The sequence below is a fragment of the Dyella sp. SG562 genome (genome assembly GCF_011759495.1).
In the GTDB taxonomy this organism is placed as follows: domain Bacteria; phylum Pseudomonadota; class Gammaproteobacteria; order Xanthomonadales; family Rhodanobacteraceae; genus Dyella_D; species Dyella_D marensis.
The window spans coordinates 1-56,805 of sequence record NZ_JAAOYS010000007.1 but is presented as its reverse complement, the minus strand read 5'-3'; the positions used below and the strand labels follow the sequence as shown (position 1 = coordinate 56,805).

Genomic DNA, 56,805 nt, shown 5'->3' with positions numbered 1-56,805 from the left:
GTACCCACGCTTTGCCACCGGCGGGCTGATCGATGCGCCGCGCCTGTCGGTCTCGCCGTCTCCTCGCGCCCCGGCGATCGCGCCACCCACTGGCGGGGCAGCAGCTGGCCGGCCCATCTACTTCCGCGCCGTCAACGTCGTTGACCCGGGCCTGATCACCGACACGATGGCCGGCCCCGATGGCGAAGAGGTGTTCATGAATTTCATCGACCGCAATGCGGTCAAGATCAAGCAGAGGATCGGATGACGGCTCACGTCGGTTTCGTCGACAACAGCAGCGGCTACGCGCACGAAGCGCTGCTCGCGGCCATCCAGACCTGGGCCGAGGCCGAGGGCTGGACCACCATGCGCAGCGGCGTCAGCCCAGACAGCAGTGGCGCACCTGGCTCAGCCACGTATCACAAGGAATGGATCGGCATCGCCCCTGGCCTGTCCGGCGGCGAACAGATCATCGTGGGCTTCCGCACCTACCAGGACGCCAACAACGACTACTACAACCTGGCCGGCATGACGGCGACCAACTACGTCGCCGGGAACCTGTGGACGGCGCAGCCAGGCATCAGCATCACCAGCATGTGCGCGCACAACCAGCGCATCGACTACTGGTGCCCGATCAATGGCCAGCGCATCACGATGGGGCTGAAGGTCGGTACGCCCGTCTATGAGTCGGGCTATTGGGGCAAGGCGTTTCCGACGGCGCCGCCCTCGCAGTTTCCATATCCCGTGGTGTCCGCCGGAACGCTCACCGGCATGCCGGCGGTTCGCTATAGCGACACCTCGCGCGTGTTCCCGTACCAGGGGAACGTGACGAATATGCAGTTCCGCACCGTAGGCGGCGCTTGGATGTACCCGTTCGTCGGCCCGTTCAACACGGACACCGAGCAGTACCGCGACACCAATGGCAAGTATCACCTCACGCCGCTGGAGCTGATGGACAGCAGCCTGTGGCCGAACGGCAACGTGTGGGCCTGGCTGGATGGGGTCTACCACATCACCGGCTTCAACAACGTCGTGGAAAACACCGTCGTGATCGACGGCGTGACGTACTTGGTGGTGCAGAACATCTACCGGGTGGGCTTCAACAACTACGTGGCGATCGCACTGGTATGAACCACTACGAAGGCACCGTCACCAGCTTCAGCGATCTCCTCACGGCGATCGTCGCCGCGGCTACCGCCAACGGGTGGACCTGGAACGCTTCCAAGGGGACGCTCGTCAACGGCAACTCGTCGGTGCAGCTCACGGCGAGCGGCACTTCTTACCTGCGCATTACGGGCGGCGTGGGTGTCGACGGCAGCGGCAACCTTCTCGCTGCCGCGCCGAACTACTCGCAAATATACGGTGCGACCGCCACGCCGGTGGCCTGGCCCGTCAGCTATCAGATCTTCGTCTACGACGCGCCGGTCATGATCGCAGTGGCGATCAACCACAGCGTGAACTACTGGCAGTGGATGATGTGGGGGTTGACCGTCAACCTGGGGCTGACGGGCGCAGGCGGTGACGCGCCATTCGTGTGGGCGTCCGTGCGGGCGGGCATCGGCAACGCACCGAAGATCAGCATCAACCAGGGCGGCAATTCGGGCCAAGGTTCGTTCCCCCACCATCCAAGCATTCCGTTTTGGTCGGCGGACAGCCAGGGCAGCAGCAACGACGTCAATAACCGCAACGCCTGGCTCTATATGAATGAGCCGGCCAGCTTTACCTACAGCGGCGGAGCGGTGGTGTGGACGCCTGATGGCAGCTCGAACACGGTCACGTCGCGTACCGGCCCTTCGCTCGGGACCGCGCAGCGCCAGCCGAACGCCTGGAACGGCCAGTCGATCCTGATCCGTGTGCGCGTGCAGGCAATTCGGCCGAGCCAGCTGAAGAGCTGGGTGGCGGAGGTGCCGCACATGCGCGTCATCCGCAACGACAACTACGACGACAATGCGGTGATCGCCCTGGGCGGTCAGCAGTGGAAGGTGATCTCTGCCCGCTGCAAGAACGCCGCCCAGAGTCAGCGTGAAGGCGCCGATGCCGACCACAGCGGCACCTATGCAATCGCAATGGAGTACACCTCGTGACCGTGCTGGCCGGCATCCGCCTGGGAGTGGATGACTTCGTAGCGCCACCGAACACGGCATCGGTGAACCTCAACGCGTTCCCGATGCCGGCATACCCACCCGCCATTTCGGAGATCCCGGGGTGGCGATCCGGCGCGGGAGCGCTGGCCACGCACTATCCCGTCGAGGCCAATGGCACGGCGCGCGATGGCTTCGCCCTGCAGAGCTACGTCGAGGACTTCTACGACCGCATCCACGTGACGCCGGCATTGCTCGACCTCGGCAACCTGGTCACCACGCAGGTGCGCCAGGTCAGCGTCTGGAACGCGTGGCGCAGCCGCAGCGTGCAGCTGCAGCAGCTCACCACGCAGGGCGCGGACGGCATTGCCATCACCGGCCAGGATGCGCCGCCGCTGACCTTCACCCCTCTGCAGGAGCGCGTCTGGACCGTGTCGGTCAGCACCAGTGGGCCGCCCAATATCGATGCGACGCTGTCGTGGATCTTCGCGGGCGAGCCGCCGGTCAGCATGTCGATCCGCGGCAGTCGCCTGATCGCCTGGCTGACACCGCCCAACTGGACCGACAGCATCACTGAGACGCTGACCTGGTCGACCGACGTGCAGCAGTCCTACAACGGCAACCAGGTGCGGCAGATCGTGCGCGCTGCGCCGCAGCGACAGTGGGAGTTCGGCATCCTGGCCGTCGGCATCGAGCGGACCGTGCTGGAGGCCCAGCTGTTCGAGTGGAGCGGCCGTGTGTGGGCGCTGCCGGTATGGGCGGAGATCTCGCTGCTGGCCAGCGCGCTGCCGGCGGGCTCGCTGTCGGTGCCGGTGGCCACCGCCGGGCTGGACTTCGCTGTGGGCGGCCTGGCCATGCTCTGGACCGACGTGCGTCACTACGAGCTGGTCGAGATCCAGGACGTGGCCGCCAACGCCCTGCAGCTGCTGCACGGCACGGTCCAGGCGTGGCCACGAGGCGCGCGGATCTACCCATGTCGAACGGCACGGCTGACTGAGACCGCCAGCCTGGCCAGGGCCACGGACACGCTGGTCAGCAGCCGCGTGCGCTTCGAAGCCGTCGAGCCGTGCGACTGGCCGGCGATCGCGCCCGCCACCACCTACCTGGGCTTCCCGGTGCTGGAAGCGCGCGGCAACGAGCCCAGCGACCCCACCGCCACCTATGCCCGCCAGCTGGCCACGCTGGACAGCGACGTGGGTTTTTCCTACGTCACCGATCCGACCAACAAGGCATGGCCCACGCAGACATACAACTGGCTGCTCAACGGCCGCGCGGAGCGGAGCACGCATCGCAGCCTGCTGTACTACCTGCAGGGCCGGGCGGCTGCGATCTGGATTCCGACGTGGACCACCGATCTCACGCTCCTCGTGAACGTCATCGCCACCAGCCTGGTGATGATCGTCGACTGGACGGGCGTCTCGCAGTTCCTGGCCGGCAAGCCCGGGCGCCGGCATATCCGCCTGGAGATGATCGACGGCCGTGTGTTCTATCGCCGGGTCTCCAACGCGATCGACCTGGGCGACGGGACAGAACAGCTCAGCATCGATAGCGCCTTCGGGGCCCCGATCGACCCGGCCAAGGTCCGACAGATCAGCTGGATGATGCTGGCCACCCTGGTCAGCGACAGCGTGGCGATCGAGCACATCACCGATTCCGAGGGTCTCGCCAGCTGTGGCGTGACGTTCTCAGGCGTGCCGGCGGAGGAGCCGTAATGGGTTGGTTTGGACGAAAGAGCGAGCTGTACGACTGGCAGCGCGGCCCGCAGCACTGGCGCTACACGACCGACGATCGCCCGCAGGTCTACCTACAGCAGACGTATGCGCCCGTCGCCGGCATGAAGCGCGGCTCGATCAGCGAGAGCAACGAGCCAAACAAGAACACGCTGGACGTGACCGTGCCAGTCGACTTGGCGTTCCTGGATCTGTTCCGCGGGCGCACGCCGACGGAGCGTCTGCTGCTGACCGTGTACGAGCGCAAGCGCGACAACAGCGTGGTGCGCCGCTGGATCGGCGAGATCGGCAACGTGACCTGGTCGGACAGCAAGGTGGTGCTGCGGCACTTCCCGCCGAGCGCGAGCCAGACCACCAACGGGCTGAAGGAGTGCTGGCAGAAGAACTGCCCGCACATGGTCTACAGCGCCGGCATGGGCCTGTGCAACGCCGCGCAGGAAACGATGCGCGTCAATGCCACCGTCAGCAGCGTGTCCGGCAGCGTCGTGCAGTCGTCGGCTTGGGCGACCAAGCCGGACGGCTGGTTTGACGGTGGGTGGGTTCAGTGGGGCGAAGGCACGGCGATTGAACGTCGCTTCGTCACCCAGCACACGGGCGACACGCTGACGCTGATGACGCCGGCCCTGTTACCGGTGGGCACGGTGCTGGCCACCCTCCCGGGCTGTGACGGCACGATCGATACCTGCATCAACAAGTTCGGCAACTGGCTCAACTACGGCGGGTTCCCGTGGTGGCCCACCAAGAACCCGATGGGCAACGAGGCGATTTACTGATGTGGTGGATTGCTGCCGTCCTGGTGGGTGCGCTGCTGGCGGTCTACGCGGGTTTCGCGCGCCCCAAGTCCGTGGCGCCGCCCAGCCTGCAGGACATCGACGTGCCGTCGATCGAGGACGGAAAAGAGATCTCCGATGGCGGCGGCACGTTCTGGATCACCGACATCGTGATCCCCTGGTACGGCGACCTCGATACGAAGCCGATCTACAACAAGGGTGGCGGCAAGTGAGCGACCTGGTCGTGACCATGCGGCACGTGCGCGCCGCCAAGCTTTGCTCGCGCGGTGCGCGTGCCTGGTGCGAGGCCAACGGCTTCAGCTGGTCGGTACTGCTCGATGGCGGCCTGTCCGCCGAGGAACTGGAGCAGACCGGCGATCCGCTCGCACTGCGTGCCGTCGCCGCGGCCCGCGAGGAGGCCAGCGCGCATGGGTAAGAGTTCGAAATCCATCATCCAGGGCTACTGGTACAAGCTTGGCATGCACATCGGCCTGATGGCTGGTCCGGTCGACCAGGTGCGCAAGATCGTCGTCGGCGGCAAGCTGGCTTGGTCCGGCTCGATCACGGGCAACACCAGCTTCCGCATCAACAACCGCAACCTGTTCGGCGGCGAGAAAAAGGAAGGCGGCCTGGACGTGGCCGTCGACGTCTGCATGGGCGGCGCCGACCAGGATCAGAACGCCTACCTGAAGTCCCAGCTCGGCGACCACGTGCCGGCCTTCCGCGGCCGCCTCGCCTTGGTGGTGATGGGCTGGATCGGGGCGATGAACTACTACGTGAAGCCCTGGAGCGTGCAGGTCTCCAAGTTCACGGCCGGATGGCGCACGCCCGTGTGGCGCGCCGACCTGTGCCAGATCGATCAGGGCATGAACCCTGCTCACTTCGCCTATCGCGTGGTCACCGATCCGGTCACTGGCCAGGGCCGCGACCCGAACGACGCGCTCGACCTCGATCGCCTGGCCGTCGCGGCGCAGCAGCTCAAAGACGAAGGGCTGGGCTTGTGCTTGCGCTGGACCAAGAGCGACGCCACCGGCAACTTCATCGGCACGCTGTGCGATCACGCCGGTGCGGTGTGGGCGGATGATCCGTCGACCGGCAAGCAGTACATGAAGCTGCTGCGCGGCGACTACGACCCGGCGCTTCTGCCGATCCTGGACGAGAGCAACATCGTCGCGCTGACCAGCTACGAGCAACCTCTACTGACGAAGGACACCGTCAACCAGGTCACCGTCACTTATCGCAACCCCGAGACCAATCAGGACGTCACGCTCACTGTGAAGAACGCCGCCAACGTCCAGGCCCAGGGCGGCGTGGTGGTCAACCAGTCGGTCGAATACAAGGGCGCCTGGAACGGCGATATCGCCGCGCGCCTGGCCATGCGCGATCTGCGCGCCGCCAGCGCATTGCCGGCGAAGATCAAGCTCAGCCTGCAGTCGCCGACGATGGCCATCGTCAACGGCGTGCTGCAGGAGATCGAGATCCGCAAGGGCGAGGTCTATGCCTTCTCCTGGGCCAAGCTCAACTTGGCCGGCATGCCCATCCGCGTGCTGGACATCGATCGCGGCACCGCCGCCGATGGCAAGCTGACGCTAACGTGCGCGCAGGACGTGTACGCGCTGCCGAGCCAGACCTACGTGGTCGACCAGCCGTCTCAGTGGGTCGAGCCGGATCTGACGCCGCAGGCGGCGCCCGCGCAGATGCTGTTCGAGGCGAGCTACCGCGACCTGGCGGCGAATCTCCGCGCCGCGGATCTGCAGCAGGTGCAGCCCGATGATGGCTATGTCGGTTCTCTCGGCGCCAAGCCGACCTCGGTGAGCTACGGCTATGCGCTTCACACCCGGACGGGCGCTGCGGATTTCACGGAGCGCACCAGCGGCTGGTTTGCGCCGACCGCGCTGCTCGCGACGGCGATGCCGGCGGAGCCAGGCCCGACCGTCGTCACCGTCACCAGCGGCCGCGATCTGGATACCGCGCAGGTAGGCATGGAGGTAGCGATCGGCACGGAGCTGTGCCGCCTCGATGCCATCAACGTCGCCGCCGGCACCATGACGCTTGCCCGCGGCTGCGTCGATACGCTGCCAGCGGTGCACGGCATCGGCGCACGCCTGTGGGTGTCGGATGGCTTCACCGTGTCCGACCCGACCGAATGGGTGGCCGGCGAAACGGTCGACGGCAAGCTGATCACACGCAGCGGTGATGGCGACCTGGACCCAAGCCTGGCGCCGATCAGCAGCGTCACCATGAACCGCCGGCAGGTCCGCCCATACGCGCCCGGCAATGTCACGATGAACGGCGGCTCGCCCTGGGGCACGCCAGCCCTCACAGGGCATATCACGCTGGCCTGGTCGCATCGTGCCCGCGTGCTGCAGGCGGACCAGCTGGTCGACCACACGCAGGGCAGCGTGGGCCCCGACGCCGGCACTACGTACACGATGCGGATCTACGACGCCGGCAACGTGCTGCTGCAGACGCTCAGCGGCATCACCGGCACCACGGCGTCCTATGTGCCCTCGGCCGAGGGCGCATACCGCGTGGAGCTGGAGGCGAGTCAGGGCGGCTACGTCAGCTGGCAGCGCTATAGCTTTCCGCTCACGATCACGGCGCTCGATGTGGTGAACCCGCCGTGGGCGAACGTCTTCTCGCTGCTCCATTTCAACGGTACGAACGGCTCGACCACGATCACCGACCAGGTGACCGTGTCGACCTGGTCGGCCAGCGGTGGTGCGCAGCTGAGCAGCGCATGGGCGCAATTCGGCGCCACGTCGCTGAGCCTCGGTGGCAGTGGCTACGTGGCCTCCACGCTGGCTGCATCGGCCTGGAAGCCCTTTACCGATGGCGTGGCGGCCTGGACGATCGAGGGGTTCTTCCGGCCGACCACGTCGGGCAGCACCGTGTGCATCTTCGACTGCGGCGGCATCGGCACCGACACGGTCGGCATCGGCCTCGATGTCATGGCCAATGGCAAGCTCGACTTCGTGTGGGCCAAGGGCACGAGCGGCACCTACTGCGCGCGCATCACGGGCGGCTCGGTCTCAGTCAACGCGTCGCACTACTTCAAGGTGTCGTTCGATCCCACGCGCGGCGCCGGCACCAAGCTGCAGCTGTACATGGACAACGTGCTGATCGGCCAGGTCGACCCGAGCGCGCCGTCGTCCAGCAATCCGAGTTCGGCGGTCAGTATCGGCCGATACGTGGTGGGCAATAGCCTGTTCTTCACCGGCTACATCGACGAGCTGCGCTTCACGCAGGGCGTGGCGTTGCCGGGCAGCACGATCCCGTCGACGCCGTTCCCGGATAGCTAGGTAGATCAGAAATCAGGGCACCGGGCTGTTGGAGCAGCCCGGCCCTCTCCACGGAACAGGACGTGGATCGGCGAGACCCCTAGCGACGCGTCGCGGGGTGAAGCCTAAACATCTTCGTTCTCAAATGTGGAGACAGCACCGATGGCCATGCCCATCATTCCCTGGCTTGGTGGCAAGCGCCGCCTGGCTGATCGGATCTTCAAGTTCTTTGACAACCAGCACACCTGCTACGTCGAACCCTTTGCCGGCGGCGCGGCGCTGTTCTTCATGAAGGCGCCCACCGACGTCGAGGTGCTCAACGACGTCAACGGCGAGCTGATCAACCTCTATCGTGTGGTGCAGAACCACCTGGAGGAATTCGTCCGGCAGTTCAAATGGGCGCTGTCGAGCCGCAAAGTGTTCGAGTGGCAGAAGATGACCAGGCCGGAGACGCTGACCGACATCCAGCGTGCGGCGCGCTTCTATTACCTGCAGCAGTCGGCGTTCGGAGGGAAAATCGAAGGGCAGACCTACGGGACGGCTACCACGCAGCCGCCCGGCCTGAACCTGCTGCGCATCGAGGAGACACTATCCGCTGCGCATCTCCGTCTGGCCAACGCCTACATCGAGCATCTGCCCTGGCAGGAATGCGTGGCGAAGTACGATCGAGCGCACACGCTGTTCTTCATGGACCCGCCGTACTGGGAGACCGAGGGCTACGGCGTCGACTTCGGGTGGGAGCAGTACCAGGCACTGGAAGCGACGCTGGCCAGCTTGAAAGGTCGGGCAATCCTGACGCTCAACGATCACCCGACTGTCCGGCAGTTGTTCGCCCGATTCCACATCGAGCGCGCTGACCACACCTACACCGTCGGCGGCGGCGCAAAAGCCAAGGACGTAGGCGAGGTGCTGATCTTTAGTTGGGATGTGCGGGCCGAACCCGCCGGGCTCTTTTAGCCGGTGCCCGGGTTGCGCATGATCTCGGGTGTGTGGCGATCGACATAGAGCACGCCTTCATCGGTGAGTCGCCAGAACACCGTTCCGCCTCGCTGGTGGACAGCGGTGATGAGGCGAAGGCTCCTCAGGCGGATGAGTGCGGCCTGCAGGCCGACGCCGACCTCATCCGTAGCGAAGGCGATATGGTCTTGTGATGTCCAACCATCCGATCTTGCTATTGACTGGAGAATCCGCCGATCTAGCGCATTCAGGGTTTCAGGTGCTGGTGGCTCAGTTGGTTTTGCCTTGGGAGGTGGGTCAGGACGCAACTCAAATGCCATCTGAGTCATTAATTCACGCCGAGCCGCCCATCGTCCAATCCATAGGCCCAGAAAGACGAGCATCACGATGACTGGCCAGGGTAGGGACCACTTTGCCGCCAGCCACCCGATGAAGACTGGCGTCTGCTTATTGACGGCCGACGAAATGGCTGGCCCGAATATGCTCAAAAACGTCGAAACTACGAACGTAACCAGGCCAAGCCGATAGCCATTGATAGTTGCTCGGCTAGCTTGAACGTGCAGGCCCTTGGTTTCATTCTCCCGTTGCTCCGTGCCCATGCGTCTCCCCCCTGGTTTGGCTGCGCTGGCTTCGCTCGGAGATTCTGCCCGAGCTTCGACGGGAGTACACCGAAGGGCAGTCACCGGGCCTGAGACTGTCCGAGGCTACGCTGGGCGTATGGACGAAGCCCGAACCCTCCTCATCGCCACCTGCGGCTCCCTGGCCAGGCTTCACATGCGCCTGATCGGCCAGTGGCATTGGCGCCGGCAGACTGGCCCCAAGACCTGGTCGCTGTCCGACCCCCACTGGCGGGTCGAAGAGCTGGACCCACCGTCGCCCTGGCTCGACGCCTGCGCGCCCCGCACGGAGATTGCCAACCTCATCCCGGCCATCGCCTTGGTCCAGGCGCACCTGCTCGGGATGGTCGAGGCGGATGGGCCGATCGACGGCCTGAAGGCTTGCGTGGCGCTCCATCATCTGAGCTTCCACGGCTCGGCTTGGAGCGAGCCAGTCCGGCGGCTGGCGGACCGACTCGACGTCGAGCTGCCGGCTGAGCCGCGGGACGCGACCAATATGGCCAGCCTGCAGCAGGCGCCTCTTCCAGGCCGGCAGCGGCGGACCGCCATCTGAGCTGCAGTGCGCCTGTTAGGCTTTGGGTGCCACCAAGAGCCGGTCCCCAAGGGGCGAGCAGGAATAGCGCATGACGCTTCCCACAAAGAAGGTCTTCGAAAGGTTGATGTTGGAAGGATTGCTTGAGCGCTTATCCATACGCGGATCGGTGCTTGATCAAGACCTCGAAGCGCCCGACCTTGTGATGACCCTCGACGGGAAGCAGATCGGCGTCGAGGTGACCGAAATTCAGAAAAGTGACGAAGAACGGGCTGTGCGGTCCCCGAAGGAGGACATTCTTCGGAAGGCAAGGAAACTGTACGACGCAGGGGGCGGCCGGCCGTTGAGCGCCACTTTCAGCTTCCAGCATGGGGTTGATTTGCGGCGCGGCATCAATCGGCAAGTCTTGGCCGTACAACTGGCCCGTTTTCTCACCGACCACGCACCGACAACCCCCATCACTTTGTCCACGTTTGTGGGCAGCGAACTACCCGACGAATTACGCCCTTGGCTCAGCGCCGTGCGGTTTTGGACCACCAATAGCCCCGGCATATGGCAGATCGCGGAGGCTGGCTGGGTGGCTGCCCTTACGCCGGCGATTCTGCAGCCCGTGGTGGATGCCAAGGCGACCCTGCTGCCTAACTACCGGCTGCGAGGCTTCGACGCCTATTGGCTCCTGATATGCGCCCATCCCTCCAACCCCGCGTGCAGGTTCGATCCTTGTCCAGGGTTTGACGGGGCTGCTGTGCGCTCGCCATTTGACCGGACCTTCTTCTACGACTGCTGGCATTGGTTGGAGCTCGGTCGCCTTGCTGGAGGACCGTAAGTGCCCGATGACGGGGGGCGCATCAGCCGTTTGAGCGCTCTTCAAGGGCCCTTTAAATTGCCGCTCTGGCACTTTCCAGACCTAGTGTCCGTAGTTCCCAAACCATGTGGCCGCTTACAGCGCTCCGGCCGGCCCCTCACCCCAGCCCTCTCCCCGGAGGGGAGAGGGGGTAGGTTGCGGCGGGTTGAAGGCAGTCCCCAAAACTCGAACTCTTCTCCCCTCCGGGGAGAAGATGCCGGCAGGCAGATGAGGGGCCATCCGAAGCGAACCCTTCCATCCAACGAAAGCCCAGTTGCAACCCCACCCCAATCAGCGGATATCAGAAACCGTCACCCGCCCTCGCCGCGCCCCAACCGCACGGCTGGCGAGCCACCTAGGGAGACGGCCATGTACACCCACATCCTCATTCCCACCGACGGCACCGACGCCTCCGTCCACGCCATCGACACCGGCATACGCCTCGCCGCTCAATTGCATGCGCGGGTGCACGCCCTGCATGTATTGCCGCCGCTGCCGGCCGTGAGCTTTATCGCCGACATCGTCCAGGGCGACGCCTGCAAGCGCCGCTCCATCGGGCATGCCCAGGAATACCTCGACGAAGTGCGCGAGAAAGCCCAGGCCGCCGGCGTCCCCTGCGATGGCGAATACGTGTTCGACAACCGCCCCTACGCCGCCATCGCCGGCGCGGCTACCAAGCACCACTGCGATCTGATTGTGATGGATGCGCACACGCACAACGGTATCGAGCGCCTGATGCTGAGCAATGTCACGCACAAGGTGATTCTGTGCTGCGACGTGCCGGTGCTGGTGTGCCACTGAGGGCGCTTACGGATTCCGTTCCGCCAGCTGCCGGCAGCGCGCCGCGGTAGCTTCGTCCATCGGGAAGCAGCACTCGATGTGCAGCTCTTCCAGCGTCACGTCGCGCGGCGTGCCGAAGGTGGTGATGGTGGAGAAGAAATGCAGCTGCTCGCCATCGCCCTGCAGCACGGTGGTCATCAGCGGCGACGGCGCGGAGGACAGGTCGCGCGTGCGCCAGCTCGCCGGCACGCCCGGGTAGGCGAGCACTTCGTCCAATAGCGCACGTGCTTTCGTGTCGGACGGCGCCGCCGCCACTTCATTGTGCAGGTGGCGCACGATGCTTTCGGCGATCTCTTCCCAGTTGACCACCGCCTGGCGGAAGTCCTCCGGATCGAACATCTGCCGCAGCATATTGGTGTGCTTGCTGGGCCGGCCGTGCATCACGTAGTCGCCCACCCGCTCGGCCGCGCGGTTGGCGCCGAGCACGTCCCAGTGGCGGTTGAGCAGGAAGGCCGGGTACGGCTCCTGCTGCTGCAGGATCGCGTCGATCGCCTTGCGGATCTGCGCCATCGCCGGCGTGGCCAGTTCGGTTTCCGGGTATTTCGCCGCGAAGCCCGCCGCCACCAGCAACGCGTTGCGCTCGCGCAGCGGCATGCCGAGGGTGTCCGCCAGGCGCGCCAGCATCTCGCGGCTGGCCTGGGACTTGCCGGTTTCCACGCAGCTCAGGTGGCGGGCGGAGATGCCCGCCTCCAGGGCCAGGTCGAGCTGGCTGAGACGGCGCGCGGCGCGCCATTCGCGTAGCAGTCCGCCTACGGCGGAAGCGGGTGCGGCCATCGGCAAGGGGGCGTGGGCTCGGTTCATGGGGCGCGAGCATACGGCGCGGTCCGTACCCAGACCAATGACCTGGCAGGTCATGCCGCCATGACCTGCCAGGTCATTGCCGCCATGCCGTCGCGAGCGAATCATCCGCTCCCATCAGCCGTCCCCTACGCACCCTCCGGAGAGCACCGACATGCATCGCAGACAGTTCCTGACCCTGGCCGCGGGTTCCCTGGCCGCAGGCGCGCTCGCCGCCTGCGCTCCCCGCGCCGCGCAGAAGGCCATCGCCGCCGGCGGTTCCGGCAGCGGCAGCCTCGACAGCGTCGCCGCCTTCAACGCCGCCCGCCGCTTTGCCAAGACGCCGTTCGGCGAGATCGCCTACGTCGACCGCGGCAACGGCCCCGCCGCGCTGTTCCTGCACGGCTTCCCGCTTAACAGCTACCAGTGGCGCGGCGCCATCGACCGCCTCTCGCCCTACCGCCGCTGCGTGGCGCCGGACTCCATGGGCCTGGGCTACACCCGCCCCGCGCCCGGCCAGAGCGTGACGCCGGCCGACCAGGTGCAGATGCTCGCCTACCTGCTCGACCAGCTGCATATCGGCACCGTCGACCTGATCGCCAACGACAGCGGCGGCGCCGTCGCCCAGCTGTTCATGACCACGCACCCGGAGCGCGTGCGCACCGTGCTGCTGACCAACTGCGACGTGGAACCGGACAGCCCGCCGCCCGCCGTGCTGCCCGTGCTGGAAGCCGCGCGCCGCGGCAAGTTCGCTGACGAATGGCTGGTGCCCAACGTGCTCGACAAGAACTTCGCCCGCTCGCCGAAGGGCCTGGGCGGCGCCACCTTCACCTACCCGGCGCGCATGGCCGACGAAACCTTCGACATGTACCTCGGCCCGATCGTGGCCACGCCGCAGCGCAAGGCCTTGGCCGATGCTTACGCGCTGGGCCTGGATCCGAACCCGCTGGCCGGCGTCGAACCGCTGCTCAAGAAGAGCACCATCCCCACCCGCATCATCTGGGGCACCGGCGACACCATCTTCAAAGGCTCCGACCCGGACTACCTCGACAAGACATTGGGCAACTCCAAGGGTGTGCGCAGGATCGAAGGCGCAAACCTGTTCTTTCCCGAGGAATTCCCCAACGTGATCGCGGAAGAAGCGAAGAAGCTGTGGGGCATTGCCTGACCCCGGCCTGCGCGAACACCTACACGCCGCCATAGCAACCGGCGGCGTACGCTGACCGAATGACTACGCCCCGCGAACAGCTTCAGGCCATGCTCGATGGCATCGCGCAGCAGGTCCCGCACCTGCTGCGCGACACCGGTGACCGCGACGAATTCTGGAGCGCGTTCGCCACGCTTACCGATCCACCCTTGGCCGCGGCCGGGCCGGAGGATTTCGATTGGGTGAGTGCGAGGATTACGGAGATGCTGGAGGCGTGCGGGGTGACGCCGCCGGAGGCTTGAAGTACCGAAGGGCAGAATCTTTCAATTCAACCGCGATGCGTCATGGTGTTATCAACCGATCCACCGGCTTTTCCAAAAAATAGCGCGTCGCCAAACCCTTTTCGAAAGTGATCGAGAGTTGATCTTCAGGATGGCTCACGAAGTTCAACGTCAGCATTGTATTTGTGCCGCTGACTGAAACGACCTTCATCGCATTGATATATTCGGACGCCGCAAACAGCCTCCCTCCTGGCAACGTCACTTCACTGACACCTGTAAATTCCAGCCGGTAAACCAGGTCCCAATACGGCCCGAGAATCTCCATGACCATATCGTTAGGAAACTCTCTTCCTTGCCCTTGCAAGCCAAAGAAAGTATCCAGGCTGACGATGCAGCTGTCATAAACAGTGTCGTGCTGAGGTTCCATTCCGATGTACGCCGGCAGTGCGGCAAGCTCCTCGAGCGTTAATACTTCGCCGGGCAGGCGCCGACTCAACGCCGGCTTTTCGCGCGCCTCGCTCAATGCCATCGATGTCCCCTTTTCAATTTTCATCCATGCCAAGGCGCCGCGCGCTGCGTCAGAAACCCCGCATTCCACGCCCGCTCGAACTCAACCCTGGTCATCTTCCGCGCCACGAACTCCGGATCGGCATCGATTTCATCCAGCGACGGCACCGGCTTGTCATCCACCCGCGTATCGCCCTCCGCAAACCGCGCACTGGCCAGCGCTACCCGCCCATCCGCAAACCGTTCCAGCTTGCGGCGCGCGCAACCATCCGGCCCGACCTCGATCAGGATCTCGACGGGATAGCCGAGCCCCACGCCCTTCGATAAGACTCTGATGTATTCCACAAGGAACCACCTCCGCTTTCGGACAAGCCTCCCCACTCGCCTCAAACCGGCGAACCGCTCCCTTGATACTGCTCCAGATGCCTCCGATGCAACGACCTCACCGAAGCAATGCAAACCACCGCATGCGGAATCGAACGCAGATAGAGCAGCCAGTTCTCGTCATCGCACTTGTAGAACCAGTTGCCCGCGTCGCCGCCCCAGCGGGCGGCATCGGTGCGTTCCTGCAATGACAGCATCACGGCGCGAGCCTTGCCGGGCACGTCGAAGGTGACCCCGTAGCCGAGGTCGTCGCCGAACTTGAGGGATGGGTCGTCGAACAGGATCCTGAGGTGATCCTTCAGCTCATCGACGGTTTCGATGCGCATACCGTGAAACTCCTTTTCAGCGGTGGCCGCGTCTTGCGGTCGGGGAATTTTACCGGGGCGTGCAGGCGGGCCGCGTGACCGGGACCCCACTATCCGGCGGCAAGGTCCGCCGGGCGAAAAAGCATGCGCCCGCTGTCCGCCGGGCTGTCCGGACAAGCCTGTCCACCTGTCCGCGGACAACCGCCCCGCGCCATGGCACTTTGAAGAAATGGCTCAACGGCGCGGCCTGCGAGCCATCGGAGCGGTTGGCACGCGCCTTGCCATATCTACCTTGCAAGACCAACCAAGCACGCAAGACCAACCACGCAAGGAGAGATGTCATGAAAGTCGAAAGCCTGATGCTGAAGGGTTTCTTCGCCGCCGGTCTGCTGGTCTGCGTCCTGGTGCTGGGCGGCATGCTGACCACGCGCGCCTCGGCCCCGGAATCGGTCGCCAGCACCGCCGCTGTTGCCGCTCACCGCTGATCCGGAACCACGAGCATGTACAGCCTTGTCCACGCCAGCGCAGGGTTTTCGCGATGGCTCGGGCAGGACGCGCTGGAGCAAGTCCAACGAAGCCTCCGTCACGCCGCTGTTGCCCTTGCTGGTGGAAGAAAGCTTTTCTGTGGGGATGCGATGACCAGCCTGGTGAGCATCCGCCCATAAAAAAAGGGCCCGCATCGCGCAGGCCCTTCGAACGTCACTCAGTGGATCTCGGTGTAACTCACCGGCAACCACTTGTAACCCTTGCCGTCCGCCGCGACATGCCCGATGCCCGGGAACGAGATATGGGCGCCGGCCACCAGATAGCCATTCTTCGCCGCATCGGCCAGGATGCGCTCGCGCACCTTCTCCGCATTCGCGCCGTCGCTGTCGAACTTGATCGACACCTCCGGATGCGCGAACTGCACCGTCTGCACGTGCAGCGTGTCGCCCCACACCAGCAGCTTCTGGCCCTTGCTCTCGACCGCATAGCCGGTATGGCCCGGCGTGTGGCCGTTGAGGCTGATCGAGCGGATGCCCGGCACCAGCTCCCCGTCGGCGGCGATCGGCTTGAAATGGCCGGCCTTGACGTAGGGATCCAGCGCCTTCTGCGCGCCCTCGAAGAACTCGTGCGCTTCGGCCGGCGCTTTCTCTTCCTGCGCCTTGCTCAGCCAGAAATCCGCATCGGCCTTGCCGGCGCGCACGGTGGCATTGGGGAACGCCGCCTTGCCATCGGCCACCAGGCCGCCGATATGGTCGGGGTGCATATGGGTGATGTAGATCTCGTCGATCTGCTCGGGCGTGTAGCCGGCGGCCTTGATGCGCGCGGCCAGCTTGCCCAGGTCGCTGCCCATGGAGGTGCCGGCGCCGGTGTCGATCAGTACCAGCTTGCTGCCGGTGTTGACCAGAAAACCGTTGAAGCTCCATTCGTACGACGGCGTCTGGTCGGCCGCCTTCAGCGACTGCTGCACGGTCGAAGCCTTGGCCTGGTCCAGCAGCTGGTTGACGTCCATCGCGTGGGTGCCGTCGGACAGCGCGGTCACTTCGAAGTCGCCCAGCATCATGCGGTAGTAGCCCGGTGCGCTGGTCCTGGCCATCGGCGCCGCGGCATGCGCGGGCGCCAGGGCGAGCGCGCTGCCGAGCACGATGGCGGCGGACAGGGCGGTGCGGGCGAAAGTGGAACTGATGCTCATCGTTCGTTCCTGATCGTGAGGGGATGAAGCCGGCCGGCGGCAGCACGCCGCCAATCGGTGGTTGCCACATGGGCATGGTTGGGCGCGCTTCAACTCCCCTGGCGCCATCCATCCGTCCAAGCCGTGTTCGAACGCACGGCGGCCATCTGTTCTTGCGATCGGCGCGGCGCCCGATTCGTGCATGCAAGATGGCGTCCGCTGTCCGGCTCGTTGTCCGGACACAGCCGTCCGCCTGTCCGCGGACAACCTCCGCCCGCCACGACGTTTTCAAGAAATGGCTCAACGGCGCGGCCTGCGAGCCATCTCCGTGGTTGGCACGACCCTTGCCATCTATACCTCGAAAGCCTCGAACACCCACCTCAAGGAGAGATGTCATGAAAGCCGAAACCCTGCTGCTCAAGAGCTTCTTCGCCGCCGGCCTGCTGGTTTGCGCCCTGGTCCTGGGCAACATGCTGACCACCCACGCCGCCGCTCCGCAGGCGATCGCCGCCACCGCCGTGGCCGCCGCCCACCGCTAAGCAGTTGCCGCTTCATTCGCATCAAGGAGAGTCGTCATGAAATTCGAAAACATCATGCTGCATGGTTTCTTCGCCGCCGGTCTGCTGGTCTGCGCCCTGGTCCTGGGCGGCATGCTGACCACGCATGCGTCGGCGCCCGAATCGGTTGCGACCACCGCCGTCGCCGCCAGCCGCTGAGCGGTACGCGTTCGAAAGCAGTACGGCGCGCTTAAACCCATTCGCGCCGCCGGGCATCCGACCGGGAGTCTCCCGCTCGCCAGGTGCCCCGATGAATGGCTCGCCGAAGTTGCACAAGCAGAAGGATGGCCGCGCGGGATGGCGGCTGATGTGGGCGATGCTCGCCCTGCTCGCCGCCTTTCCCGCCCTCGCCGATTGCGATGCCTGCGCCGCCACGGCCCGGCGCTTCGCGGTGGACCAGCACTTCAATGGCGTAATCCTGGTGGGCCACGGTTCGCAGGTGGATTACGCCGAGAGCTTCGGCGTCGCCGACGCCGCCACGCGGCAGCCGCTCACCGCCGACACGCCGTTCGAGACCGGCTCGATCTCCAAGTGGATCGCCTCGATCGTGGTCATGCGGCTGGTGCAGCAAGGCGAGCTGGCCCTGGACGAGCCGATCTCCACTTACCTGCCGGACTATCGCCGCGACAACGGCGACCAGCTCACCCTGCGCGAACTGATCAGCCACGCCAGCGGCGTACCGAACGAGATCGACGAAGCGATCAAGCGCGATCCGGCCACGCGCGATCTGTCACTAAGCAATGCCGAAGCCGTGCGACGTTTCGCCAGCGGCGACCTGCGCTTCGTCCCCGGCACCGACTGGGACTACTCACACTCCAACTGGCTGCTGGTCAAAGCCGTGATCGAGCAGGCCACCGGCCGCGACTACGCTTCGCTGGTGGACGGCTATCTGGTCCAACCGCTCGCGCTGCGCCACAGCGGCATCTACCGCGGCAGCTCGTCCGCTGTGCGAGGCATGGCGCTGGGCTACCGGCAACTGGCGCCGCAGGTGTTGCCGGTGGACAAACCCCTGCCCGACTTCATGGTGCTGGCCGGCGGCTTTTACGCCAGCGCCAACGACCTGTTCGTGCTGATGGACGGCCTGTTCGGCGGCCGGCTGCTGTCGCCGGAAAGCACGCGCACGCTGATGAGCGTGGAACGCCCGCTGCAGAACTACGCCCTGGGCGGACGCACCCGGACCCTGCCCTTTGATGGCACCGACCATCCCGTGGCCTGGGAATACGGCTCCAACGGCGCCTTCCGCGTGCTGGCCTGGCGCACGCTGGACGACGGCCACAGCGTGATCGTGATGAACAACACCAGCTTCGATCACCTGAAGCTCGGCGAGCTGGCCACGGCCCTGATGGAAGCCAGCTACCGCGAGCAGCGATTGTCCCGTCCAAAAAAATAGCCGTGGCAGACTCGGATCTCCCCTGCCCAGCGAGGAGAGTCCGTGAAGCCGTCGTACCGTTCCCGCCTTCGTTCCCCTTGGCGCCACGCCGCCCTCGCGCTCAGCCTGATGCTGGCCGGCCACGCCGCCGCCATGGATGCCGCCCAGGCCGACCAGCGTGCCGCGGCCCTGGTCGCGCGCATGACGCTGGAGGAGAAGATCGCGCAGCTGCAGAGCTCGGCGCCGGCCATTCCGCGCCTGGGCGTACCGGCTTACGACTGGTGGAGCGAAGGCCTGCACGGCACGGCCCGCGCCGGCTATGCCACGGTGTTTCCGCAGGCGATCGGGCTGGCGGCGAGCTGGAACGCGCCGCTGCTGCACGCGGTGGGCGACGTGGTGTCCACCGAAGCGCGCGCGAAGTACAACCTGGCCGGGCGCGGCGATCATCCGCGCTATCACGGGCTGAGCATCTGGTCACCGAACATCAATATCTTCCGCGACCCGCGCTGGGGCCGCGGCCAGGAAACCTATGGCGAGGATCCCTTCCTCACCGGCACCCTGGCCACGCAGTTCGTGCGCGGCATCCAGGGCGACGACCCGGCGCAATTGAAGGCCGCCGCCACGCCCAAGCATTTCGCGGTGCACAGCGGGCCGGAGAAAGGCCGGCACGGTTTCGACTCGCGCACCTCGCCGCACGATCTGGAAGACACCTATCTGCCGGCGTTCCGCATGGCGGTGACGCAAGGACAGGCCGCCTCGGTGATGTGCGCCTACAACGCGCTGGAAGGCACGCCCGCCTGCGCCTCGCCGCTGCTGCTGCAGGAACGCCTGCGCCGCGACTGGCGCTTTGCCGGTTATGTGGTGTCCGACTGCGATGCGGTGGACGACATGACCCAGTTCCATCGCTACAAGCCGGATAACGCCGGCTCCTCCGCGGCAGCCGTTGCCGCCGGCACCGATCTCGACTGCGGCATCGCTTACGCCGCGCTGGGCGAGGCGGTGCGCAAGGGCCAGGTGAGCGAAGCCACGCTCGACCGGGCCGCGCGCCGCCTGTTCGCGGCGCGCTACCGCATGGGCATGCTCGACGATGCCGGCGGCCCTTATGCGGCGCTGGGCGCGCAGGACATCAACTCTCCGGCGCACCGTGCGCTGGCCCTGCAGGCCGCGCGCGAATCGATCGTGCTGCTGAAGAACGAGCGCGCCACCTTGCCGCTGAAGAGCACGGCGCGCATCGCGGTGATCGGCCCGAACGCCGATGCCTTGAACATCCTCGAAGCGAACTATCACGGCACCGCGGTCGATCCGGTGACGCCGCTGGCCGGCCTGCGCAAGCGCTTCGGCGAAGCGCAGGTGAGCTACGCCCAGGGCGCGACGCTGGCGCAGGGCGTGTCCGTGCCGGTGCCGTCCACCGCGCTGCGCACGGGCGGCAAGGAGGCCGCGCCCGGCTTGCGCGGCGAGTATTTCGCCAACACCGATTTCAGTGGCAAGCCAGCGCTGGTCCGCACCGACCGCCGCATCGATTTCGACTGGGACGAAGTGGCCCCGGCGAAGCAGCTCGACCCCGCCCGCTACGCCGTGCGCTGGACCGGCGAACTGCTGCCGCCCGGCCCCGGCGACTACAACCTCAACCTGCACATCGACCGCTGCTTCGACTGCAAAGGCCACGATCCGGTGCGCCTGTACGTGGACGGCAAGCTGGTGCTGGACGACCACGGCAAGGACTACGACCTCAACCTGCCCCTGCATTTCGCCGACACGCGCCCGCGTCCGCTGAAACTGGAACTGCGCCACACCGGCGAGGACCAGGGCATCCGCCTGCAATGGAGCGCGCCGGCCGAGGCGCAGTTGCGCGAGGCGAAGGAAGCGATCGCCAAGGCAGATGCGGTGGTGGCCGTGGTCGGCCTGTCGCCGGATGTCGAAGGCGAGGAATTGCAGGTCAGCGTGCCGGGCTTCGCCGGCGGCGACCGCACCGACCTGTCCCTGCCGGCCACGCAGCAGCGCCTGCTGGAAACCGCCGCCGCCAGCGGCAAGCCCTTGGTGGTGGTGCTGACCAGCGGCAGCGCGGTGGCCCTGAACTGGGCGAAGCAGCATGCGGACGCCATCGTGGTCGCCTGGTATCCCGGCGAGGAAGGCGGCACCGCCATCGCAGACGTGCTGGCCGGCGGCTACAACCCGGCGGGACGTCTGCCGGTGACGTTCTATGCGTCGGCCGACGATCTGCCGAAGTTCGACGATTACCGCATGGAAGGAAGGACGTATCGCTATTTCCGCGGCACACCGCTGTTCGCGTTCGGCGATGGCTTGAGCTACACGCGGTTTGCGTATGAGGCGCCGAAGTTGTCGGCCAGGAGCTTGAAGGCGGGTAACAAGCTTGGGGTGGACGTGCAGGTGCGCAATGCCGGCGAACGGGATGGCGATGAGGTGGTGCAGGTGTATTTGAGTTCGAAGGCCGCGGGGGCGGCGCGGCATAGTCTGGTGGGTTTCCAGCGGGTGGCGTTAAAGGCCGGCGAGTCGAAGCTCGTGCATTTCGAGATCGATGCGCGGCAGTTGAGTACGGTGGATGCGCAGGGGGAGCGGAAGGTGGTGGCTGGCACGTACCAGCTGTTTGCGGGTGGGCGGCAGCCGGCTGGTGAAGCTGGTAGTGAATTTGTGATTGAAGGGACGGAAGCGTTGCCGCACTAGTAGAGCCGCATCGTGAAACTCTTCTCCCCTCCGGGGAGAAGATGCCGGCAGGCAGATGAGGGGCGGGTGCTCGCGGTGGCGTTGCGACGAAGAGAAGAAAAGCTTTTGGGCTTTCTCGACCGTCAGCCAATCGCTCCGCCCGGCCCCTCACCCCGGCCCTCTCCCCGGAGGGGAGAGGGGGATGTAGGGCGGGGCGATAATCGAACGAAGAGCCTGCGGCGCAGCCGCGGCGTTCCGCTTGTGCGCTTTGGCTCTTGATCTTGCTCTTGATCCACCGGGTCCCCTTGGCGCCGGCGGTGAGGGCTGGACGATCAGGCCCCGAAGGGGGCGGGGACACGATGTCCCCGCCTTTTTGATCAGGGCATGGATGCCCTGTCAAAAAGCCCGGCCAGCCCTCACGGACCCTCAGCAGCGCAGCTGCTGAGGGCGCCAAGCAGGGTGCCCTCTCTTTTTGGTTACTTTTTCTCTGGGCACGCAGAGAAAAAGTAACTCGGGCCGCGGCAGCGGCACGAAACACTCGCCAAAGGCGAGACAACCAACCGCAATGCGACAACCAGGCGATACCGCCGGACGACGAAGCGCGCACTCAGCCCAGCGCCGTCTCCGCCGGCCGAAAGCCAGCCCACTCCACGCGGTTGCGTCCACGGTGCTTGGCCCGGTACAGCGCCGCATCGGCAGCGGTGATCAACCCATTGAAATCCAGTCCGCTGCCGCCGGCCACGCCGACACTCGTAGTGACGGGAATACGCAGCTCACCGTGCAGGGCCGGCAAGGCAGCCACACGCGAACGCACCTCCTCCGCCGCGACAATGGCCTGCGCGGCATCGATGCCCGGCAGCACCAGCAGGAATTCCTCGCCGCCGTAGCGGCCCAGCAGCGCCCCATCCGGCAACTGCACGGCGTGCACGATCTTGACGAAATGGCGCAGCACTTCATCGCCGGCGTCATGCCCCCAGCTGTCGTTGACCGACTTGAAGCGATCCAGGTCCAGCAGCAGCACGGACGACGTACACCCCTGCGCGCGGCAAGTCTCCACCGCCTGGCGGGCATCCTCGATCACCGCATTGCGGTTGCGCAGGCCGGTCAGGCCGTCGGTGCGCGCCATGCTGCGCAGGTCCAGGGTGAGGCGTTCGGCCAGCATCAGGGTGAAACCGGTGCTGACCAGGAAGGTGCAGAAGATGGCGAACAGGTAATTGGCGGTGATCAGCTGCGTGGCCAGCAGCACCTGCGAGGTGGTGGCCGGCGCCACCATCACGATCGAGCGCATGGCGTAGAACACCGCATCCGAACCGAACACCAGCGCGGTGAACACGCAGCTCACGCGCAGGTCGCACGGCGAGCGGCGCAGCAGCACCCAGATCATCCACGCATCCCACACCACGCTCCGGGCGCCGAATGCCAGCGCCTCCACGCGCTGCCCCGGCGACGCCAGCAGGAACCCGATCTGCATGGCCAGGAACAGGCCCGACAGCAGCAGGGGCCAGCGCCAGCGCAGCGGATAGCGCACGTGCACGGCGATGCCCATCAGCATCGCCGCGTTGGCGATGGCGATCAGCACGTTGCCGACGATGGCGGACAGGAAGGTCTCGCGCTCGTCCAGGCCCTGCGCCAGGCCGGCCAGGGTGATGATCCAGAACGCCGCCGCCCAGATACGCAGCGCCGGCAGCCCGCGCAGCACCAGGCCCAGCAGGGTGAAACTCAGGGAAATGGTCGCCCCGACGGCGAGTCCGATGACGCCGAGCGTGAAAAGATCCAGATGCATCGCACACCCCCGCGCCGTACCGGCGCCCCCAAAAGTGCAGACGCCCGCATTATTGCCCAGGGCGCGGCGGCACGGGTGCAGGCTTACAGCAGGCGCGTCATGAACACGCTGTTGGGATCGTCGACGTAACTGTCGAACGGTCCGCAGAAATCGAAGCCGAAGCTGGCGTACAGCCGGCGTGCCGGCTCGAACGCCGCCATCGAGCCGGTTTCCAGGCTCAGCCGCCGGTACGAGCGCGCGGCGGCCAGGTCCAGCAGATGGCGCAGCATGGCCGCCGCCACGCCGCGGCAGCGGTGCGCGTTGGCGGTGCGCATGGATTTGATCTCGCCGTGGGCGGCGTCCAGTTGCTTGAGCGCGCCGCAGCCGAGCAGGTCCTCGCCGTCCCACACGGTCCAGAAGCTCAGCTCCGGCCGGCGCAGGCCGTCCAGGTCCAGGGCGTGGATGCTTTCCGGCGGCGAGTGGCGCGCCATGTCGCGCAGGTGTTCCTGCAGCAGGCTGATGATGCGGTGGTCGGTGAGGTCGCGGTCGAGGCGGATGTCCATGGCACGGCAACAGTGAGGGTCGTTGCGATCTTAGCGCCGGCATGGCTCCGGCTTGACGCTGCCGCGACGCTGCGGCAGTTTTCCGCGGGTTTTCCCGCTGCGAGAGACCGCCGTGCCACGTTCCGCCAGCGCTTCCCTGCTCCGCACCGCGCGCCGCGGCCTGCTCCTGCTGCCGCTGGCCTGGCTGGCCGCCTGCGCGCCGCTGCCGGCGCGCAATCCGATGGCCACCTGGGTGCCCTCGCCGAATCACGATATCCGCCGGCCGGTGGTGATCGTGCTGCACTTCACCGACCAGCACTCGGTGCAGCAGAGCCTGGACACCCTGCGCACCGCCAACAGCGGCGGCCCGGTGAGCGCGCATTACCTGATCGGCGCGGACGGCCATATCTACCAGCTGGTGGCGGACGAGCAGCGCGCCTGGCATGCGGGACCGGGGCGCTGGGGCACCATCACCGACCTCAATTCCGCCTCGATCGGCATCGAGCTGGACAACGACGGCCACACGCCGTTCGCGCAGCCGCAGATCGACAGCCTGCTGCGCCTGCTGGCGGATCTCACCTCGCGCCTGCGCATTCCGCGCACGCAGGTGATCGGGCACGAAGACCTGGCGCCGGGGCGCAAGGACGATCCCGGTCCGCTGTTTCCGTGGAACCGGCTGGCCGATGCCGGTTATGGCTTATGGCCGCAGGGGCCGCTGGTGGATCCACCGGCGGGCTTCGATCCGTGGATGGCGCTGGGGCTGGTCGGCTATGCGCTGGATAACCGGGCGGCGGCGGTGCGGTCGTTTCATCATCACTTTCGGGGGATGGATGGCGACACGCTCGACAGTGACGACTTGCGTGTGCTGTATGCACTGACGAAGCAATTGGGCGCGATTGCTGCGCCATAGATCGTTGCGCCGTCAAATCCACGCCGGACTCCAACGAAGCCGTCATTCCGGCGCAGGCCGGACGAGCGCGCAGCGCGAAGAACTCCCGCAGGGCGGCCCCGAAGGGGTGAGCGAAGCGAATCATCCAGTAGCGACCACGTCTGGTTTTGGCGGAAGAGCATTCAGCTCTTTAATCCGCACGCGAACATCGGGCGATATCGCCACTGGATTCCGGCCTGCGCCGGAATGACGGCTTTGGTATGTCGTGGCTTACCGGAAGCTCAGCTTCCACGCTCGCTGCTGATTTCCGCCCCCTCGCGCATCGCCTTCGTCACCGGCGTATTCGCCACGATTTCCAGCAAACGCTTCCACTGCTCGTCGCTCAGCGGCTGATCCGAATGCAGCACGCGCAGGATATGCAGCTTGCCTTCGTCGTCGCGCGTCAGGCTCAGCTCCGCGCGGAACTCGCCCAGGTTCCAGCCCTTGCGCTGCGCGTACATGCGTAGCGTGATCGCGGTGCAGGCGGCCAGGGCGGACAGATACAGATCGAACGGCGCGGGCGCCGCGCCCTGCCCGCCCAAGGCCTTCGGCTCGTCGGTATCCAGCGCGTAATGGCCGGCCTGGATGTGGTGCAGGTAGTCGGTGCCGGTGGAGACGATGGAGGCGGAGGCGACACGGCTCATGCAAGTTCCTCGTAGGTTGGGGTGAGCCGCAGGCGACTGCGAAGGCAGGATGCCGTAGCGAACATCCGCGTAGCGGATGGCCCGAGGGGCTGGCTGCTGATGCAGCCAGTAACCCCAACGATGCGCTGCGCCCGGACTTTGCGATGTTGGGGTTCGCCTGCGGCTCACCCCAACCTACGACATTCGCACCGATCAGGCGATGCCCAATCCCGCGATGCCGGTGATGGCGCGGCCATCGAAGCCGGCCAGGTCGGCGAAGTGGCGGCCGCGCTCGGCGTAGTCGTGGAACTGGTCGAAGCTCGGCGCGCCGGGCGACAGCAGGATGCAACCGCCGGCGGGCGTGAGCTTGCGCGCTGCGGCTACCGCGGCGTCGAGGTTGGCGGCTTCCACCAGGGTGGTTGCCACCTTCGCCTCGCGCAGCGCCGCGGCGATGCGCGGGCCGTTCGCGCCGCTGCATACGATGGCGTGCGGCGGGTGCGCCAGTTCCTCGGCGACGAAGTCCGACCAGTCCAGGCCGCGGTCGTGGCCGCCGGCCAGCACGGTGACCGCGCGGCCGTGCAGGCTTTCCAGCGCGGCCAGCGTGGCCAGCGGCGTGGTGCTGATCGAATCGTTGACCCACAGCACGCCGTCGCGCTCGCCCAGCGGCTGCAGGCGGTGCGGCAGCGGCACGAAGCTGGCGAGGGCGGGCGCGGCGGCGACGGCGTCGTAGCCCATCGCTTCCAGCGCGGCGAGCGCGGCGCAGGCGTTGAGCGCGTTGTGCGCGCCAGGAGCGGCGAGGCGCTTCGCTTCGAAAATGTCGGCGTTGCCGCGGCGGATAAAGCCGTTCGCCACATGCCAGCCCTGCGCCTCGCCGAACAGCAGGCGTGCGCGATGGCCGGCGGTCTTTTCCAGCAGCGAGGCTTGCAGCGCATTCACCAGCAGGTGCTGCGAGACGTCGGCGAGCTTGAGCTTGTCGGCGACGTAGCGTTCGCGCGAGCCGTGCCAGTCGAGATGTTCCTCGTACAGGCTGGTGATCACGCCCAGCGCCAGCGGACCGGCTTCGCCGGTCTGGAAGCTGGACAGCTCGATCGCCCACAGCTCGGCGGACTGGCCGAGCAGTTCCAGCAGCGGCATGCCGATATTGCCGGCCAGCGCGGTACGCACGCCCAGCGCACGCGAAAGGTGCGCGAGCAGCGCGGTGGTGGTGCTCTTGCCCTTGGTGCCGGTGACGGCGACGACCTTGGCCTGCGGATTCTCGCCGAACCACAGCGCTGTACCCGAGGTGAGGCGCAGGCCGGCCTCCTGCGCGGCGAGCAGCGCGGGCTTGTAGGCCGAGACGCCGGGCGACTTCACCACGACGTCGAACGCGGCGAGATCGATCGCATCGGGCTCGCGGCCATGCACCGTAAGCGCCGCATCGAACGCCTGCGCACCGGCCACTTCCGCCTCGCCGCAGAACAGCGTCAGCGTCAATGCCGGCAGGCGCTGGCGCAGCGCCGCGATGGCGGCGCGCCCCTCGCGGCCGAAGCCCCAGATGGCGACGCGCCGGCCGGCCAGTTCAGCGATGCGCATGCGCGGCGCTCAGGCGAAGAAGTCGAGCGCGCCGCGCAGGCGGGCGGGAATGCGCTGTTCCGGCGAAGCCCGCAGCCACGGCTCCAGCGCCAGCGCGGAGACGTCGAGCTGCGGCAGGATCTCGCCGCGGAAACGCGCGACCAGCGCGTCTTCCTGCCACTCCGGCCGCTGGCTCAGCGCATACATGGCGGCGCGCGCCTCGGCGCCTTCGCCCACGCATTCGAACGGCTTGTGGTCCTGGTATTCCAGCAGCGCGTCGAAGCCGGCGGCCTGGCTGTCGTCGTCCAGCAGGTTGCGGCCGAAGATCTGCAGCAGGCGCGGCTTGGGCAGGAACGGCGCCAGCGCCAGGAACACGAAATGGCATTTCGGGCACTGCCCGCACCAGCGGTCCGCCGGCTTGGGACCGAGGATGCGGAAGTTGCGGTTGCAGCTGGAGAACACGTCGAAATACGGCGTGAGCTTGGCGAACGCGCGCGTCACCGCAAGCTCCGAGTACGGGCGCAGCAGCGAGAAGTAATCGAGATCCGCCGCCACCTGCGCGTGCAGCCAGTCGCCCAGCAACTGCTCGAACGCATAGCCCTTGCTCCACTGGTGATTCACCTGCTGGCCTTCGTATTCCAGCGTGGCGGCCGATGCCGAGCGCTCGTTGGCGAAGGCGATGCTGTCGTAGCCGTAGAGAATGGCCGCCAGCGCCAGGATCGCCGAGTTCACCGCGGTCACCGGGATATGCCCGTTCCACGCGCCCAGGCGATTGAGGTCGAACAACTGCGGCGCCAGCTCGCGCTGGATATTGAGCGTGGGCAGCCCGGTGCGCGCCGCGCAGGCGGCGATCAGTTCCGAATTGCCCACCCACACCGCGGTCGCTTCGCCGCCGGCGGATTTGATCGCTTCCACCGCCACCAGCGAATCCTTGCCGCCGCCGATCGGCACCAGGGTGCGCGCGGGCAGCTTCAAGGCGGGAGCGGCCGCCTGCGTGGCGGCGCCACGCGGGAAAGCGATGCGGCCGCGCAGGTCCAGCCCGTTGCGGTAGGCGAATTCGGCCAGCCCGTGCAGGTACAGCGCGTCGAGCAGATCGGCCGTGGCGTCGTCCAGCGGACCGCCGGCCACTTCGATGCGCGGCGGTACGCCGGCCTTGTAGTAGCTGACGCCCGCGACCAGGTGCAGCAGCTTGAGCGCGCGCTCGAAGGCGGCGGCATGCGCAGGCGGCACGGCGGGCGCATGGGGGAAGCGCACGCGCTCGACCAGTTCCTCGCCGTTGTCGAAGGCATAGGCCAGCTCGGCCACGCCGTCGGCATAGCCGCAGCGGACGAAGCGGAAGACCTGGGTGAGGCGGGGTTGGATGGGGGTGGTCACTATCAGTGGCTCCGATTTGTCACCTTGCCTGATTGCCCTGACGGCAAGGTGGCTGAATTCTCGTTGTGCAGCGACGCCTATGGCTTGCCGCGACCTGCCCCCTCTCCCCTCCGGGGAGAGGGTTGGGGTGAGGGGCCGGGGCTGGCCAAAGCCTCCCATAGAACCTCAAGGACGCTTTCCGGATTCGCCAAGACGTCATTGTTCCAGAAACGCAGCACCCGGTAGCCCATGGCTTGCAGTTCCAAGGTGCGGCGCTCGTCGTAGATCACCTGGTCCGCATGCTGGCCGCCGTCGAGCTCGACGATCTGCCACGCATCCATGCAAACGAAATCGACGATATAGCTCCCGACCTGATGCTGGCGGCGGAACTTCCATCCTTGCAGGTGCCTGGCGCGCAATTGGCGCCAGAGTGCCCGCTCGGCGTCGGTTTGTTTCTGGCGAAGGTTGCGCGCCCTGTCTATGTTTAAGCGCTTCATCCTTGAACGCTCTGTCGGTGAAGTAGTGGCGAGCCCCGGCCCCTCACCCCGCCCTCTCCCCGGAGGGGAGAGGGAGAAGTGTGGGAGCGAGGGGCTTTTAGTCGAGGATCACTTCCTCGGCCTCATCCCGCATGTTGTACGGCGACGACATCACCTTCCCGTACGCGCCGGCCTGGGCCACCAGCACCACGTCGCCTTCCTGCGCTTCCGGCAGGCGGCGGTCGGTGCCCAGGACGTCGCCGCTTTCGCAGATCGGGCCGACCACCTGGAACAGGCCGGTGGCCGGTTCGTCCAGGCGGCTGAGGTTGACGATCTCGTGCCAGGCTTCGTACAGCGCGGGGCGGATCAGGCTGTTCATGCCGGTGTCCACGCCCAGGTAGCGCCAGGCGCCCTTGCCCTTCTGCTGGGTGACGCGGGCCAGCAGCACGCCGGCGTCGGCCACCAGGTAGCGGCCGGGCTCCATCCACAGCTGGTAGTGCGGATAGGCGGCCTTTACGCCGCGCAGCACGCGGTCCAGCGCGGCGATGTCCAGCCGCGCCTCGCCGGGATGCGAAGGCACGCCGAGGCCGCCGCCGATATCCAGGAAGGCCACGCTGCCGATGCGCTCGGCCAGGCTGGCCAGCTGGCCGTAGACCTCGCCCCAGTGGCCCTCGTCGAGGATGCCCGAGCCCAGGTGGGCATGCAGGCCACGCACGATCACGCCGTGGGTGTCGGCCAGGCGCAGGAACTGGTCGACCAGTTCCACCGGCAGGCCGAACTTGCTGCCGCTGCCGCCGGTACGCACCTTCTCGTGGTGGCCCAGGCCGCGGCCCAGGTCCACGCGCAGCACGATTTCGCGGCCGCGGAAAAGCTCGCCCCAGTGCTCCAGCTGGTACAGCGCATCCAGCGAGATGGTGGCGCGCGTGCCCAAGGCCCACTCGTAGTCGGCGCGCGGGGCGAAGTTGGGCGTGAACAGCAGCGGCGCCGATGCGGGCACGGCGGCCATCACCGCCTTCATCTCGCCGGGCGACACGCATTCGAAACCGAAGCCTTCCTCCGCCAGCGCCCTGAGGATGGCCGGATGGGTGTTGGCTTTCACCGCGTAGTGCAGGCGGTCGACCGCGCCCAGCGATTTCAGCTCGCGCGCCTGCTGGCGCACGGTGGGCAGGTGGTAGACGTAGCGCGGCGTGCGTTCGGCGCCGAGCTTGAGCAGGCGCTCGCGCTCCGCCGTGCGCCACCACGAGGCCGCCGGGGCCGGCGCTTCGCCACTGCCGTACAGCGCCTGCCAGCTGGGGCCGAACAGCGCGCTGTCGTCGGTGCGCAGCGCGCCGGCGGCGATCAGCAGCTCGTGCAGGTGCGGCAGCAGGTCGTCCACCACGTTCTCGTCCACCACGAAGGTGAGGTTGAGATTGTTGGACGACTGCGAGATCAGGTGCACGCGGATCTGGCCGAACTCCGCCAGCACACCGGACAGCGTATGCAGCATGGAGCGCATGCCGCGGCCGACCAGGGTGATCGCCGCGCAAGGCGCGATCACCTTCACCCGGCACACCTTGGCCAGGTCGCTGGCCAGGGCCGCGATGGCGTCGGAGTCGAGCAGGTTCTCGGTGGGGTCCAGCGACACGGTGACGTTGGTCTCGGCCGAACCGATCAGGTCCACCGACAGGCCGTGCTGCTTGAACTGCGCGAACACGTCGGCGAGGAAGCCGACCTGCTGCCACATGCCCACCGATTCCATCGACACCAGGGTGATGCCCTTGCGCGCGCTGATCGCCTTGACGCTGGGCGCGTGCTCGCGCACCTCGGGGCCGATCACGGTGCCTTCCAGCTCGGGCCGGTTGGTGTCCTTGATCAGCATCGGCACGCGCGGCTCGCGCAGCGGCGAGAGACAACGCGGATGCAGCACCTTGGCGCCGGTGGAGGCGATTTCCTGGGCCTCTTCGTAATCCAGCCGCTGCAGCAGGCGCGCACCCGGCACCTGGCGCGGGTTGGCGGTGAACATGCCGGCCACGTCGGTCCAGATCTCCACGCGCTGCGCCTTCAGCAGCGCGCCGAAGTACGAGGCCGAGGTATCCGAGCCGCCGCGGCCGAGCAGCACGGTGCGGCCCTGCGCCTCGCGGGCGATGAAGCCCTGCGTGATGAAGACCTCGCCCAGTTCCGCCAGGCGCGCATTGAGCGCGGGATCCGGACGCGCCTCGACCATCGCCGAGAGCAGCTTGGTGCGTTCGTTCTGGTTCGGCAGCGCGACGGCGGCGAGGCAGTCGCGCGCATCTAGCCACTGCGTCGGCAGCCCCGAATGGGTGAGGAACGCGGCGCCCAGCGCGCTGGACATCAGCTCGCCATGCGCCTGCACCAGCGCGGCCCAGGCCAGCTCGCCCATGGCGCCCGGACCTTCCTCGGCGAGTTTCGCCAGGTCGGACAGGCGCTGTGCGAGCGTTGCCGGAACCGCCAGCTGCATGTGATCGAGCAGGTCGTAGTGACGCTGTGCGATCGCCCGTGCAGCCTCGACCCGTTTGCCTTGGTGTTCCTGGGCGCACATCTGTTTGAGTGCGTCGGTGATGCCGGTGAGCGCGGACACGACCACCAGCACGCGGGCGCCTTCGGCGCGGCGGCTGGCAACCAGCTCACGGATGTTCTGCCAGCGCGGCAGGGTGGCGACACTGGTGCCGCCGAACTTCATCACGATCCAGGATGCGTCGGCAGGAAGCGACGCGGGGCTTTGCGGGTTCACGGGTACCTTCGGTGGCGTGGTGGGGAAAGCAATTACGGGAGTGTTGCGCTGCACCAGGGGGAAAAGCAATGGGATGCAGGGCTAGATTGCGGGCCGGACGCGGGCGTATGTGCGGCGCGGCGGCGTAGGTTGGGGTGAGCCGCAGGCGAACCCCAACGGACGTCCAGACGTCCAGATGCGCTCTGTTGGGGTTCGCCTATGGCTCACCCCAACCTACGGAGCGGATCAGGCCACGACGACGGGAATCTTGCCGATCCGCGCCTGCCATTCCTTCGGGCCGGTCTGGTGCACCGAGGTGCCGGCCGAGTCGACGGCCACGGTCACCGGCATGTCCTTTACGTCGAACTCGTAGATCGCTTCCATGCCGAGGTCGGCGAAGCCCACCACGCGCGAGGACTTGATCGCCTTCGACACCAGATACGCCGCGCCGCCCACTGCCATCAGGTACACCGACTGGTGCTTCTTGATCGCCTCTATCGCCGCCGGGCCGCGCTCGGCCTTGCCGACCATGCCCAGCAGGCCGGTCTGCGCCAGCACCTGCTCGGTGAACTTGTCCATGCGGGTAGCGGTGGTGGGGCCGGCGGGGCCGACCACTTCGTCGCGCACCGGATCGACCGGGCCGACGTAGTAGATGAAGCGGCCGTGGAAATCCACCGGCAGCGGCTCGCCCTTGTTGAGCATGTCGACCATGCGCTTGTGCGCGGCATCGCGGCCGGTGAGCAGCTTGCCGTTGAGCAGCAGCACTTCGCCGGGCTTCCAGCTGGCCACTTCCTCGCGGGTGACCGTGTCGAGATTGACGCGGCGGCCCTTCGACGAGTCGTAGGTGAGCTTGGGCCAGTGCTCCAGCGACGGCGCCTCGAGCATCACCGGGCCGGAACCGTCCAGGGTGAAGTGCGCGTGGCGCGTGGCGGCGCAGTTGGGGATCATCGCCACCGGCAGGTTGGCGGCGTGGGTCGGGTAGTCCTTGATCTTGATGTCGAGCACGGTGGTGAGGCCGCCCAGGCCCTGCGCGCCGATGCCCAGCGCGTTGACCTTCTCGTACAGCTCCAGGCGCAGTTCCTCGATGCGGTTCCGCGGGCCGCGCGCGATCAGCTCCTGGATGTCGATGTGCTCCATCAGCGATTCCTTCGCCAGCAGCATGGCCTTCTCGGCGGTGCCGCCGATGCCGATGCCCAGCATGCCCGGCGGGCACCAGCCGGCGCCCATGGTCGGCACGGTCTTGAGCACCCAGTCGACGATGGAGTCGGACGGATTGAGCATGGCGAACTTCGACTTCGCCTCCGAACCGCCGCCCTTGGCCGCCACGATCACCTCGACGGTGTCGCCCGGCACGATCGAGACATTGATCACCGCCGGCGTGTTGTCCCTGGTGTTGAGGCGCTTGCCGGCCGGGTCGGCGAGCACGCTGGCGCGCAGCTTGTTGTCCGGATGGTTGTAGGCGCGGCGCACGCCTTCGTTGACCATGTCCTCCAGCGACATGGTGGCGTCCCAGCGCACGTTCATGCCCACCTTCAGGAAGACCGTGACGATGCCGGTGTCCTGGCACAACGGGCGATGGCCTTCGGCGGCCATGCGCGAGTTGATCAGGATCTGCGCCATCGCATCGCGCGCCGCCGGCGATTCCTCGCGCTCGTAGGCCTGGGCCAGGTTGGTGATGTAGTCGACCGGGTGGTAGTAGCTGATGTACTGCAGGGCGTCGGCGACGGACTGGATCAGATCGTCTTGCTTGATGGTGGTCATGGCGGCTGCTTGGGATGCGGGAGGGGAAACTGCCGCGATGCGGTTTTCGCGGCGCACAACCCGGCTATTGTGCCGCAAGCGGGCGGGAGCGCCCAAACCGCTGACCGGAAAGCGCTTTCGGCGGCGGCGCGGCGGTGGACAAAACGCTGCGGGCAATGCTGAACTTGCCGCTCCCCACCCCAAGGAAGCTCCCATGCGCAAGGAAGCCTTGCTCTGCACGATCGCTGTCGCCCTGCTCGCCTGCGGCACCGCCCAGGCCGCGTCGGATGGCCAGTTCTATCTCGGTGCGAGCGCGGGGCAGTCGAGCTATCGCGCCCTCGACTCGAAGCTGTTCTTTGCCAATACACACACGGACCGGCAGGACCTGGGCTACGGCCTGCGCTTCGGATATCGCTGGTCCGGCCCTGTGGACGTGGCAGTCGAAAGCGGATTCGTCGACCTGGGACGGATGGCGCTGCAGTCGTCGTATCGCGGCGGCCTGATGGTCACCCGCGCCGTCACCAACAAAATGCGGCTGGACACCAAGGCTGTGACGCTTGGCCTGGCCGGGCGCTATGTCTTCGGTAACGACCAGGCATGGCTGGTTTCGGCCCGTGGCGGACTGCTGCGTGGCTACGCCGATGTCGACGAGCGCAGCCATATCGATTGGTACCACATACTGGACAACACCCAGGGCTCTTACGCCAGCTCGACGTCGCACACCGACACCTATACGAGCTGGTACGCCGGCATTGGCATCGGCTACCGCTTTACACCGCAGCTGAGCCTCTCCCTGACCTATGACAGCTACCGGGTGAAGGCACGCTTCGCCGCTGAAGACCTGTGGCCCGCGCTGGAATACCGCCATTGGGTCGGGTTGTCGTCCCTGTATCTCGAATACAGCTATTGAGGGCCTGCGGGCGACCGCCGGCATGGCGGTCGCTCCGACAGATGTCCGATAGCCGCAAGGCATATGCATCGAAAGAATCCTCATATCGCGCGATATCGCAATTTCCTTCGCGAGAAAATTCTTATAAATCAATTTGATGTGATTTATCGAAACCAAGGCCAGGCTTTGCATCCGCCTGATTCGCAAAATATTTCGCCTTACGCCTACTTTGCGCGCGCCTGCCATCGCGCTAGTTTTGCCGGTACCGATACCTCGGCGTTCAGGGGAGCCACGTATCGGCGGGGAAGTTCTTCGCATTGACCAAAGCAGCGCTTAGCCGGCCCGGCCGCGGAGCGCGGCGTCGGCATGTGCCGCCTCGCCGTCCGTTCGCATCCGCGCTTCCGGGTCCATCCACGGAGGAACGCACATGCTCGCCCAGCTTCACCGCAAGACCCTCGCCGCGTCCCTGACGCTCCTGCTCGCCACCGTCTCCACCGCTACCTTCGCCGCCGGCACCAAGCCGGCCGCCGATCTGGGCGCCGCCAATGCCGACCAGAAGGTCAACGTCACCCTGGTGCTGAAGCTGCACAACCAGGAACAGCTGGAGCAATACGTCCAGCAGACCGTGACGCCCGGCCATCCGAACTTCCGCCGCTTCCTGACCACGGCCCAGTTCGCCGACAAGTACGGCGCGACGGACCAGGAGATCAAGCGGGTACAGGACTTCCTGCGCCAGAACGGGCTCAGCGGCACTTTGCTGCCGAACCGCATGGCGATCCGCACCAGCGGCACGCTCAGCCAGTTCGCCACGGCCTTCCAGGCGCCGATCCACAACTATCGGTCGGCGGAAAACGGCAATGTCTTCCATCGCCCGTCCAAGGCGCCGACCCTGCCGGCTTCGATCGCCGACAACGTGCTGCTCGGCTCCAGCCTGAGCAGCGAACACAAGGTGCTGTCGCACCGCATCAGCACGCCGGATGCGGCCAAGGTCACCCTGCAGGCGACCGCCAAGGCCCAGGCCAGCATCGCCGCCGCGGCTAAGCCCGCCGCCGGCAATCCCACCGCCACGGGCACCCCGGGCGAGTACACCGTGGGCGACGTCGCCAACTTCTACAACATCAATCCGCTGTACGCGCGCGGCATCACCGGCAAGGGCACCACGGTGGCCATCGTCACGCTGTCGGACTTCTATCCGTCCGACGCGCAGGCTTACTGGGACGGCATCGGCCTGACCACCAAGGCCAACCGCATCGTCAAGGTGGCCGTGGACGGCGGCGCCGCCTTCGACGGCGGCAGCGGCGAGACCTCGCTGGACGTGGAACAAGCCGGCGGCCTGGCGCCCGAGGCGGACATCCTGGTCTACCACGCACCCAACTCCGGCAGCAGCTTCACCAATGCCGCGCTGCAGGCGGTGTCGGACAACGTGGCCGACACCATCTCCACCAGCTGGGGCCTGCCGGAAATCTTCAACTTCGCCGCGCTGAACGTGGACGGCGCCAAGAACACCGACACCACCGACGTGGGCGACCTGCAGATCTGGCACCAGATCCTGCTGGAAGCCGCGGTACAGGGCCAGTCGTTCTTTGCCGCCACCGGCGACTCCGGTGCGTACGACACCGTGCGCGGCCTCGGCGTCGGCACCACCCCGGGCACCTTCAACGCGCCGCTGACCGTTGACTCGCCGGCTTCCGATCCGCTGATGACCGCGGCGGGCGGCACCACCACGCCCTTCAGCTACAAGTTCCGCACCGGCCCGGTGCAGTCGATCACCAAGGAACAGGTGTGGGGCTGGGATTACATCCAGAACTACTTCGACCAGTACGTCGGCAAGGGCGTGATCGACCTGTTCTCGGTCGGCGCCGGCGGCGGCGTGAGCGTGTACTGGAAGCGGCCGTTCTACCAGCTGTTCACCCAGGGCATCCGCACCAGCGCCAAGAACCAGACGCTGACCTACAACGACACCACCGGTCCGCAGGTACTGCTGAAACTGCCGGGCAACTTCCATGGCCGCAACCTGCCGGATATCTCGCTCAATGCGGATCCGGAGACCGGCTATATCGTGGTGTCCACCGTCGACGGCGGCGCCACCGCCGGCAACGGCGGCACCAGCTTCGTGGCGCCGCAGCTCAACGGCATCAGCGCGCTGCTGACGCAGAGCGGGCACCGCCGCGTGGGCTTCTGGAATCCGCAGGTGTATGCGCTGCAGAACATCTTCGGCTACGGCAGCTTCAGCAGCTTCAACGACATCCGCCAGGGCGACAACTGGTACTACCAGGGCAGCGGCGGCTACGAGCCGGGCTCGGGCATCGGCACGTTGAACGTGGCGAACTTCGATCTGTTCCTGCGCGCGTTCTGAGACGTCTTCAGCGATACAGGACCTGGACCGGCCCCGCGAGGGGCCGGTCTTTTTTGCAGCGCCGCCAGGCTGCTGCCACCCTTGCCCGCTCCCGCATAACCCGCCATGCTCGCCGCCAGTTTTTATCCACAGGGCGGCCCCTTCATGAGCGATACCCCGGCATCCGGCTACGTGCGGCGACTGACTTCGTGGGACGCCGCCATGATCGTGGTGGGCGGGATCATCGGCGGGGGGATCTTCCTGAATCCCGGCATCGCCGCGCAGCGCACGGAATCGGGCCTGGCCCTGCTGCTGGTGTGGGTGGGCGCGGGCGTGCTCACCCTGATCGGCGCGCTGTGCTACGCGGAACTCGGCGCACGCCGCCCGCATGCCGGCGGCAGCTATGTCTACCTGCGCGAAGCGTTCGGTTCGCTGGCGGGTTTCCTGTTCGGCTGGACCATGCTGCTGGTGATCTATTCCGGCTCGGCCGCGGCGGTGGCGACGATCTTCGCCAGCTATGCCTCCGGCGTGTTCGGCCTGCCCCCGGGCACGATCAAGCCGCTGGCCGCCGGCGCGCTGGTGTTCGTGGCCGGCATCAATCTGTTCGGCCTGAAGCTGGGCGCGCAGGTGCAGAACCTGTTTACGCTGCTGAAGCTGCTCGCCGTGGCGGTGCTGGTGGTGTGCGGCTTGTTCCTGGCCGGCGCCAATGGCGCGGGCGTGCTCGCCACCGATCCGGCGCGCGGCAACGTCGGCTTTATCGGCGCGGCGCTGCCGGTGCTGTTCGCGTATTCGGGTTTTACCTATCTCAATAATCTGGCGGGCGAAGTGCGCGAGCCGCAGCGGACGCTGCCGCGGTCGTTGTTCATGGGCATGCTGCTGGTGATCGCGGCGTATGCGCTGGTCAACGTGGCGTATCTGGCCGTGCTCGGCCATGCCGGCCTCGCCGCCAGCACCACGCCGGCGGCGGACGTGATGAACCGCGTGTTCGGCCCGATCGGCGCCAAGCTCATTGCCATCGGCATCGCCGTCTCCACCCTGGGCTTCTGCAACATCACCCTGGTGGCCGGCGCGCGCGTGCTGCAGGTGATGGGCGCGGACGGGCTGTTCTTCCGCAGCGTGGCGAAGCTGCATCCGCAGCACCGCACGCCGAACGTGGCGCTGCTGCTGCTCTCCGGCTGGGCCGTGCTGCTGGCGCTGTCGGGCAGCTACGGCCAGCTGCTGGACTATGCCACCTTCGGCGACTGGCTGGCCTGCGCGCTGGGCGTGGCCACGCTGTTCTGGTATCGCCGCACGCAGGGCGCGGAGGCGAGCTTCCGCGTGCCGGGTTATCCGCTGCTGCCGCTGATCTTCGTCGGCGTAGTCGGCTGGGTGGTGATCGAGACCATGCGCAGCAACCCCGTCAATGCGGGCATCGGCGTGCTGATCATGGTGGCCGGCGTGCCGGTCTACTACGTCTGGCGCCGGCTGTTCCCGCTCGCGCAGGCCAGCTGACTTCTCACTTTCAAGACGGCGCAGCCGCGCCTGTATGAACGCGGGCGCCCCGCGTAGTCCCCAAGCCGCCCCCCGCGATGCCACAATGCACCGGATCGGCAAGGAGAGTTTCACGATGGCGCAGGCGCAGGCCCTGGCAAGCAAACCGACCAGCAGCATCACCCCCGAGAAGGTGCGCGAAGGCATCGCGGTGGAGATCAACGGCCGCCCGTTCCGTCATACCGGCGATCCGGACATGCCGCTGCTGTGGTACCTGCGCGACGTGCTGCGCCTCACCGGCACCAAGTACGCCAGCGACCACGGCCTGGGCGGCGCCGACCTGGTGCTGGTCAACAACAAGCCGGTGTCGGCGGTGAGCGTGCCCATGCACGAGCTGGCCGACAAGAAGATCACCACCGTGGAAGGCCTCGCCGCCGCCGACGGCAAGCTGCATCCGCTGCAGCAGGCCTTCGTCGACGAGGACGCCATCGGCTGCGGCTACTGCACGCCGGGCTGGCTGATCGCCTCGCTGGACCTGCTCAACCGCCATCCCCAGCCCACCGACGACCAGATCGACCAGCTGCCCAACCTGTGCCGCTGCGGCTGCCAGACCCGCGTGCGCCGCGCCATCAAGCGCGCTGCCGCGGCGATGGCCGGAGGCCGCGCATGAGCCGCCGCACCGACACGCCTGCCCTGCCCCAGCGCCGCCGCTTCCTGCAGGTGCTGGCCGGCACCGCCGGCGCGCTGATCGTCGGCGTGCGCTACGCCGAGGCCGGCGATGCGCCGGTGCCGCCGGCCATGCTCGGCGACGCGCTGTACGGCCTGGGCGCCTATGTACGCATCGACGCGGACGGCAACGTGCTGATCGGCGCGCGCGATCCGGACACCGGCACCGGCGTGGCCACCTCGCTGCCGCGCATCGTCGCCGACGAACTCGACGCGGACTGGTCGCGCGTGAGCGTGGTGCCGCTGGGCCTGGGCGTGGAGAACGGCAACGGCGAACCGCGCTGGAGCTACGGCCACCAGCTCGGCGGCACCGGCAGCTCGATTTCCGCCGCCTGGACCGATCTGCGCCAGGCCGGCGCGCTCGCCCGCTGGCTGCTGATGCAGGCCGCCGCGCGCCGCCTCGGCGTGCCGGCCGACCGCCTGCGCACCCAGGGCGGCGCGGTGATCTCGCCGGACGGCCGCCGCTTCGACTACGGCTCGCTGGCCGAGGCCGCCTCCAAGGTGGCCCCGCCCACGGCACCGGTGGCGGTGAAGACGCCGGACCGCTACACCCTCATCGGCCAGCCCGCCGGCGACGTCGACGCGCGCGCCATCGTCACCGGCCAGACCCAGTTCGCCATCGACAGCTATTTCGGCGACGCGCTGGTCGCCGTGCTGGTGCACTGCCCGTGGATCGACGGCAGCCTGGTCAACAAGGACTTCCGCGAAGCGGAAGCGGTCAAGGGCGTGTTCAAGGTGGTCGAGCTCAAGCCCGAGCCCGGCCTGCTGCCCGGCGAAACGCCGCTGGCGCCGTCCGTGGCCGTGCTGGCCGAGGACACCTGGTCCGCGCTGCAGGCGCGCGCCAGGCTCAAGCTCGAATGGAAGCCCGGCCCCAGCGGCAGCGAATCCAGCGCCGCGCTGGAGCAGCAGGCCACCGAACTGGTCAGCGCGAAGACGCCTTCCGCCAAGGAACTGGCCGCCAACCCCGCCAGCCAGCCCATTGCGCCCACCACGCGCGTGCGCAACGACGGCGACGTCGACGGCATGGCGAAGAAAGCCGCGCGCCGCGTCGACGCCACCTACGTGCAGCCCTGGCTGGCCCACGCCACCGCCGAGCCGATGAACTGCCTGGTGCGCGTGGACAAGGACCGCGCCGTACTGGTCGCGCCGACCCAGGCGCCGCAGCGCGCATGGTCGGTGGTGCAGCGGCTGACCGGCTTCAAGCCGGACCAGATCGAGATCCGCGTGCCGCGCGTCGGCGGCGGCTATGGCCGCCGGCTGGACCACGACTTCGTCGCCGAGGCGGTGATGCTGGCCAAGCTGGCCGACCGCCCCGTGCGCCTGCTGTGGACGCGCGAGGAAGACCTCGCGCACGACTACTACCGCTCCGCCAGCGTGTACAGGCTCAGCGCCACGCTGGACGCCAAGCGCCAGATCGTCACCTGGGACCAGCGCATGGCCAGCGCCTCCGCGCTCGCGCGCCGCGGCGCGCCGGAACAGCGGCTGTGGACGTCCGAAGTGGACGTCAACCAGCTGCCCGCCGGCCTGGTGCCCAATTACCGCAGCGACTGGTACGCGCTGCAGTCGGCGCTGCCGCGCGGCCCGCATCGCGGCATGCCGCACGTGGCCAATGCGTTCGCGGTGGAAAGCTTCGTCGACGAGATCGCCAACGCGCTGAAGGAAGACCCGCTGGCCACGCGCCTGCGCCTGCTCGGCGACGCGCGCCAGGTGCCGCTGCAGGGCGGCGGCACTTTCGACACGGGCCGCCTGCTCAATGTGCTCAAGCTGGTGGCCGACCGCATCGAGTGGAAGAACTGGCTGCGCACCGTCAATGGCCTGGGCATCGCCTGCTGGCATATGGACGGCGCCTACGTGGCGCATGCGGTGGAGACCTCGCTGCAGGGCCAGAAGCTCAATATCGAGCGCGTGGTGTGCGCGGTCGACGTGGGCCGCGTGATCAATCCGCTGGGCCTGGAAGGACAGATCGCCGGCGCCACGCTGGATGCGCTCTCCGCCGCGCTCAATCTCGCCGTCACCTTCAAGGACGGCCAGCCGCAGCAGCGCAGCTACAAGGACTATCCGCTGGCCAGCATGGCCCAGCTGCCCGATGCGATGGACGTGATCATCGTGCCGGGCGACCGCGACCCCGCCGGCGCCAGCTTCCTGGCCATGCCCACCGCCGCGCCCGCGCTGGCCAATGCGGTGTTCCGCGTGAGCGCGGTGCGCGTGCGCAGGCTGCCGCTGATGAGGGAATTGCTGCGTCTGCTGTGAGGTGGCGCGTAGCGCGTAGGTTGGGGTGAGCGCAGCGAACCCCAACGTTGCGCGGTGTTGGGGTTCGCTGCGCTCACCCCAACCTACGCCGGCCTTCATCAAAGCTTGCGCATGGCTGACATCGCACAAATGTGCGCTGCGCAGGTTTTCACGCGCGGCGTGCGTCGCTTAGTCTCGCTCTCCGGGGGGATTCACTACACCGGGGAGGGTGGGATGCATTATTCGCGCAAGACCTTGCTGTGCACCGCTATCGTGCTGGCCATGGCCGGCTTCGCCGCCACGGCGGCGGCACAGGACGCCAGCAATGGCAGCACCGCACAGAATCCGGCCGCACCGTCGGCGGACCAGAAGAAAGCCACCAATCTCGAAGGCGTGACGGTGCTCGGTTCGCGCCGCATCGGCGGTTCGGAGACCGAAACGCCCGTGCCGGTCGACGTCATCCCGATGCAGAAGCTGGCTGAGCAGAGCCCGCAATTCGATCTCGCACAGAACCTGCAGTACACCGTGCCCTCGTTCACCTCGGTGCGCCAGACCGGCTCGGACAACGCCGACCTGGTCGACTCGGCCGCGCTGCGCGGCCTGGGCTCGGACCAGACCCTGGTGCTGGAGAACGGCAAGCGCCGCCACAGCGTGGCGCTGGTGAACCTGTTCGGCGCGCGCAACCGCGGCAATACCGGCACCGACCTCAATGCGATTCCCGCGCTGGCGATCGAGCGCGTGGAGGTGCTGCGCGACGGCGCCGCCGCGCAGTACGGCTCGGACGCCATCGCCGGCGTGATGAATATCGTGCTGAAGAAAAGCCCCGGCTGCGAAAGCGTGGCGGGCTTCGGCGAATACACCCGCGGCGACGGCAAGAACTACCTCACCTCGGCGTACTGCGGCTTCCGCTTCGACAACGGCGGCAGCGTGGGCATCACCGGCGAGTGGCAGAAGCGCGGGCGTTCCAACCGTTCCGACCCGGGCGATCCGCGCACCATCGGCGACACCAAGGTCGACAACGAAACCCTGTACGTCAACGGCGAAGTGCCGGTGGCGGAATCGGCGCACCTGTATTTCACCGGCGGCGTGCAGAACCGTTCGGCTTCGTCGGCGGCGTTCGCGCGCGGCGGCATCGGCTCGGACGACATTCCTTCGCGCAACTCGGCGGCGATGTATCCGGACGGCTTCGTGCCGTACATCAACGGCGCCATCAAGGACCGCTACGCCATCCTCGGCGTGTGGGACAACTTCGGCGACTGGCGCGCGGATCTCTCGCAGACCTACGGCTACAACGCGCTGCAGGACATCATCAGCAACACGCTCAACGCCTCCATCGCCAATGCCGACCTGCTCGCCGGCGGCCCGGGCCTGAGCCCCAACCGCTTCCATGCCGGCGGCTTCTCGTTCGAGCAGGAAACCACCAACCTGGATCTGTCGCGCTACTACGGCGACATTCTCGCCGGCCTCAACATCGCCTTCGGCGCGGAATACCGCCGCGAGAACTACCGCATTACGCCCGGCGAACGCGGCTCGTACGTCGATGCCGACGGCCCCGGCGGCGGCAATGCCGGCAGCCAGGGCTTTCCCGGCTTCCAGCCCGGCGACGCCACCAACCAGAGCCGCCACAGCTATGCGGCCTATGCCGACGTGGAAACCGACTGGACGGAACGCTTCCTCACCGACGCGGCCGTGCGCTACGAGCACTACAGCGATTTCGGCTCGACCACCACCGGCAAGCTGGCCGGCGCCTTCCACGCCACCGACAAGCTGCTGCTGCGCGGTTCGGTTTCCACCGGCTTCCGCGCGCCGTCGCTGCAGCAGCGCTGGTTCTCGTCCACCTTCACCGACTTCGTCAGCGGCCAGCCGGTGGACGTGGTGCTGGCGCCGAACGGCGGCACCATCGCCAATGCCGCGGGCATTCCGCCGCTGAAGGAAGAGAAGTCCAAGAGCTATACGCTGGGCGCCACCTGGTCACCCGGCAACGATCTGCAGTTCACCCTGGACGGCTATCGCATCGATATCGACGACCGCATCGTGCTCAGCGGCCGCTTCGACACCACCGACCCGAACATCGGCGGCATCCTGCAGCAGCTGGGCGTGGGCCAGGCGCAGTTCTTCGTCAACTCGGTGGACACCAGCACCAAGGGCCTGGACTTCACCGCCAGCCACCGCATGGACCTGGGCGGCGGCACGCTGCGCACCAACTTCGGTTTCAACCGCTCGTTCACCCGCGTCAAGAAGATCCACGCCCCGCCCGCGCTGGCCGGCCGCGAGGACGTGCTGCTGTCGGACCGCGAGCGGCTGTTCCTGGAGGACGGCGCGCCGAGTTCGAAGGCGATCCTGGGCTTCGACTATGCGCTGGGCCAATGGGAAGCGAGCTGGAAGTTCATTTACTTCGGGCCGATGACGCTGGGCACCTTCAGCGGACCGCCGGTGCCGAACCAGCATTACGCAGACAAGACCTCGGCCGACGTCGCGCTGACCTACCACTTCAACGATCAGGTCAAGTTGACGGTGGGCGGCTCGAATATCTTCGACAAGTTTCCGAGCAAGCAGGATCCGAACGAGACGGACAATGGCTTCAAGTACGAAGCCGTGCAGTTCGGCTTGAACGGCGCTTCGTGGTTTGCGCGCGTCGCGATCAACTTCAAGTAACCCTCGACGTACCCCCTCTCCCCTTCGGGGAGAGGGTTGGGGTGAGGGGCCGGGCGGAGCGAAACGCTGACGCCTTGCCTCGAACTTCTTTTCGCTCTTAGAAACGCTCCCGCGAGCCCCGCCCCTCACCCCGCCCTCTCCCCGCAGGGGAGAGGGAGAAGTGTGGTGCTTCGCGAAAATCGTCAGTGAAACTGATCGCTCGCCGGCACCCACGACGAGCTCGTCGCCTTCGCCGGCGCCGCACGCCCCGCCGGCAACCGATCGTCCACGCACCCCGGCGGCAGCGGCCCGCCGCTCACCTTCGCCGTCGCGCACTGCGCGCTGTTATCGAGCTTGATCGGCGCGGCCACGGTTGCCGCGGACGCCGCCGGCGCCGGCGGCACCAGCGGGTTGGCCGGCGCCAGCACCATGCGCTCGTACACCTTGTCGTCCACCGGCTTCGGCGGCGGATCGCCATTGCCGCAACCGAACAGGCCGACCGGGAACAGCGGCATCACCACGCATTCGACGCGCACGCCGCGCGGCAGGTGGAAAGTGTGGCGCACCGTGGTCTTCTCCACCGCGTGGCGCAGCGCGGTGTCGATCGAGCTTTCGCCTTCGGGCGTCCAGTCCTTTTCGAAGCGCGTGGACTTGTAGCCGATGTTCGGCGCGCGGTGCTCCATGATTTCCGTATTGCCGCGCGGCTGCAGCTGGATGTAGTTGCCGGCCAGTCCGTCCTGGCCCTCGCCCTTGCCCTGCTGCCCGTTGCCCTGGCCATTGCCCTGCCCCGGCGGCAGCGACAGATTCAGGCCGCTCTTGCCGGGGCCGCCGGGCGAAGACGTCACGCCGTTGGGCGATGCGCCCGGCGCGCCGCTCTCGCTGCCTTGCGGCGTGGCGTTCGGCGCGCTGCTCTTGCCGCTCTCGGCGCTGGCGGTTTCACCGGCGGGCGCGCTGGCCTTGGGGCTGGCGGTGGAGCTGGCGGCCTGGCTCTGCGCGGGCGCGGCCTGCTCGCTGGAAGACGTCGAGGCTTCGGCGGACGACGGCGACGGCTGGATCTGCGGACGCTCCAGCGCGGGCTTGTTATCGATCGCCACGGATTGCGGCGACACCGTCTGCACCGGCGGCGCCTGCGGCTTGTCGAGGCTGGGGCGCGCGTTCTCCGGCAGCGGCACCGCTTCGAGTTCGGCTTCGGCGACGCGGATCGACGGCGCCTGGATACGCTGCTGCTCGCGCGGCACCACCGCGGTGGTGGCGGACTGCGCCTGCAGGTTCACCGTGGGCGCCGCCTGCGCGGGCAGCGGCACGGCCTGCAGTTCCGGCTCGGTGGGCGCGGCGACGGTCTCGGCGCGGATCGCCTGCGGCGGGCTCGGCGGCGTGGGCTTGGGCACCGCATGCTCCATCGCGATGGTCGGCGCGCTCACCTGCGGCGCGGACTGCGCGGGCACGTCCGGCAGGGCCAACGAAGCCGGGGGCGGCATCGGCGCGCTGCCTTCGGCCTGCGCCTTGCGCACCGGCTCGGGCTGGAATTTCGGCGGCACCGGCTGCGGCGCGGGCGGCGTGTCGAGCGTGACCTGCGGCGGCTCCGCGCTGGTCGGCACGGGCTGCAGTTCCGGCGCCGGGGCGGGCTTGGGCAAGGTCACGGCCGGGCGCGGCGCGGCGACCGGTTCGGGCTTGGGTGCGCTGGGGCGGGCCTTCACCACGATGACGGGTGTTTCCACCGCGGGCACCGGCACCGGGGCGAGATCGGCTTCGACGCGGGTGGAGCTGCTGCTCTCGCGCCGCGTGCGCGCCACCGCCGGCGCACCGCCGGCCTTGCGCACGGGGCCGACTTCCTTCGGCGGCGTGCCGCGCACCGGAGGAGGCGGCGGCGGTTCGTCCTTCTTCTTCTCGATCAGCCGCACCTGCAGCGGCGCGCTGTGTTCTTCCGCCGGTTCGACCAGGTCGTACGCCGGCCCCAGGATGGCGCCGAACAGCACGATCAGATGCACCAGCAGCGTGCCGACCAGGCCCAGCACGCGCAGCAGGCGGTCGCGCGGGCGATCCTTGCGCCGATTGCGATAGACCGCCGCGCGCGTGGCCGCCTCGCGCGGCGAAGGCAGCGCGACCGTGACGCGGGAGGGATCCTGGGGAGGCGACGACATGGCGCGCAGTGTAGCGGGCGTGCCTGCGGCAGGCGTAGGTTGGGGTTCGCCTTTGGCTCACCCCAACCTACGGCTGCTACGGTTTCGGCGCGTGCATCTTCAGTTCGGCATCCACCGAGCGATTGGGCGTATCCACCGGACAGCCGTGCGGCAGCGGCTTGCCGTCGCGGTAGATCCGGATGCATTCCTCTTCGCTCGGCGGCTCGGGCGGATTCGGCGGCGGCGCCAGCGAGCGCGCCGGCGCCATGCTGAGGCGCTCGTCACCGTCCTTCGCCGAGGGCGGCGCGGGCGGATCGCCGCCACAGCCGCCGGCGAGCGCGGCCAGCGCCACCGCGCAGTGGATGCGCAGGCCGGGAGCGAGGGTGACGGTCTTCTTCACCGTGGTCGCGTCGACCACGCGCTTCAAGGCGCTGTCCAGGGCATTGCCCTTGTTCCAGTCCTGGTCGAAACGCGTCGCCTGGTATTTCACCGGGTTGTCGTGGCGCATCACCTTGCTGTCGCCGACCACGCCGCGCTCGACATAGCTGGCGCTGGATGCCGCCGCCGGCTGCGCGGTGGGGAGCAGGGGCCGGCCATCCGCACCGAACAGGCGCGGCGCCGGGGCAGCGACACTTGCCGCCGGGGCCGGCGCCGGGGTGGGCAGGCTGGCCGTCATCGCGTTCCTGGCCGGCGGCTCGCGCACGGGCGCCACGCGCGGCGCGGGCGGCGGCGGGGGCACAGCCTCCACCGGCGGCGGCGCGGAACGCGGCATGCCGCGCGGGATAAAGCGCACCTGCAGCGCATCCCCGGCGCGCGGCGGCGGCAGCGGCTCGCCGGGCCGGGGCTGCATTTCCCACCAGGTCACGCCGATGAACAGCAGGTGCAGCACCAGGGCCAGGGCCATGCCGGCCCAGAAGCGCCGCCGGTCGCGCGGCTGGCGGCGCCAGCGCAGCTCGTGCAGCAGGGCACGGGTCGGACCGTCCAGCGGGGCCAGGCCACGCTCGCGCCCGTCAGGCGCGTTCCAGCGGTGATGTTCGACCTGCGGTGCGTGTTCGATGGCGGTGACCTTGAAGCGGGCGAAAGCGCGGATGGTCCGCGTGCAACCCATCCAAGACAAATCCCATCGGTCGTGGTTCCCCGCGCTGCAGCTTGACCCGGCCGCCCCCTCGCTCAAGGCTATGCGGACGGCGCCCCGCGCCGTGTCCCGCCATGACCGCCCCCGCGTCCCCGACGCCCGGACTCGCCATGACGCCCCGCCATCGTCAGCCGCAGTCGCGGCCTCGTGCGGCGCCGACTGTCGACGACCGCAGGACCCGCGCCTCCGGCTTCAGCAGAGGAGGGTCGCATCGTGTCGTACAACACGGAAACCATCCGCAACATCGCACTCGCCGGCCATGCCGGCTCCGGCAAGACCACCTTGTTCGAAGCCCTGCTGCACGCAGGCGGCGCCATCCAGACGCAAGGTTCGGTGGAACGCGGCAGTACCCAATCCGACACCGACAGCCAGGAAAAGGCGCGCGGCCACTCCATCGACAGCTGCCTCGCCGCGATCGACCTGCCCCGCTGCCATATCAACCTGATCGACACCGCCGGCTACGCGGATTTCCGCGGCGCCGCACTGTCCGCCTTCGCCGCGGTGGAGACCGTCGCCATCGTGGTCAATGCCGCCAACGGTATCGAGTACGGCACCCGCCGCATGATGGAGCGCGCGAAGGAGCGCGGCCTGGCCCGCGTGCTGGTGATCAACAAGATCGACACCGACGTCGCGCGCCTGGAAGCGCTGACCGAAGCGCTGCGCGAAGAGTTCGGCTCCGAATGCCTGCCGGTGAACCTGCCCGCCGATGGCGGCGCGAAGGTGCTGGACTGTTTCTTCCACAGCGATGGCGCCACCGACTTCTCCTCGCTGGCCGAAGCGCACCAGCGCATCCTGGACCAGGTGGTGGAAATCAACGAGTCGGTGATGGGTTCCTATCTCGATGCCGGCGAAGAAGCGCTCACACCGCAGCAATTGCACGATGCGTTCGAGCAATGCCTGCGCGAAGGGCATCTGGTGCCGATCTGCTTCGTCAGCGCGCGCACCGGTGCGGGCGTGGCCGAGTTCCTGGAGCTGGCCGAGCGATTGCTGCCGAATCCGTCCGAAGGCAATCCGCCTCCTTTCCTCAATTTGAAAGACGAAACCATTGAAGTCGGCGCCGATCCGGCCAGGCACGTGGTCGCAGACGTGTTCAAGATCGTCAACGATCCCTTCGTCGGTAAGCTCGGCGTATTCCGCGTGTGGCAGGGCACGATCCGCCGCGATACGCAGCTGTTCATCGACGACGGGCGCAAGCCGTTCAAGGTCGGCCATCTGTTCCGCCTCAACGGCAAGCAGCATGTGGAGATCGAGCAGGCCATTCCCGGCGATATCGCCGCGGTGGCGAAAGTGGAGGAAATCCACTTCGATGCCGTGCTGCACGATTCGCACGACGAGGACCTGATCCACCTCGCGCCGCTGCGTTTTCCGCAACCTATGTTCGGCCTGGCGCTGGAGCCCAAGCACAAGGGCCAGGAGCAGAAGCTTTCACAAGCTCTGACGCGGCTGTCGGAGGAAGACCCCTGCTTCCGCGTGGAGCACCACAAGGAACTGAACGAAACCGTGGTGCGCGGCCTGTCCGACCTGCACCTGAAGGTGATGCTCGAACGCATGAAGGAACGCTACGGCGTGGAAGTGGTGACCCACCCGCCGCGCGTGGCCTATCGCGAAACCATCGCCAGCCGGGCCGAAGGCCACCATCGCCACAAGAAGCAGACCGGCGGCGCGGGCCAGTTCGGCGAAGTGTTCCTGCGCGTGGAACCGCTGGATCGCGGCGCGGGTTTCCAGTTCGTCGACGAAGTGAAAGGCGGCGTGATTCCCAACCAGTTCCTGCCGGCGATCGAGAAAGGCGTGCGCCAGGCCATGGAGAACGGCGCGGTGGCCGGCTATCCGATGCAGGACCTGCGCGTGACCGTGTACGACGGCAAGTACCACCCTGTGGATTCCAAGGAAGTGGCCTTCGTCTCCGCCGGCAAAAAGGCCTTTCTCGACGCGGTGGGCAAGGCGCGGCCGATCGTGCTGGAACCCATCGTGGACGTGGAAGTGGCCATTCCCGAAGCGAATGTCGGCGACGTCACCGGCGGCCTGGCCGGCAAGCGCGCGCGCATCCTGGGCACCGATACGCAGCGCGGCGGCGAGCTGGTGATCAAGGCGCAGGCGCCGCTGGCCGAGCTGATCGACTACCCCTCCGAGCTGAAGGCGGTGACCGGCGGACGCGGCCGCTACAGCCTGGACCTGAGCCACTACGAACCGGTGCCGCCACCGGTGCAGAAGCAGCTCAGCGAGGCGTGGAAGCCGCACGTGGAGGAGGACTGACGGCTCCTTCACATCAATCGGCCACCAGGCGCTTGAGCGGGCACCGCGACGGCGCCATCTACATGGAAGAACCACGCGAGCGCTCCGCGATACCGGAGCGCGGGAGGAATCATGAGCCGTGCCTTCGTAAAGGACAGCGACGACGCGGGCGACGCCTTGCCGGAAATCCCGCTGAGCGAACATCCCAACTACGTCACCCCGCGCGGACTTGCACAGCTGCGCGCACGCCTCGACGCCGCGCAGTCGCGGCGCGATGCATTGAAGACAGGCGAGCCGACCTTGGCGCAGCAGAGCGAGCTGGCCGCGGTGGAGCGCGAGCTGCGCTGGCTGAAGGCGCGCGTGGCCGGTGCGATCGAGATCGACCTGGCGCAGCAGCCGCGCGACCGCGTGGCGTTCGGCGCCGGGGTGACGGTGGATTCGGCGCAGGAAGGCGAGCATGCCTACCGCATCGTCGGCGAGGACGAGGCGGATGTGGAGCATGGCCTGGTGAGTTATGTGTCGCCGCTGGCGCGGGCGTTGATCGGGGCGCGCGTCGGTGAGGAGGTGACGTGGCAGCGGCCGGCGGGGGATCTGAAGGTGGAGATCGTGGCGATCGATTACGGCGACGATACCTGAGCAGTCCAACGCCGGCACCTGCAAACACGCCGCAACGTTGGGGTTCGCCTGCGGCTCACCCCAACCTACGACGGTATCGAAGAGCTACAAGCGCCCTGCTCTTTTCACCGCCAGATAGCGCTCGACCAGCACACCCGACAACTCATTGCAGCTCACATCCAGCATCGCCACGCCCTCGCGCCGCAGCGCGTCGTGCATCGCATCGCGCTGCGCCAGGTAATCCATGGCCGCGGCCGCGCGGATCGCCGTATCCAGCTCGTGATCGACCGTCGCCGCCGCCTGATCCAGCGCCAGCTCGCGCAGGCTCACCACCAGCACCAGGTGCCGCCGCGACAGCAACCGCACCGCCATGCGCAGCTCTTCGTCGTCCTCGTCGCGCACATTGGTCACCAGCACCACGAAGGCGCGCCGCCGCTGCCTGGCCTGCAGCGCGCTCGCCGCGGCAAGGTAGTCGGTCGCCACCGCTTTGGGCTGCAGGTCGTAGCCCGCGCCCAGCAGCATGTCCATGCCGCCGCTGCCCTGCTGCGGCGGCATCCAGCGCAGGTCTTCGCCGGCGCAGGCGAGCATGCCGACCGAATCGCCCTGGCGCAGCGCGATATAGGCCAGCGCCAGCGAGGCATTGAGCACGTGGTCGAAATGCGCCAGGCGGTCGTCCTGCGCCAGCATGCGGCGGCCGCAGTCGAGCAGCAGCACCACCTGCTGGTTGCGTTCGTCGCGGTATTCGCGCGACACCAGCCGTGCCACGCGCGCGGTGGCCTTCCAGTCGATCTTGCGCAGGCTGTCGCCGATCCGGTAATCGCGCAGCTCGTGGAATTCGGTGCCTTCGCCGCGCCGGCGCTGCAGCCGCGCACCGACGCTGCGCGAGGCGACTTCCACGCTCAGGCCCGCCATGCGCGCCAGCGGCGCGAAGTTCGGATACACGCGCAGGCTGGCCGGTTCGCCGATGGTGCGACGCTGCGTCCACAGCCGCCACGGCGAGCGCAGGCGCAGATGGCTGCCGGCGAAATCGAAACGGCCGCGGCCGGTGGGCGTCAGCGCGTAATCCAGCGCCAGCTCGCGTCCCGGCGGCAAGCTCAACTGGCGCGGCATGCCGCGCACCGGCCAGCCGCCCGGATGCAGGTCGTGCAGTTCGAACGCGAGCGTGCGCTTGCCCTGCGGGCGCAGGCGCAGGCCCACCACCAGCTCGGGCCCCAGCGGCACCACCGGTGGCAGTTCGCGGCCCAGCACGGGGCTGGGTTCGGCGCGCAGCTGGCGCGCGTCGAGCGCGGCGGCGGCGGCCAGCAGCGCGGCAAACGCCAGCCACGCCGCCAGCGGCAGCCAGCCGATCGCGGCCAGCACGCCCAGCGCGGTCCAGCCGAGCAGCAGCCACAGCAGGGTGGAAGCCGGACGCATCATTGGCGGGGCGCGGCCACCTTGTGCAGCAGCGCCTTCAGCACGTCGTCCGGGCGCTGGCGCTCGATCAGCGCTTCCGGCGCCAGCAGCAGGCGATGGCGCAGCGCGGGCAGGGCCACCGCGCGCACGTCGTCCGGGGTGACGAAGTCGCGGCCGTCCAGCACCGCCTGCGCGCGCGCCAGGCGCACCAGCGCCAGGCCGCCGCGCGGACCGGCGCCGCCGAGCACGCCGGGCCATTCGCGGGTGGCGCGCGCGATGCGCACGGCGTAGTCGATCACCGCCGCGTCCACGCGCAGCTCGGCCACGCCCTGCTGCAGCGCCAGCAGCTCGGGCTGGCTCAGCACCGGGTTGACGCGCGAGACGTCCAGGTCGGCGGCGACGCGGCCGCTCAGCACCTCGTCGACCATGCGCTTCTCGTCGTCCAATGTCGGGTAGTCGATCAGCACCTTGATCAGGAAGCGGTCCAGCTGCGCTTCCGGCAGCGGATAGGTGCCCTCCTGCTCGATCGGATTCTGTGTCGCCACCACCATGAACGGCGCCGGCAGCGGGAAGCGCCGGCCTTCGATGGTCACCTGGCCTTCCTGCATGCATTCCAGCAGCGCGGCCTGGGTCTTGGCCGGCGCGCGGTTGATCTCGTCGGCCAGCAGCAGGTTGGCGAACACCGGGCCGCGGCGGATCTGGAAGCGCTCGGCCTTCGGGTCGTAGATGGCATGGCCGGTGACGTCGGTGGGCATCAGGTCCGGCGTGAACTGCACGCGGCCGAAGCTGCAGCTCACCGCGGCGGCGAGCGCGCGCACCAGCAGGGTCTTGCCCAGGCCCGGCACGCCTTCGATCAGCACGTGGCCGCCGGCCAGCAGGGCCAGCAGCACTTCGTCGAACACCTGCTCCTGGCCGATGAAAGCGCGCGCTACCTGCTCGCGCAGCGATGCGATGCGCGCCATCAGCTGGTCGAACGGCAGCGCGGACACGGCGGCGGCCGGCGGCTCCGGCGCCAGGGCGGGGGAAGGCGATTCGGTAGTCATGGGCGGCTCCTGAGTCGCGCCAGGGTGGTGATGCTTTCGCGGAACGCGTTGGCGTTCGCGGGGATCTGGAAGGCCCGCGCCAACTGCGCGGGATCGACGCCGTGGCGGTCGGCCAGGCGTTCGTACAGCGCCTCGCCTTCGAGCTCGGCGCAGGACGGATCCTGCCGCCGCGCGCGCGCCAGCGCGGCGCGGCAGGCCAGCGCGTGCAGGCCGAGGCCCGCGTCGCGCCGATAGAGGAATTCACCGGCCGCCTGCACGTGTTCCAGCAGCGCACGGCGCTGCAGCGGCGGCGCCGGCATCAGCGGGCCCAGCCTCGCGCTGCGCATCGCCATCCAGGCCAGCAGCAGCACGGTGAGCGCGAGCAGGCCGGGCCAGCCACGGGTGAATAGTGCGAGCCAGAAGGAGGGACCGTCCAGCGCGTAGAGCAGCCACACGTGCCGCTCCTCCGACGGCGCCAGCACGCGCAGGGCGAAGCGCTGCTGCGCCGCGTGGCCCAGCTCGCGGTTGGAGAGCGGCGCCAGGTCGGACAGCAGGCTCACTTCGCCGTCGCCGGCGTAGTAGCGCGCGAAGGAGTAGCCGCGCTGGTGGTCGCCGATCAGCAGGTCCGCGTTCTCGCCGGCTTCGTCGTCGAGCAGGAAGCGCGGGCCGCACAGCACGAAACTGGCCTCGCTCTTGTCCGGCATATCCGTGCTCAGCCGGTCGCAGCCTTCTTCCATGCGCTTGGACGAAAGCCCGCCCAGCGCCTCCAGCAGCGGCGTATGCGCGGCATCGTCCGCCGGGCCCGGCGCCAGCACCAGGTGGCCACCGGCGTTGACCCAGTCGGCGATGCGCTGCGCGTCATCCACGCCGATGCGTTCCAGGCCGTCGCCCAGCACCAGCGTGTCGTTCTCGCCCAGCGGCACGCGGCTCGGCGACAGCGTGGCCACCGAACTCACCGGAATGTCGAGCTTCGCCAGCGTACGTTCCAGCGCGAAGAAGCGGTTGTACTTCGCCTCGCCCTTCGCCTCCGCCGGCACGGTGATTTCCTGCCGCTCGAACAGGGTGAAGAAACCGATCAGGCCGACCGCGAGCACGGAAGCCAGCACGATCACCAGCACCGGCGCGCGATTCATGCCGCGCTCCCGTGCCGCGCGGGCCAGCCGTCGAGCAGGCGGGCGAAATCCTCGTCGCGCGGATAGCGGTCCGCGTAGGCCGCGTACTGCCACGCGCGCACGATCGCCTCGGCGCGCTGGCGCCGCTGCGTGTCGCCCAGCCGGCGCGCGCTGCGCAGGCAGTCCGCCTCGGTGGCGTCCTGTTCCACCGGCAGCTGCAGCGCCGCCGCCACCTGTTCGACGCAGCCGCGATAGAGCAGCGCCAGCGCCTCGCGGCGGTGTCCGCCGCTCCACAGGCGGTGCGTGGCGCCGGCCAGGTCGTCCGGCAGCACCTCCTGCACCTCGATGGTTTCCAGGTGCGTGTCCAGCTTCGCCTCGCCGCGCGCGCGCGCCGCGATCACCGGCATGCGCGCGCGCCGGATCACATACACCGCGATGGCGACGATCAGGCCGATCAGCAGCAACGTCAGCAAACCCTTTACGCCGATCGCCAGCACATTGCCGAAGCCTTCGAACGGCGAACGCCCGAGCTGGACCGGCTTGGGATTCCACGACCAATTGCGCGGCACCCAGGTGTGGTCCTTGTGCGCGCCGCCGAAGCGCGGATCGCGGAAGGCTTCCGCTGCCGCGGTGGCGAAGCGCTTGTCGCTGTTGCTGGCGGGCACGGCGAAGGCATCTTCGATCCGGGTGACCGGCGCTTCTTCCTTCTTGGGCGCCGCGACCTTCTGCGCCCAGGCCCCGTGCGGACAGGCGCAAACCAGCGCCAGCAGCAGCACGGCGGCGGCGCGGCCGGCGGCGAGCCAGCGGTCGCGCAGGCGGCGGAAGGCCAGGTCCACGTCCCAGGCTTCCAGCTGCGTGCGGCGGTTGAGATAGAGCGCGAAACCGGCGGCCACGTGCAGCGGCTCGATCGCGCTCCAGGCCAGGTAGGCCACGCCGGCGATCAGCGCGCCGGTGACTTCGGGCGTGCGCCGCGCGACGCCGCCCACCGAGCCGCGCACCCAGTCGGGCATCAGCTCGGCCGGAATGAACAGCACCACCGACAGGAACAGGCCAAGGAAGATCACCAGCGCCAGTTCCAGGCAGCCGAAGGCCAGCGACGAGGCCTCGGTGCCGATCGGCCGCCGCAGCACGCGCCAGCGTTCGCCGCGCTGCTTGCCCGCAAGGCCTTCGAGCAATTCCATCGGCAGGCGCAGCGCGCGATGGCTGTCGATGCGCCGCCAGGTGATCGAGGCGATGGTGCCGCCCCAGCGCCACTGGCGCTGGCCGCGCAGCGTCTCGCGCCAGCGCGGTGCGCGCTCGAACACGGCGCGCGACAGCACGTACAGCGGCACGCGGTCGAACAGCGGCAGCAGCCACCAGATCAGCAGCGTGGCCAGCCAGGGCCAGTGCAGCAGCCAGCCCAGGGCGATGCACAGCGCCGCCACCGGCAGGCTGAAGGCGAACCACGCGGACCACACCGTTCTGGCATGCGCGCGCAGCATGGCCGCGCCGAGGTCGACCGCCTCGCGCGCCGTGCGCGGACGCAGGGCCACGGTGATGCGTTCAAGCTCCATCGCCGCCCTCCGCGCCGCCGCGCCACAGCCAGCCGATCACCAGCACCCACAACAGCGCGGCGCTGCCGAACTTCAATACATTCGGAAACCAGGCGATCGACGACCAGAACGCCTCGATCGCCGCGGCCACCAGCAGCATGGCGAACGCGCCCAGCGCCAGCTGCGCGCCGATCCAGCCCGCCGCCACCATCGCCGGGCCGCGCCGCTGCCGCCCCGGCGCCAGCAAGGTGAGGCCCAGCCGCAGGCCCGCGCCGCCGGCGATCACCAGCGCGGTGAGCTCGAACGCGGCATGCGCGGCCACGAAGCGCCAGAACGGCCCGCCGTAGCCCATCTGGGTGAGGTGGCCGGCGACGCCGCCGATGATCACGCCGTTGGCGGCCAGTACGTAGACCGCGCCCACGCCCAGCACCAGGCCGGAAGCGAAGGTGCGGAACGCGATGCTGACGTTGTTCATCACGTAGGTGCCGAACATCGCCATGTCGGTGCCGCTGCTGCGGCCGATCTTGTCGTTGCTCGGGTCGTACATCTTCTCGAATTCGGCCAGCTGTCCGCTGCCGAAGATCGAATGCGCCCACTCCGGATGGAACTGCAGCGCGATCAGGCAGAACAGCGCCGGCCCGAAGAACAGCACCGCCGCGGCTGCCATGCAGCGCCATTCGCTGCGCACCAGCCGCGGAAAACCCGCGATGAGGAAAGTGAGCGCCCGATGCCAGCGCGGCGCCGGCGGGCGGTACAGCAGGCGATGGCCTTGCTGCACCATGCGCTGCAGGCGGTCGGTGACTTCGCGGCTGTAGCCGCGCGCACGCGCCAGCGCCAGGTGATGGCACAGGCGGCGGTATTCGGCCGGAAAACCACCGGCGCGCGGACTGCGCAAAGCCTGGCGCTGCTTGCGCTCGACCAGATCGAGCCAGTGCTGCAGCTCGTTCCATGCCTCGCGATGCAGGGCGACGAACCGTTCCTGCTTCATGCGCGCCCCAGCAGCCAGTTGGCATAGCCGAGCAGGCGCTGCACGCCGGCTTCGCCGGTGCAGCCGGTCAGCGGCTGCAGCAGGTCGGCCAGTTCCTGCTGGCGCTGCGGCGTGAGCTGCGCGCAGCGTTCGGCGAATTCCACGATCACCGCCTGCTCGTCGGCGGCCAGGCCCGGCGGCGGCGCCACCGGCGCCACGCTGGGCACCTGGCTGCCGGCCGGCAGTTCGCCGCCGTGGATCACCAGGGTGCCGGCGATGACGTCGCCCAGACGCCGCCCATAAGGATCGATCAGCGTGCTGGCCAGCCCCACCGCGTATACGCCCGGCAGGATGTCCACCACGCGCAGCAGGTTGCGCAGCACCGAAGGCACCAGGGTCACCGGCGCGCCGTCGGCGCTGACCACGCGCAGGCCCATGGCGCGCTTGCCCAGCGTCTGTCCGCCGAACCACACCTCGCACACCACCGCATAGGCCCACATCAGCACGAACATCAGCAATGCACCCACGCCCGCGCCGGCCCGGCCGAGCAGCGACAAGGGAATCATGCCGGCCCAGAACACCAGCATGCGCAGCACGAAATCGATCGTCCACGCCTGCGCGCGCGGCAGTGCGCCGGCCGCGCGCAGGCGTAGAAACACCCCTTCGGGCGTTTCGATCTGCCGGAGCGTATCCAGCATCAGTCGGTGATGACGATGGTGTCCGCGATCATGTCGTGCAGGCAGCGGCGTTCGGCGCCGAAGATCACCAGCGAGTCGGCCAGCGAGATGAAGCCGCCGAGGTAGGGAATCGCACCGAGCAGGCTGATCGGGATGATGCGCATGCCGATGATGCGGCCCAGGCCGATGCGGTCGCCGTTGCTGCGCACGATCTTGATGCCGAGCACTTTCTTGCCGATGGTCTGGGCGTTCTGGTGCAGCAGCACGCAGTTGACGACGAAGATACCCAGGATGATGAGCAAGCCGACCGCCACCGCGACGATGCCGCCCTCGCCCTTGCTGGCTGCCGCGCCGCCGATGCCGACCAGCACGGCGCCTACGCCGACGATCAGGCCGTCGAGCAGGGCTGCGCCGAGGCGCTGGCCTCGCGTGGCCTTGCGCGATTCGAGATCCTGTTGCGAGTAGCCCCCGACGTCGGCCACGGCGGATTGCGGCGCGGCGTAGTAGTTCTGTTCCTTTTCCATGGTTCCGTCCTTGTGGGTGAGTGCCAGCCCCCATAGCAGGCACTCGGGGGAGTATAGGGAGGATTTCTCGCGTGTGCATGAGGGGTTGGGGGCCACGTCGCTCCCCTACTCGTCATCCCGGCGTAGGCCGGGATCCAGTGGCGACCACGCCTGGTTTTTGCGGTGCCGCGGACTGGCCGCTTATGCAGCGGGCATTTCGGACGCCTGCCGGCGCCCGAGTCACTTTCTCTTTGCTG

Annotated in this window: 51 protein-coding genes (1 of these 51 only partly in view); 28 read left to right on the top strand and 23 right to left on the bottom strand. The window is 67.9% G+C overall.

The window, feature by feature from the left end; all coding sequences use genetic code 11:
• The 9 genes from FHW84_RS13850 to FHW84_RS13810 form a co-directional block, all read left to right on the top strand.
• Nucleotides 1-247, top strand: partial view of a phage tail length tape measure family protein gene (locus FHW84_RS13850; protein ID WP_167256466.1) — the final stretch only. 3,038 nt of this gene lie to the left of the window's left edge; 247 of the gene's 3,285 nt are visible here — the last part of the coding sequence; the start codon falls outside the window, past its left edge; it ends in the stop codon at nt 245-247.
• Nucleotides 244-1,110 carry a hypothetical protein gene (locus FHW84_RS13845; protein ID WP_167256464.1) on the top strand — a complete coding sequence of 289 codons (867 nt, stop codon included), beginning with the start codon at nt 244-246 and terminating at the stop codon, nt 1,108-1,110. Before FHW84_RS13850 ends, FHW84_RS13845 begins: the two co-directional genes overlap by 4 nt.
• Nucleotides 1,107-2,063 (top strand): hypothetical protein, encoded by a 957-nt coding sequence (locus tag FHW84_RS13840; RefSeq protein WP_167256462.1) that lies wholly within the window; start codon nt 1,107-1,109, stop codon nt 2,061-2,063. Before FHW84_RS13845 ends, FHW84_RS13840 begins: the two co-directional genes overlap by 4 nt.
• Entirely contained in the window at nt 2,060-3,772 is a 1,713-nt protein-coding gene (locus FHW84_RS13835; protein ID WP_167256460.1) for a hypothetical protein, read from the top strand. The genes FHW84_RS13840 and FHW84_RS13835 overlap by 4 nt, the downstream gene beginning before the upstream one ends.
• Nucleotides 3,772-4,563, top strand: a complete 792-nt coding sequence (locus tag FHW84_RS13830) for a phage BR0599 family protein (RefSeq protein ID WP_167256458.1) — start codon at nt 3,772-3,774, stop codon at nt 4,561-4,563. Before FHW84_RS13835 ends, FHW84_RS13830 begins: the two co-directional genes overlap by 1 nt.
• Nucleotides 4,563-4,793: a hypothetical protein gene (locus tag FHW84_RS13825; RefSeq protein ID WP_167256456.1), complete on the top strand. Its 231-nt coding sequence runs from the start codon at nt 4,563-4,565 to the stop codon at nt 4,791-4,793. Before FHW84_RS13830 ends, FHW84_RS13825 begins: the two co-directional genes overlap by 1 nt.
• Nucleotides 4,790-4,996, top strand: a complete 207-nt coding sequence (locus tag FHW84_RS13820; protein WP_167256454.1) for a hypothetical protein — start codon at nt 4,790-4,792, stop codon at nt 4,994-4,996. The genes FHW84_RS13825 and FHW84_RS13820 overlap by 4 nt, the downstream gene beginning before the upstream one ends.
• A complete protein-coding gene (locus FHW84_RS13815; RefSeq protein WP_167256452.1) occupies nt 4,989-7,862 on the top strand; it encodes a LamG-like jellyroll fold domain-containing protein in 2,874 nt (957 codons plus the stop codon). The genes FHW84_RS13820 and FHW84_RS13815 overlap by 8 nt, the downstream gene beginning before the upstream one ends.
• A gap of 141 nt (nt 7,863-8,003) precedes the next feature.
• On the top strand, nt 8,004-8,798 hold the full coding sequence (locus tag FHW84_RS13810) for a DNA adenine methylase (protein ID WP_167256451.1): 795 nt from the start codon (nt 8,004-8,006) through the stop codon (nt 8,796-8,798).
• Here the strand turns inward: FHW84_RS13810 and FHW84_RS13805 are convergent.
• Nucleotides 8,795-9,397 carry a PepSY domain-containing protein gene (locus tag FHW84_RS13805; RefSeq protein WP_167256449.1) on the bottom strand — a complete coding sequence of 201 codons (603 nt, stop codon included), beginning with the start codon at nt 9,395-9,397 and terminating at the stop codon, nt 8,795-8,797. The two genes, FHW84_RS13810 and FHW84_RS13805, sit on opposite strands and share 4 nt — an antisense overlap.
• Before the next feature lie 118 nt (nt 9,398-9,515).
• On the opposite strand from FHW84_RS13805, the gene FHW84_RS13800 reads away from it, so the two are divergent.
• From FHW84_RS13800 to FHW84_RS13790, 3 genes are all read left to right on the top strand, one after another.
• Entirely contained in the window at nt 9,516-9,968 is a 453-nt protein-coding gene (locus FHW84_RS13800) for a hypothetical protein (protein WP_167256447.1), read from the top strand.
• Between the two features lie 70 nt (nt 9,969-10,038).
• Nucleotides 10,039-10,773, top strand: coding sequence for a hypothetical protein (locus tag FHW84_RS13795; protein ID WP_167256445.1), 735 nt, complete (start codon nt 10,039-10,041; stop codon nt 10,771-10,773).
• Between the two features lie 387 nt (nt 10,774-11,160).
• Nucleotides 11,161-11,592, top strand: coding sequence for a universal stress protein (locus FHW84_RS13790; protein WP_167256443.1), 432 nt, complete (start codon nt 11,161-11,163; stop codon nt 11,590-11,592).
• 6 nt (nt 11,593-11,598) lie between these two features.
• Here the strand turns inward: FHW84_RS13790 and FHW84_RS13785 are convergent, their stop codons facing one another.
• Complete coding sequence (locus FHW84_RS13785; RefSeq protein WP_167256441.1) at nt 11,599-12,432, bottom strand: helix-turn-helix transcriptional regulator; 834 nt, start codon at nt 12,430-12,432, stop codon at nt 11,599-11,601.
• 151 nt (nt 12,433-12,583) lie between these two features.
• Between FHW84_RS13785 and FHW84_RS13780 the strand changes: the two genes are divergently transcribed.
• Nucleotides 12,584-13,576: an alpha/beta hydrolase gene (locus FHW84_RS13780; protein WP_167256439.1), complete on the top strand. Its 993-nt coding sequence runs from the start codon at nt 12,584-12,586 to the stop codon at nt 13,574-13,576.
• Nucleotides 13,577-13,665: 89 nt separating this feature from the next.
• The gene (locus FHW84_RS13775; protein ID WP_167256436.1) at nt 13,666-13,857 is read left to right on the top strand and encodes a hypothetical protein; all 192 of its coding nucleotides are present in this window, start codon (nt 13,666-13,668) and stop codon (nt 13,855-13,857) included.
• Nucleotides 13,858-13,897: 40 nt separating this feature from the next.
• Here FHW84_RS13775 and FHW84_RS13770 read toward each other — a convergent pair whose 3' ends face one another.
• Genes FHW84_RS13770 through FHW84_RS13760 form a run of 3 tightly spaced genes read right to left on the bottom strand, consistent with a single transcriptional unit; the run spans nt 13,898 to nt 15,053 of the window.
• Nucleotides 13,898-14,389 carry a hypothetical protein gene (locus tag FHW84_RS13770; RefSeq protein ID WP_167256434.1) on the bottom strand — a complete coding sequence of 164 codons (492 nt, stop codon included), beginning with the start codon at nt 14,387-14,389 and terminating at the stop codon, nt 13,898-13,900.
• Nucleotides 14,386-14,688: a hypothetical protein gene (locus FHW84_RS13765; protein WP_167256432.1), complete on the bottom strand. Its 303-nt coding sequence runs from the start codon at nt 14,686-14,688 to the stop codon at nt 14,386-14,388. The genes FHW84_RS13770 and FHW84_RS13765 overlap by 4 nt, the downstream gene beginning before the upstream one ends.
• 41 nt (nt 14,689-14,729) lie before the next feature.
• Nucleotides 14,730-15,053: a hypothetical protein gene (locus FHW84_RS13760; RefSeq protein ID WP_167256430.1), complete on the bottom strand. Its 324-nt coding sequence runs from the start codon at nt 15,051-15,053 to the stop codon at nt 14,730-14,732.
• Nucleotides 15,054-15,373: 320 nt separating this feature from the next.
• On the opposite strand from FHW84_RS13760, the gene FHW84_RS13755 reads away from it, so the two are divergent.
• Nucleotides 15,374-15,517 (top strand): hypothetical protein, encoded by a 144-nt coding sequence (locus FHW84_RS13755; RefSeq protein WP_167256428.1) that lies wholly within the window; start codon nt 15,374-15,376, stop codon nt 15,515-15,517.
• Nucleotides 15,518-15,735: 218 nt separating this feature from the next.
• Here the strand turns inward: FHW84_RS13755 and FHW84_RS13750 are convergent, their stop codons facing one another.
• Nucleotides 15,736-16,707 carry an MBL fold metallo-hydrolase gene (locus FHW84_RS13750; protein ID WP_167256426.1) on the bottom strand — a complete coding sequence of 324 codons (972 nt, stop codon included), beginning with the start codon at nt 16,705-16,707 and terminating at the stop codon, nt 15,736-15,738.
• A 374-nt stretch (nt 16,708-17,081) separates the two neighbouring features.
• Between FHW84_RS13750 and FHW84_RS13745 the strand changes: the two genes are divergently transcribed.
• The 4 genes from FHW84_RS13745 (at nt 17,082) to FHW84_RS13730 (ending at nt 21,294) form a co-directional block, all read left to right on the top strand.
• A complete protein-coding gene (locus tag FHW84_RS13745) occupies nt 17,082-17,225 on the top strand; it encodes a hypothetical protein (protein ID WP_167256425.1) in 144 nt (47 codons plus the stop codon).
• 36 nt (nt 17,226-17,261) lie between these two features.
• Nucleotides 17,262-17,402, top strand: coding sequence for a hypothetical protein (locus tag FHW84_RS13740; protein WP_167256424.1), 141 nt, complete (start codon nt 17,262-17,264; stop codon nt 17,400-17,402).
• 91 nt (nt 17,403-17,493) lie between these two features.
• Nucleotides 17,494-18,633 carry a serine hydrolase domain-containing protein gene (locus FHW84_RS13735; protein ID WP_208399791.1) on the top strand — a complete coding sequence of 380 codons (1,140 nt, stop codon included), beginning with the start codon at nt 17,494-17,496 and terminating at the stop codon, nt 18,631-18,633.
• Nucleotides 18,634-18,741: 108 nt separating this feature from the next.
• On the top strand, nt 18,742-21,294 hold the full coding sequence (locus FHW84_RS13730) for a glycoside hydrolase family 3 C-terminal domain-containing protein (protein WP_167256777.1): 2,553 nt from the start codon (nt 18,742-18,744) through the stop codon (nt 21,292-21,294).
• Between the two features lie 586 nt (nt 21,295-21,880).
• On the opposite strand, the gene FHW84_RS13725 is transcribed toward FHW84_RS13730, so the two are convergent.
• On the bottom strand, nt 21,881-23,056 hold the full coding sequence (locus FHW84_RS13725) for a GGDEF domain-containing protein (RefSeq protein WP_167256422.1): 1,176 nt from the start codon (nt 23,054-23,056) through the stop codon (nt 21,881-21,883).
• 83 nt (nt 23,057-23,139) lie between these two features.
• Nucleotides 23,140-23,598, bottom strand: a complete 459-nt coding sequence (locus FHW84_RS13720) for a GNAT family N-acetyltransferase (RefSeq protein WP_167256420.1) — start codon at nt 23,596-23,598, stop codon at nt 23,140-23,142.
• A 136-nt stretch (nt 23,599-23,734) separates the two neighbouring features.
• Between FHW84_RS13720 and FHW84_RS13715 the strand changes: the two genes are divergently transcribed.
• The gene (locus tag FHW84_RS13715) at nt 23,735-24,487 is read left to right on the top strand and encodes an N-acetylmuramoyl-L-alanine amidase (RefSeq protein WP_243868126.1); all 753 of its coding nucleotides are present in this window, start codon (nt 23,735-23,737) and stop codon (nt 24,485-24,487) included.
• Nucleotides 24,488-24,747: 260 nt separating this feature from the next.
• Here FHW84_RS13715 and FHW84_RS13710 read toward each other — a convergent pair whose 3' ends face one another.
• From FHW84_RS13710 to FHW84_RS13685, 6 genes are all read right to left on the bottom strand, one after another.
• Nucleotides 24,748-25,149, bottom strand: a complete 402-nt coding sequence (locus tag FHW84_RS13710; protein ID WP_167256418.1) for an OsmC family protein — start codon at nt 25,147-25,149, stop codon at nt 24,748-24,750.
• Between the two features lie 192 nt (nt 25,150-25,341).
• Complete coding sequence (gene murD / locus FHW84_RS13705; protein WP_167256416.1) at nt 25,342-26,700, bottom strand: UDP-N-acetylmuramoyl-L-alanine--D-glutamate ligase; 1,359 nt, start codon at nt 26,698-26,700, stop codon at nt 25,342-25,344.
• Between the two features lie 9 nt (nt 26,701-26,709).
• On the bottom strand, nt 26,710-28,053 hold the full coding sequence (gene murL / locus FHW84_RS13700) for a UDP-N-acetyl-alpha-D-muramoyl-L-alanyl-L-glutamate epimerase (protein WP_167256414.1): 1,344 nt from the start codon (nt 28,051-28,053) through the stop codon (nt 26,710-26,712).
• 77 nt (nt 28,054-28,130) lie between these two features.
• Nucleotides 28,131-28,529: an endonuclease domain-containing protein gene (locus FHW84_RS13695; RefSeq protein ID WP_167256412.1), complete on the bottom strand. Its 399-nt coding sequence runs from the start codon at nt 28,527-28,529 to the stop codon at nt 28,131-28,133.
• Nucleotides 28,530-28,626: 97 nt separating this feature from the next.
• Nucleotides 28,627-31,239 (bottom strand): bifunctional aspartate kinase/diaminopimelate decarboxylase, encoded by a 2,613-nt coding sequence (locus FHW84_RS13690; protein ID WP_343203603.1) that lies wholly within the window; start codon nt 31,237-31,239, stop codon nt 28,627-28,629.
• A gap of 225 nt (nt 31,240-31,464) precedes the next feature.
• A complete protein-coding gene (locus tag FHW84_RS13685; RefSeq protein ID WP_167256410.1) occupies nt 31,465-32,979 on the bottom strand; it encodes a fumarate hydratase in 1,515 nt (504 codons plus the stop codon).
• 193 nt (nt 32,980-33,172) lie between these two features.
• On the opposite strand from FHW84_RS13685, the gene FHW84_RS13680 reads away from it, so the two are divergent.
• From FHW84_RS13680 to FHW84_RS13655, 6 genes are all read left to right on the top strand, one after another.
• The gene (locus FHW84_RS13680; RefSeq protein WP_167256408.1) at nt 33,173-33,868 is read left to right on the top strand and encodes an outer membrane beta-barrel protein; all 696 of its coding nucleotides are present in this window, start codon (nt 33,173-33,175) and stop codon (nt 33,866-33,868) included.
• 406 nt (nt 33,869-34,274) lie between these two features.
• Nucleotides 34,275-36,203 carry a S53 family peptidase gene (locus FHW84_RS13675; RefSeq protein ID WP_167256406.1) on the top strand — a complete coding sequence of 643 codons (1,929 nt, stop codon included), beginning with the start codon at nt 34,275-34,277 and terminating at the stop codon, nt 36,201-36,203.
• A 144-nt stretch (nt 36,204-36,347) separates the two neighbouring features.
• Nucleotides 36,348-37,673: an amino acid permease gene (locus FHW84_RS13670; protein ID WP_208399790.1), complete on the top strand. Its 1,326-nt coding sequence runs from the start codon at nt 36,348-36,350 to the stop codon at nt 37,671-37,673.
• Between the two features lie 115 nt (nt 37,674-37,788).
• Nucleotides 37,789-38,322: a (2Fe-2S)-binding protein gene (locus FHW84_RS13665; protein WP_167256402.1), complete on the top strand. Its 534-nt coding sequence runs from the start codon at nt 37,789-37,791 to the stop codon at nt 38,320-38,322.
• The gene (locus FHW84_RS13660) at nt 38,319-40,628 is read left to right on the top strand and encodes a molybdopterin cofactor-binding domain-containing protein (RefSeq protein WP_167256400.1); all 2,310 of its coding nucleotides are present in this window, start codon (nt 38,319-38,321) and stop codon (nt 40,626-40,628) included. Before FHW84_RS13665 ends, FHW84_RS13660 begins: the two co-directional genes overlap by 4 nt.
• A 213-nt stretch (nt 40,629-40,841) precedes the next feature.
• Nucleotides 40,842-43,262 carry a TonB-dependent receptor gene (locus FHW84_RS13655; protein ID WP_167256398.1) on the top strand — a complete coding sequence of 807 codons (2,421 nt, stop codon included), beginning with the start codon at nt 40,842-40,844 and terminating at the stop codon, nt 43,260-43,262.
• A 182-nt stretch (nt 43,263-43,444) separates the two neighbouring features.
• On the opposite strand, the gene FHW84_RS13650 is transcribed toward FHW84_RS13655, so the two are convergent.
• Nucleotides 43,445-45,382, bottom strand: a complete 1,938-nt coding sequence (locus FHW84_RS13650; RefSeq protein WP_167256396.1) for a hypothetical protein — start codon at nt 45,380-45,382, stop codon at nt 43,445-43,447.
• 76 nt (nt 45,383-45,458) lie between these two features.
• Complete coding sequence (locus tag FHW84_RS13645; protein WP_243868118.1) at nt 45,459-46,469, bottom strand: hypothetical protein; 1,011 nt, start codon at nt 46,467-46,469, stop codon at nt 45,459-45,461.
• 240 nt (nt 46,470-46,709) lie between these two features.
• Between FHW84_RS13645 and fusA the strand changes: the two genes are divergently transcribed.
• Entirely contained in the window at nt 46,710-48,749 is a 2,040-nt protein-coding gene (gene fusA, locus FHW84_RS13640; RefSeq protein ID WP_167256394.1) for an elongation factor G, read from the top strand.
• A gap of 111 nt (nt 48,750-48,860) precedes the next feature.
• The gene (locus FHW84_RS13635; RefSeq protein WP_167256392.1) at nt 48,861-49,364 is read left to right on the top strand and encodes a GreA/GreB family elongation factor; all 504 of its coding nucleotides are present in this window, start codon (nt 48,861-48,863) and stop codon (nt 49,362-49,364) included.
• 84 nt (nt 49,365-49,448) lie between these two features.
• Here FHW84_RS13635 and FHW84_RS13630 read toward each other — a convergent pair whose 3' ends face one another.
• The 7 genes from FHW84_RS13630 to FHW84_RS13600 form a co-directional block, all read right to left on the bottom strand.
• Nucleotides 49,449-50,756 (bottom strand): DUF58 domain-containing protein, encoded by a 1,308-nt coding sequence (locus FHW84_RS13630; protein ID WP_167256773.1) that lies wholly within the window; start codon nt 50,754-50,756, stop codon nt 49,449-49,451.
• Nucleotides 50,756-51,697, bottom strand: coding sequence for a MoxR family ATPase (locus FHW84_RS13625; protein WP_243868125.1), 942 nt, complete (start codon nt 51,695-51,697; stop codon nt 50,756-50,758). The genes FHW84_RS13630 and FHW84_RS13625 overlap by 1 nt, the downstream gene beginning before the upstream one ends.
• A gap of 77 nt (nt 51,698-51,774) precedes the next feature.
• Nucleotides 51,775-52,890 (bottom strand): DUF4350 domain-containing protein, encoded by a 1,116-nt coding sequence (locus FHW84_RS13620; protein WP_167256388.1) that lies wholly within the window; start codon nt 52,888-52,890, stop codon nt 51,775-51,777.
• A complete protein-coding gene (locus FHW84_RS13615) occupies nt 52,887-54,422 on the bottom strand; it encodes a DUF4129 domain-containing protein (RefSeq protein WP_167256386.1) in 1,536 nt (511 codons plus the stop codon). Before FHW84_RS13615 ends, FHW84_RS13620 begins: the two co-directional genes overlap by 4 nt.
• Entirely contained in the window at nt 54,412-55,389 is a 978-nt protein-coding gene (locus FHW84_RS13610; RefSeq protein WP_167256384.1) for a stage II sporulation protein M, read from the bottom strand. Before FHW84_RS13610 ends, FHW84_RS13615 begins: the two co-directional genes overlap by 11 nt.
• Nucleotides 55,386-56,066, bottom strand: coding sequence for an RDD family protein (locus FHW84_RS13605; protein ID WP_167256382.1), 681 nt, complete (start codon nt 56,064-56,066; stop codon nt 55,386-55,388). Before FHW84_RS13605 ends, FHW84_RS13610 begins: the two co-directional genes overlap by 4 nt.
• The gene (locus FHW84_RS13600) at nt 56,066-56,569 is read right to left on the bottom strand and encodes an RDD family protein (RefSeq protein ID WP_167256380.1); all 504 of its coding nucleotides are present in this window, start codon (nt 56,567-56,569) and stop codon (nt 56,066-56,068) included. The genes FHW84_RS13605 and FHW84_RS13600 overlap by 1 nt, the downstream gene beginning before the upstream one ends.
• Between the last annotated feature and the right edge of the window lie 236 nt (nt 56,570-56,805).

Coding starts and splice junctions, on each gene's coding strand:
- FHW84_RS13805 (WP_167256449.1), bottom strand. CDS start 9,397: ATGGGCACGGAGCAACGGGAGAATGAAACCAAGGGCCTGCACGTTCAA.
- FHW84_RS13780 (WP_167256439.1), top strand. CDS start 12,584: ATGCATCGCAGACAGTTCCTGACCCTGGCCGCGGGTTCCCTGGCCGCA.
- FHW84_RS13750 (WP_167256426.1), bottom strand. CDS start 16,707: ATGAGCATCAGTTCCACTTTCGCCCGCACCGCCCTGTCCGCCGCCATC.
- FHW84_RS13600 (WP_167256380.1), bottom strand. CDS start 56,569: ATGGAAAAGGAACAGAACTACTACGCCGCGCCGCAATCCGCCGTGGCC.
- FHW84_RS13720 (WP_167256420.1), bottom strand. CDS start 23,598: ATGGACATCCGCCTCGACCGCGACCTCACCGACCACCGCATCATCAGC.
- murD (WP_167256416.1), bottom strand. CDS start 26,700: ATGCGCATCGCTGAACTGGCCGGCCGGCGCGTCGCCATCTGGGGCTTC.
- FHW84_RS13800 (WP_167256447.1), top strand. CDS start 9,516: ATGGACGAAGCCCGAACCCTCCTCATCGCCACCTGCGGCTCCCTGGCC.
- FHW84_RS13620 (WP_167256388.1), bottom strand. CDS start 52,890: ATGAATCGCGCGCCGGTGCTGGTGATCGTGCTGGCTTCCGTGCTCGCG.
- FHW84_RS13740 (WP_167256424.1), top strand. CDS start 17,262: ATGAAATTCGAAAACATCATGCTGCATGGTTTCTTCGCCGCCGGTCTG.
- FHW84_RS13730 (WP_167256777.1), top strand. CDS start 18,742: ATGCTGGCCGGCCACGCCGCCGCCATGGATGCCGCCCAGGCCGACCAG.
- FHW84_RS13675 (WP_167256406.1), top strand. CDS start 34,275: ATGCTCGCCCAGCTTCACCGCAAGACCCTCGCCGCGTCCCTGACGCTC.
- FHW84_RS13645 (WP_243868118.1), bottom strand. CDS start 46,469: ATGGGTTGCACGCGGACCATCCGCGCTTTCGCCCGCTTCAAGGTCACC.
- FHW84_RS13655 (WP_167256398.1), top strand. CDS start 40,842: ATGCATTATTCGCGCAAGACCTTGCTGTGCACCGCTATCGTGCTGGCC.
- FHW84_RS13770 (WP_167256434.1), bottom strand. CDS start 14,389: ATGAAAATTGAAAAGGGGACATCGATGGCATTGAGCGAGGCGCGCGAA.
- FHW84_RS13745 (WP_167256425.1), top strand. CDS start 17,082: ATGAAAGCCGAAACCCTGCTGCTCAAGAGCTTCTTCGCCGCCGGCCTG.
- FHW84_RS13685 (WP_167256410.1), bottom strand. CDS start 32,979: ATGACCACCATCAAGCAAGACGATCTGATCCAGTCCGTCGCCGACGCC.
- FHW84_RS13760 (WP_167256430.1), bottom strand. CDS start 15,053: ATGCGCATCGAAACCGTCGATGAGCTGAAGGATCACCTCAGGATCCTG.
- FHW84_RS13785 (WP_167256441.1), bottom strand. CDS start 12,432: ATGAACCGAGCCCACGCCCCCTTGCCGATGGCCGCACCCGCTTCCGCC.
- FHW84_RS13650 (WP_167256396.1), bottom strand. CDS start 45,382: ATGTCGTCGCCTCCCCAGGATCCCTCCCGCGTCACGGTCGCGCTGCCT.
- FHW84_RS13630 (WP_167256773.1), bottom strand. CDS start 50,756: ATGCGTCCGGCTTCCACCCTGCTGTGGCTGCTGCTCGGCTGGACCGCG.
- FHW84_RS13710 (WP_167256418.1), bottom strand. CDS start 25,149: ATGAGCCGTGTCGCCTCCGCCTCCATCGTCTCCACCGGCACCGACTAC.
- FHW84_RS13635 (WP_167256392.1), top strand. CDS start 48,861: ATGAGCCGTGCCTTCGTAAAGGACAGCGACGACGCGGGCGACGCCTTG.
- FHW84_RS13840 (WP_167256462.1), top strand. CDS start 1,107: ATGAACCACTACGAAGGCACCGTCACCAGCTTCAGCGATCTCCTCACG.
- FHW84_RS13815 (WP_167256452.1), top strand. CDS start 4,989: ATGGGTAAGAGTTCGAAATCCATCATCCAGGGCTACTGGTACAAGCTT.
- FHW84_RS13725 (WP_167256422.1), bottom strand. CDS start 23,056: ATGCATCTGGATCTTTTCACGCTCGGCGTCATCGGACTCGCCGTCGGG.
- FHW84_RS13825 (WP_167256456.1), top strand. CDS start 4,563: ATGTGGTGGATTGCTGCCGTCCTGGTGGGTGCGCTGCTGGCGGTCTAC.
- FHW84_RS13775 (WP_167256436.1), top strand. CDS start 13,666: ATGCTCGATGGCATCGCGCAGCAGGTCCCGCACCTGCTGCGCGACACC.
- FHW84_RS13665 (WP_167256402.1), top strand. CDS start 37,789: ATGGCGCAGGCGCAGGCCCTGGCAAGCAAACCGACCAGCAGCATCACC.
- FHW84_RS13670 (WP_208399790.1), top strand. CDS start 36,348: ATGAGCGATACCCCGGCATCCGGCTACGTGCGGCGACTGACTTCGTGG.
- FHW84_RS13680 (WP_167256408.1), top strand. CDS start 33,173: ATGCGCAAGGAAGCCTTGCTCTGCACGATCGCTGTCGCCCTGCTCGCC.
- FHW84_RS13660 (WP_167256400.1), top strand. CDS start 38,319: ATGAGCCGCCGCACCGACACGCCTGCCCTGCCCCAGCGCCGCCGCTTC.
- FHW84_RS13755 (WP_167256428.1), top strand. CDS start 15,374: ATGAAAGTCGAAAGCCTGATGCTGAAGGGTTTCTTCGCCGCCGGTCTG.
- FHW84_RS13790 (WP_167256443.1), top strand. CDS start 11,161: ATGTACACCCACATCCTCATTCCCACCGACGGCACCGACGCCTCCGTC.
- FHW84_RS13695 (WP_167256412.1), bottom strand. CDS start 28,529: ATGAAGCGCTTAAACATAGACAGGGCGCGCAACCTTCGCCAGAAACAA.
- FHW84_RS13610 (WP_167256384.1), bottom strand. CDS start 55,389: ATGAAGCAGGAACGGTTCGTCGCCCTGCATCGCGAGGCATGGAACGAG.
- FHW84_RS13625 (WP_243868125.1), bottom strand. CDS start 51,697: ATGGCGCGCATCGCATCGCTGCGCGAGCAGGTAGCGCGCGCTTTCATC.
- FHW84_RS13795 (WP_167256445.1), top strand. CDS start 10,039: ATGACGCTTCCCACAAAGAAGGTCTTCGAAAGGTTGATGTTGGAAGGA.
- FHW84_RS13845 (WP_167256464.1), top strand. CDS start 244: ATGACGGCTCACGTCGGTTTCGTCGACAACAGCAGCGGCTACGCGCAC.
- FHW84_RS13615 (WP_167256386.1), bottom strand. CDS start 54,422: ATGGAGCTTGAACGCATCACCGTGGCCCTGCGTCCGCGCACGGCGCGC.
- FHW84_RS13830 (WP_167256458.1), top strand. CDS start 3,772: ATGGGTTGGTTTGGACGAAAGAGCGAGCTGTACGACTGGCAGCGCGGC.
- FHW84_RS13810 (WP_167256451.1), top strand. CDS start 8,004: ATGGCCATGCCCATCATTCCCTGGCTTGGTGGCAAGCGCCGCCTGGCT.
- FHW84_RS13605 (WP_167256382.1), bottom strand. CDS start 56,066: ATGCTGGATACGCTCCGGCAGATCGAAACGCCCGAAGGGGTGTTTCTA.
- FHW84_RS13735 (WP_208399791.1), top strand. CDS start 17,494: ATGAATGGCTCGCCGAAGTTGCACAAGCAGAAGGATGGCCGCGCGGGA.